Raw genomic sequence first — 57,671 nt, 5'->3', positions numbered from 1 at the left:
ACATTACTGGCGGGTTTGTCTCTGAGGAATTAGCCGGGGAAAGGGTAGCAATGGTAGTTGCTGATGCTGAATACGCTAAATCAGGCGCGTATTGGAGTTGGGGAAATCGTCAAAAGAAAGACCGCCAGTCTTTTGTACAGCAAGTTTCGCCCCAAGCTAGTGATGATGCTAGAGCGAAGCGGATGTGGGATTTGAGTGAAAACCTAGTTGGGTTGACACCAGTTAGCTCACAAGCTGCTGTCAGATAGATATGGGACGTTAGCAATTAAATCTAACTTTGAGAAAAAACTAAGGGTTGACGATTGAGGAGGTGAAAACATCCTTAATCGTCTCCAAATTTGTTTGTAGTGAGGACTAAAGTCCTCTCTTGCCAATTCTGGGCAACACTACCACCAATTAGGGGCGAGTTCAATCATATCTTGCACCATTCTCAATCAGTGTCTGGCAATGCACAGCCAACAATCTAAAACTCTGGGTGTGTCTTGAGCAATGCCCACCCTACAACTTTAGATGAGGTTACGGGAGACTACCAGAATTATGTAAGGACTAAAGTCCTTACTACGAACTGAAAGTATGAGTCTTTTTTTAGACCTTATATATATGGGCGCACTATATTCCCATTATAAAAATATAGTACCGGAAGTTTGAGGATTTTGCAAGCCCTTTTTGATGGCAAATTGGGTTAGTGGAAAGACGCGAGGAATCGCGTCTGTACAAGAGGGGTTTGGTTTGGTTGGGTGGGAAGCTAAAGGGCGATTTCGGCTTTCATAACCGTGGTGTCGCTGGTGCGTTGGAGACGAAAACCGAGTTTTTCACAGACTTTTTGCATTCCACGATTATCGGCGAGGATATCGGCTGTGATGTGGGTGATTTGCTCATCCCGTCCGACTTGCAGCAATCGCCGGAGTAGTTCTTTTCCTATACCTTGACATTGATGGCGATCGCTAACTAATATCGCAAACTCAGCCGCATTACTCCCATGTAATTTACTCAATCTACCCACCGCTAATATTTGCCTTGTGCCGTTGTTTGGCTGTTGCTGTTCCACAACTAACGCCATCTCACGGTCATAATCAATAAAGCAAATCCGTGTTAGCCGTTCATGGGTAATGCGATGGCTTAATTTCATCAGGTGGAAGTAGCGAAAATACACGCTTTCCTCAGATAGTGTTTCGTGAAATTGCACCAACAAAGGTTCATCTTCGGGACGAATGGGACGGATAGTTACGGGTGTACCGTTGTTCATTGTCCACTCTCCTACATATTGTGTAGGGTAGGGACGAATGGCTAACTTCGGTAGTTGGGCTTGTGTCATCTCCGGTTCATGCAGCACTACCCGCGCATCTAAGGCAATGAGTGAGGGGAGTGCAGCATTTTCACTATTTTCTCGATGGGGAGAAGCCAGCAAGGGATTAATATCAATTTCTTTAATCCAAGGCTGTTCGACTACCAAGTGACTAAACGCCACCATGATATCCTCAAGGGCTGCCATATCTATACTTGGCCGTCCCCGCACACCTTTAAGGGCTTTGTAAATTTTGGTGTGTTCCATCATCCGCCGTGCTAGGGTTGTGTTCAGGGGTGGAAGTGCGATCGCGCTATCCTGAAATACTTCCACTAATTGTCCCCCAGCACCAAACAACAACACAGGCCCAAACTGAGGATCAAGGCTACTACCAATAATCAATTCGTAGCCGTCCATTTTCACCATTGGTTGCACAGTCACACCTAAAAAATGCTCTTGCCCTACTTTCTCCCCTACAGAGGATGCAATCATCCGATAGGCACGGCGGACAGCATCGGCATCTTGTAGATTTAACTGTACACCGCCAACATCAGTTTTATGGGTAATAGTTTGGGAATAGAGTTTGAGAACAACTGGATAACCCATATTTTCCGCACATTGCACCGCCTCATCCTCAGTTGTAGCAACGCAAGTTGTGACAGTTGGGATGCCGTAAGCTGCTAGAATCTGTTTGGACTCATATTCAGTTAAAATCGTCCTACCTGCTTGACGGGCGGAGGAAATAATATTTTCTACTAAGTTGCAATAGGGGATACCAGTCCCAGCATCAATTGTAGGTAAGACAGGAGTTTCATAGATACCGCGCAGGTTGTAGCTAGACTGCCACATATAACTAAACACTCGCGCCGCCGTATCTGGATAAGGATAAGTCGGGATGCGTTGACGATTGAGAATCATCTCTCCTGCCGCCACATCTGCGCCTCCCATCCAACTAGCGAGGATGGGTTTCCCGGTAATTTGGGCGTAGGGTTTTAACTGTTCTGCCGTTTGGGTAGGATCGGTCATAGCTTGGGGTGTGAGAATCACCAATAAACCGTCACTATTGGCATCTTGGGCAGCGATTTCTAAAGCTTGGGCATAGCGTTGGGGGTCAGCGTCACCGAGAATATCAATTGGGTTATTGTGACTCCAATGGGGGGGTAGGATTTGGTCAAGGGAGTGAATTAGTTCTGGGGAAATGGGGGCAAGTTCGCCGCCAGTTTCGATTAACGCATCAGTTGCCAATACCCCAGGCCCCCCAGCATTGGTGAGAATGGTTAATCTTGGCCCTTGGGGACGGGGTTGTTTTGCTAATACCTCCGCCATGTCGAACAAATCAGAGATACTATTAACCCGCAATACTCCACAACGCCGGAAAGCGGCATCTAAGACAGCATCGCTACCAGCTAACGCGCCTGTGTGGGAGGCGGCAGCTTTGGCGGCGGCTTCTGTGCGTCCGGCTTTAATCACAATAATTGGTTTGGTGAGTGCTACTTCCCGCGCGGCGGAGATAAAAGACCGGGCATCGCCGATAGATTCCATGTAAATGACGATACTTTTGGTGTGGGGGTCATCACCGAGATAATAAATCAAGTCGCCCCAACCGACATCTAACATGGAACCGATGGAAACGAAGGCACTAAAACCGACATTTTCCCGTACACTCCAATCAAGGATGGCTGTACACAATGCGCCGCTTTGACTGAGAAAGCCGACATTGCCAAAACGAGCCATTGCACTGGCGAAGGTAGCATTTAAGCCGGTGCGGGGACTCATCACACCTAAGCAATTAGGGCCGATGATGCGAATTTTACCGCGTGCCTGTGCTAAAATTTGCTGTTCTAAGGCTATACCTTCGGCACCAGCTTCTTTAAATCCTGCCGAAATAATAATTGCCCCTTTGACTCCGGCGGCGACACACTCAGCAATGATTCCGGGGATGGTGGGGGCTGGGGTGGCGATGACTGCTAAATCAACTGTTTCTGGGATATCAGCAATTGTGGGGTAGGCTTTGATGCCGAGTACACTATGGCGTTTGGGATTGACTGGGAACACAGTACCGCCAAAGGGATTACTAATTAAGTTCCATAAGAGAGTGCGTCCCACACTACCGGCTTTTTCACTGGCACCGATGACGGCGACACTTTGGGGTGCAAAGATGGCATTTAGAGGGTTAACCTTCTCTGCTTGCAAAATATCATAAGCGCGATCTATATTGCTGGTAGTGCGATCGCCTGTTTGCTTGAGAGAAATTTGCATTTATTTTCCAATTAATTTGTCTGGATTTACTCTTGCGCCTTGGTTGAGTCTGGTTGTTATTTATTCACGCTGCCGGCGCACATCAAAAGTTGATGTCAGGGTTTAGGGTAAAGGATGAACTCACACCACTACACCTGTTAACAGAGGGATACCGATACTGACAGCAGGGAACAGGGAACAGGTTGGAAAGTCTCTTAGCATCAAGCTTTGTGCTGAAAATTGTTACCTCATTTTCCCTAAATCTGCTGTCAGGTTTGCCTCAACTGTAACTGACACTTGCTGGCTCCAACCGAAAATTCAAGGTTTTTTTAGAAGTACAGATAACAACAGCCACAAATTGAGACAATACCGTATATTTACGCAGAGGCTCGAATATCTACCCAACAATTTCTTACTTTGTCTAGAATTTGAATAATTTTGACTAAAGCTACGGCTTTGCCCATTTCGGCAATGCGGGAGAGGCGATCGCCGATGTCAAAGTTAATTCCTGGTATAGTGACTAACCAAGCGGTTGGACAATTACCATACAAGGCTTGAGTTAAAGCTAACAGCGATCGCGGATTACTGGTATGTACGCTACCCTCAACATCACAATCAGGTAAAAGTGCCTGAATCTGGACATCATAGCCATCCACAGGTAAACAGGCATCAACAAATATGGCTAAATCAGTGTTTGCTAAAGCAGCAGCTAAATCTGGTGTCAGTTGATGAACTGCAAGGGATTGTACAGACGATAAATGCCAAGAAGCAATCTCATTGGCTATACTTTGTCCCACACCGTCATCACTCCGCAAGTCGTTACCATAACCAATCACCATAACAGTTTTTTTCATTTTTTGAGCTTCTCTGATCTAATTAATTAAATTAAGCAGGGGAACACAATTGAGGCGACTAATGACTATTGATTACGCCTATAAATCAACAGATTAAAAGCAGTGAATAAATTCAGGTATGGCATTGGGTTGCCCTCCTGGGAAATCTTAATAAAACAGGGAATTTAATCAATGAGTTCGGCTGAAGTCATTCAATTTTGGATAATAGGGCAAAAATGTGAGGAATTTGTGAAGGATTGGGGAGGAAGCGGAGGAAGCAGAGGGGCAGGGGGAGAAAAACTAATGACTAATGACTAATGACTAATGACTAATGACTCAATGTTTAATTTTTACTGTGAAATTGTGCCGGAACGACTCAGGCAGTTTTATCATTTACCTGTGTAGCGCAACACAACCAGACACTCATCAACAATGATATGTGAGGCTGTTTTATGTCTAACGTTAATTATCAACAGCCAATTAGTACGGTAGATTCTCTAAAAGAGAGTTACACTGAGGGGCAGCGAGATTTTAGCCGGGCTGAACTGGGTGATGCTAATTTACAAGGCGTTAACCTCAAAGGATCTGACCTCAGCTATGCTGATTTAAGTACAGCGAATCTCAAAGGCGCAAATCTCCGAGGGGCTGACTTAAGCTTTGCTGATTTGAGTCAGGCTGATTTACGAGAGGCGGATCTCAGAGGTGCTATGTTAATGTCAGCAAATCTACGCCTAGCTAACCTGGAAGGCACAAATTTAGAAAAAGCTGATTGCGATCGCAACACCCATTTTCCCCCAGATTTTGACATCATTGCCGCAGGTGTACAAATTAAAGAGGAAAACTCTGGTCAAAATTGATTTGAGGAATGTTCACAACAGTTGTACATTCCTATACATTTCGTTTGACATCAGCTATGCTGACACTTATTAATTTTGACCGAGTTAATTAGGTGTTTACTCAGCATTTACTGGAACAAACAAAACCCAACCGTCATGGCATCACCACAGTAATTTCTCTTGTTGTCGGTATCAATGCAATGATGGGCATCAGCAATTGTGCAATCGCTGGTATTATACCAGAAGATACGACTTTAGTCAACAAATCTGGTAGCATCTTTTTCATTGAAGGCGGCACACAGGTAGGGCATAATCTCTTTCACAGCTTTTCTGAGTTTTCCCTACCTTGGAAACATACAGCTTACTTTAACAATCAAGCCAATATTCAAAATATTTTCAGCCGCATCACAGGTAAACAAGCATCCTATATTGATGGTTTGCTACAAGCCAATCATCAAGCTAACTTATTCATCATTAACCCCAACGGGATCATTTTTGGCCCCAATGCTAGTCTACAGATTGGTGGTTCTTTTGTTGCTAGTACCGCCAACAGTATTAATTTTACTAATAATCAAAAGTTTAATGTTAAACCAGAAGACTCTACACCCCTACTCACTATTAATACTCCCATTGGGTTACAATTCGGTGCAAATCCCGGCCACATTCAAGTTCAAGGCGCATCTGTGCTGCAAGTAACAGCAGACCAAACATTAGCTTTGATTGGTGGCGATGTCTTGTTAGAAAATACAAACATTCAAACTATCCAAGCTGGGGGCAGAATAGAATTAGGGAGTGTTGCGTCTGAAGGTCAAGTTAGCTTTAATAGTGGCAAGTTTGGCTTTAGCTTTAACTTTGATGCTGTTTCCCAATTAGGCAACATTCAACTATCACCAGGAACTAACATTGATACTTTAGGTGATATCCAAATCACTGGTAAAAATCTGCTCATCGACAATGGACTTGTGAAAGCAGGAAATGATTTGATAATCAATACTACAAATAGTATTCAAATCTTCAACAGAACTGGTATTTTATCGGCGATTGCGCCTATTGATATTGGTAATACTACCATAAATACCAAAAATTTGTTAGTCCAAGACGGGTCTTATATTGGCGTAGAGATAGGCAATTTGACAATCAACGCATCAGAGACAATACAAGTAATCGCCGACCCTAATTTTCTCTCTGACAATGCTAGTCGGATATTTGCGACAGCTTCCGAAGACACAACCAAAGCAGCAGGTAATTTGACTATTAATACTCGGCACTTATCGGTGCGGGACGGCTCACAAATCATCACTAATTCTTCTAGCATTAGTGTTCCTAGTTCGCCGGCTTTATTGAGTCTTTTTAATGCTGTAGAAACAGTAAATAGAGGTAATTTAACTGTCAATGCCTCAGAATCGGTGACTTTATCTGGTAGCTCATTCCCAGAAACTTATCCTAGTGGTTTATTTACTACAACTTTTGAAGGTGAAGATAGTGGCAAGCTCACAATCAACACTAAATTTTTATCAATTACAGATGGCGCACAGATTTTTACTATGAATTATAGTGAAAATCAATCTGGTAATCTGCTTGTGAATGCCACTGAAAAAGTAGAAATTACTGGGACTTCTCCAACTGGTAAAATTGCCACTGATGCACAGAATAATGGACTAATAGATGAGCCTGTACCTGATATTATGTTAAAAGGTTTTCCGTTTGTTCCTGGCTTGCAAATCGAAAATACTCTACCTAGTGGTTTGTTTAGTAATGCTCCAGGCTTGGGAGATGCTGGGGATATTCATATTCATACCCGTGAATTAGTAGCAAGAGATGGCGGACAAATTAGTGCTAACACTTTTGATGAAGGGCGGGGTGGTAATTTAAAAGTTAATGCTACTCAACAGGTGCAACTTTTAGGGGCTTCGGCAAACGGGATTTCTAGCGGCTTATTTACGAGGGCAAATCCCCTAGCTACGGGAGAAGCCGGTACTTTAAATATTTTGACTGGTAATTTACTGGTGCAAGATGGCGCACAGGTTAGTGCTAGTACCTTTGGTGTGGGTAAGGGGGGAAATTTAAATGTACAAGCGACTGAGGGGATAAAACTTATCGGTGTTTCTCGTCAAAATGTCCCTAGTGGTTTGTTTACTCAAGCTAATCCTATCAGGATAAATGATATAGACATACCAAAAGTTGACGAGTCTATTACTAGAGGAGATGCAGGAGAAATAAATATTCATACCTCTAGTTTGTTAGTGCGGGATGGGGCGCAAGTCAGTGCTAGTACCTTTGGTAGCGGTAAGGGCGGCAATGTCATTGTCAAGGCGACTGGGGGTATTGAATTGATAGGAACTTCTGGCAATGAGGATTTATTTCCTAGTGGTTTGTTTGCTGCCGCCATTAATGCTACTGGGGATGCTGGTAATTTAGTAGTTAATAGCCCTAGTTTGCTGGTGCGGGATGGGGCGCAAGTTGGTGTTAGCACTAGCGGTGCAGGTAAGGGTGGTAATTTAACTCTGAATATTCCAGATAGAATGCAATTGATTGGTACTGCTGTTAATGGTGCATTTCCTAGCGGTTTGTTTGCGACAGCTGCCGCCAACTCTACAGGCAATGCAGGTAACTTGATCATAAACACGAATTTATTGCAAGTATGGCAAAAAGCAGGTATAGCGGTGCAGAGTAGAGGCGAAGGTGGTGCGGGTAACTTGCATATTCATGCTGGTTCTATTGATTTAAATAATCAAGCTTTTATTAGTGCGGATACTCGCGGTGTGAATGCTAAGTCTAACCTACCACAAGCTAATATTAATTTGCGTTCTCAAGACTTAATTTTGCTCCGGGGTAATAGTAGCATCACTACCAACGCTAGAGGTAGTAATGTGGTTGGCGGTAATATTACTATTGATACTCAGTTGTTAGCGGCTTTTGAGAATAGTGATATTAGTGCTAACTCGGCTGATTTTCGGGGTGGTAGTGTGAAAATTACGGCTGAAGGTATTACTGGTACGCAATTCCGTACAGGCTTGACTCCAGAAAGTGATATTACGGCGACTGGTGCAACTCCAGAGTTAAGCGGTACTGTGGAAATTACTACCCCAGAAGTAGATCCCAGTCGCGGCTTAATGGAACTACCATCAAATGTCAGTGATGTTTCAAATCGCATTGCTCAAAAATGTCGTACCAATGCTGCTGTAGCTAGACAGGCAAATGAATTTTTGATTACTGGTAAGGGTGGAATCCCAGCTAATCCTTACGACACACTAGAGAGTGAGTCAGCGATCGCTAGCTGGATTAATGTCAATCATATCAATAATGTCGCTAAAAATCAGGTCAATTACCCAAAAGTTAGCAGTTATTCACCTCATACTATTGTTGAAGCCAAAGCTTTAACATTGGATGCTCATGGTAATTTAATTCTTACGGCAGAAACACCCAATTCGACATCTCAAAATCCAGCATTAATACACCCCATTTGTGCTAGTTGATATATAGTCATATCTTGCACCATTCGGGTGGGCATTACTTGCAACTTGCTGTCAGCCTTAGTTTAAGTTGTTGGCAATGCCCACCTATTCTGATTGAGTCTTGTCAGGTGCGTTAGACTGTTTAAATGCTGTCTAAAAACCTATTTTTGATATCTGACGCACCCTACTAATATGTCAGTTACGTAAGTCCTGCTCATCTATGATGAGACTGCCATATAATATGAGAAATCAAATCAAACTAACCGTAATATTACAGAGTTAAATTTATTTTTTTGATAAACTCTAGGTATTTATCGCAAATATTTTGCTCACTACTTTATCTAGCGATTAAATTAATAGTTGACATTTAAATTGTTGATAAAAATCATAGATAAATATAGACAAAAACTGACAAAATCTCATAGATTGAGAGATAACCAAACCTTATACAAATTCCAGAGGTTATTTCATCATCAGACTTTTGTGTTATTAATCCCGGTCACTCCCAAAAAGATTACAGACAGAATTTCTGTTGTGGATAGACATAGTGAATTTGTATCAGGAGCTATTTGCAGACATCAAAATCTAGTTCTCTGAATTTAAGGCTATATCCAATATGAAAAACAGATTTTTTCATCTGTCGGCTTCCCTGTTCCTAACTACTGGAATTTTTGGTGCAGTGATGAATGCGCCTGCACAAGCAAAGCCAGCACAAAACCAAACGATTTCAGCTGCTATATGTAGTAACAGCGATATCTCGCTGGGGGGAGTAATTGCTACAGCTTGTGAAGGTGCATTTTCTGGGAACGACGCAGGTTTTTTGAGTGACTTGAATGGTGGCCTATTTAGCAGTAATGTTGGCGATGGTGTAACATGGTCGCTAGCTGGCAAAACAGATGAGTCAAATGCCTATGTTACATCAGATAACGGTTCTGCTACTGGTAGTTGGAGTCTGTTACAGCAATTAAGCAGTAACACCTTTGTAGTGAATTTGAAGACTAGCAACTCTTACAGTGCCTATTTATTCCAAAATTATGATTGGAGTCAAGGTTTATCAGGACTGTTCAATACTATAGGTGTTGCTGTCAACCAGAACGGAGAAGCTCAGGAGTTATCTCACGCTTCTTTATTCGTTGCTAATATTGCTGCTAACCAAGAATCTCAAGCAGTGCCAGAACCAGCTACTTTGCTGGGGCTGGGTTTAGTCGCCAGTGGTATGATGATTTCTCGCCGTCGTCAGTCAAGCTGCTGACAATACCACTCGAAAGCCACAAATTCTTAAGCCACCGTCTGACTCATTCCAGCTACGGCTAGCACTGCGACATAGTTCTGCGCCAAAGTTCCAAGAACCACCACGCAAGACTCGGCGATAAATATCACCGCCTTCTTCCCAAATACTTCCATCTGTGGGTGCGCCTTGATAATTGTTGTGCCAAGGATCAGCGCACCATTCCCAAATTAGCCCGTGCATATCATATAATCCAAAGGCGTTGGCTACTGGAAAACTGCCGACATCGGTGGTTTCTTTCCGGGTTCTGGTTTTTGCTTCTAGGCTGGAGTTATCGCCACTGCTAAAGTTGACTAATTCTGGGGTGATGGTTTCGCCAAAGTGAAAGGCTGTGGTTGTGCCTGCACGACAGGCGTATTCCCATTCTGCTTCGCTGGGTAAGCGATAATCTCGTCCGGTTTTGCAAGAGAGTCTGGCACAAAATTCTACGGCTTCGTGCCAAGAGACGTTTTCTACTGGTCGATGATAACCTTTAAATTTGGAGGGATAAGGATTTAAAGGTTGTTTGATTTTGGGTAAGGCTGCTACAGCCCGCCATTGTGCTTGTGTGATGGGATATTTTCCCATAAAAAAGGGTGCGATCGCTACTTGATGTTGGGGACGTTCGTCCGCATCGCCTTCTAAGTTAGGGGAACCCATCATAAATATACCACCGGGAATCGCTACCATTTCTAAGGTGATGTCTTTGTTGAGTTCTTCACTAAAGTATTCTGCCACAGTGCGATCGCGGTTAACTTCTCTGCCAGCAGTATCTACACTAACTACATCAAACTCAAAGGTTTGTAGCGGCGGTAGTGGTAGTTTAGTTTTTTGCAGTGTAACGGTTAATGGTTCTACTGGCGGTTGATTGACTACCACAATTTGTGTTTGTGCCGTTGGTGTAATTGTCTGTTCTAAATCATGGAGAACTGCGGCGGCTGATTGGTATCTTTCGCTGGGTAAATGTTTAGTTAATTTATCTAAAATTTTGCCTAAATTATCACTAATAATCATACCTTTATTTTGTAAATAATCTTGCCATAACCACTGGGCATTCATCGGATCATACAACCCATCATCAATCTGTCCATAAACATTTGGTTGTGGTAAACATTGGGTTAAAAGTCTGATACAAGTTACACCCAAAGCATATAAATCACTGGCGGGGCAAGCAAATCCTGCCATTTGTTCGGTTGGCGCGTAACCAAGGGTATAAATTACTGTGGCTTGTCTAGCTAGGCTAGTTTGAGTAACTTGTTTGGCTCCACCAAAATCAATCAAAACCAGCTTACCATCAGTTTCACGTCGAATGATATTGTCTGGTTTAATATCGCGGTGGATAACATTACAAGTGTGAACAAAGTCTAGAACTGGTAACAAATCAGCTAGAACTTGGCGCACTTGCATTTCTGTAAAGGGCTGTTTTTGTACTTCTTGTAAGAGAGTTTGCCCTGGAATAAATTCCTGTACCAAGTATAAGCTTGAACCTTGTTCAAAGTAAGCTAATAATCGGGGGATTTGGTTGTGATTTTCTCCGAGTTCATATAACCTAAATGCTTCTTCTTTGAAAATTTCTGCGGCTTTGCTACGTTGCCCAGTTCCTTGGATTTGGGGAAAGAACTGTTTAATAACGCAAGGGGCGTTTAGCCTGTCTGCGTCTTCGGCTGCATAAGTTTTGCTAAATCCACCTTCACCTAATAACCCCAAAACACGATAGCGGTTTCGCAACAGTTTGCCGAAGTTGCTATGTCCGCAACTAATACAAAATTTATTGCTTTCAGGGTTGAATGGATTTGAGCAATTGGGATTTTGGCAGATTTGCATAATGAGGAGATAATAGCATCTTGTCCAAAGTTAGCCCCAATAGGATTGCTTTGAAAACATATATCTAGACAAACAATTATTAAAATATTTCATCTGTATAGCTAACTATATGAAAAATACAGATGAAGGTATTTTATCAATTTAATGCTGGCTGCTGATGCAATTTAAACGTTAGTTTCAGCAACCGCACTAATTTTTATTACAAAATAATAATATAGTTAAAAATTGCCTTTGTCAACCCGTGGCGTAATCCCAGATTAATTACCCCAAAAATGAAGCGGTGGCTGGGAAAAATAAGTATTTAGCCAGGGATAAGATCGGGAAAATTCAGGTTGGTGAATTCTAAAGGATTAATTAATTTTTTCGTTCACCAAAGGCGCGAATTAATTCAGCTATAAACGCTACAAAAGCAGATACTAGCATGAGTAAAACACTCAGAGCATTAATATCAGGTTTCACACCTGTTCTAATGCGACTAAAAATTTCCATTGGTAGGGTGTTGTAACCGCTTCCGGCGGTAAAGCTAGCAATGAGAAAGTCATCTAAGCTGAGTACAAATGCCAGTAAACAACCTGCTAGAATTCCCGGCATTAACTGAGGTAATAATACTTGAATAAAAGCTTGTACTGGAGTCGCGCCTAAATCTAGGGCGGCTTCTTCTAAGTGGGGATTTAAATTAGTCATGCGTGAAGATACTACCAATCCAATATAAGCTAGACAAAAGACGACATGGGCGGCGACAATTGTCCATAAACTTAAGGGGATGGCAAAGGCTGCGAGAAACACCAGGGTAGCGACTGCGATCGCAATATCAGGAATAATTAATGGTAGGTAAGAAATCCCACGATATAGTTTTTTCCCGAAAAACTGATAACGCGCCAAACCTACCGCCATCAAAGTGCCGAAGACGGCGGCGACACTCACCGCACTCAAGGCGACGATTAAACTATTTTTCAAGGCTGAGAGGATGCGCTCGTCACTGAGCAATTTGGTATACCAATCTAAAGTAAACCCTTGCCAAGTTGCACTGTAGGGTGATTGGTTGAAACTATAAAACCCTAGTACCATAATCGGCAGGTACATAAACACAAACATGATGACTGAGAAAACCGCTTGCCATTTGACAAGCGGTTTTTTGGGAGATGGAGAGATATTCACGTTTTTATTATTTATAGTATGCCGATAAAAAATATATTCTAGGAAACAGCAAACGTCAACCCCCTGGGGGAAATGCTCTCATAGCCTAGGGTAAGGGTTACGCCTACAAAATGCCCAATTAGGCTTGAGATAATTACCACATCATTGATATCACGCAGAGGCGCAAAGACGCTGAGGTTTAATACAGCCGTAAACAAGCTTTAATTGCTATTTGAATGTACATAAACTATGAAGACTTACACAAGTCTCATGAATAAAGTCTCTTGTCGGGGATGTCAAAACCGAGAATTTGGTAAAAATCAACATATTTTTGACATTTAACGCCATCTAATAATCTGCTTTAATTACTATTTGGATGTAAATAAACTCTAAATTATCAGGCAAAAATCTTTTCTGAGGAATAGGGTGAAATCCCTACTAGGATAGACCATTAAACAAGAATTGTTAGCATAAAATTTGGGTGTATTTAACTTTAAAATTGGTGTTAAAAGCTAGTTTCTAGTGCTAAATAAATAACCGACAAGCACTCTTGAAACCATAAACAAACACACCTAATTCAAGCTGAGTTTAGAGGAGGTTTGTGATGCGAATTGCTCAAGTAGCCCCATTATGGGAGAGAGTACCACCGCCAGCTTATGGCGGTATAGAGTTAGTGGTGGGGTTACTAACCGATGAGTTAGTTCGACGTGGACATGAGGTAACACTGTTTGCGTCGGGAGACTCTCTCAGTTTAGCGAAGTTAGTATCAGTTCATCCCCGCGCCTTAAGGCTTGATTCTAGCGTTAAAGAATGTAGTATTTACGAAATGCTACAACTAGCTACAGTATATGAACGTGCCGACGAGTTTGATATCATCCACTCACACATGGGCTGTGCGTCATTACCTTATGCAAAATTGGTGACAAATGCGACAGTTCACACCCTACACGGAATTTTTACCTCTGATAACGAAAAAATGTTTCAGTATGCTAAAAATCAGCCGTTTGTGAGTATTTCTGATGCACAAAGAGAACAAAGATTAGAGTTGAATTATCTGGCAACAGTTTACAATGGCATTGATGTGAGTAGCTATAAGTTTTATCCTCAGCCTGATGAACCGCCATATTTAGTATTTTTAGGTCGGATATCTCCAGAAAAAGGCACACATTTAGCCATAGAAATCGCGAAAAAAGCGGGTTGGCGGTTAAAAATAGCCGGTAAAGTAGATGTTGTTGATGTGGAATATTACGAAAAAGAAATTAAACCTTTAATTGATGGTAAGCAAATAGAGTATTTAGGGGAAGCAAATCATACTCAGAAAAATGCACTCATGGGTGGTGCAGTGGCAACTTTGTTTCCGATTACTTGGCGCGAACCATTCGGTTTAGTGATGGTGGAGTCAATGGCATCAGGTACACCAGTGATTGCGATGAAATTGGGTTCAACTACAGAAGTGATTGCCGACGGTAAAACCGGTTTCTTATGCAATAACATTGAAGAATGCGTGAGTGCGATCGCTAAAGTTGCAGAGTTAAACCGTTATACCTGCCGGGAGTATGTGCAGAACCGTTTTAGTCTGCAAGCAATGACTGATGGTTATGAAGCAGTGTATCAGCAAATTCTACAAGAGAAATTTGCTTATAATGGACATCTCCGCAGTACAGTAAGTTACGCGATATAGCTGATATCTTGCACCATTCTCAATAAACCTAGGGCGATGCACAGTACACAACGTAAAAATCAGGGTTTGAGCGAATTTTTAGGAGTGCATCGCCATCCTGTAATCGCAATAATGACTCCTTCAGTGCCGACTGTAGCGTGCGATTACCCAGAGAGTATAACGCTCTAATCCCACCAAAATTACAGTTATTCCCACAGCCAAAGCAAATAAAAGTAGGTTATTAATATTACCAGCTTTTAAGGCAAAACTCAGGGAGGTGGAAACGGCTGGGGGGTGCATTGCGTCTAATGTAATCATGAGAGCGATCGCAATTACCATAGCCAGTCCCCCAGAAAGATAGCCATTACCCAGCAACAAATAAATGATAAATCCAATAGTTGCAGCCATCATTTGCGCGATCACCAGGGTACGGACTGTGTTTGTACCGTGATAAGGATCAAGATAAATCAAAAATGCGCTGGAAGCCAGAGAAGCAAATAATAATCGTTGCTGACTCAGTGCTTCTATCAATGATAGAACTATCAACACAATTACAGTTGGTGCTGCAACTAGCGCGATTTCTCCTTTAATATCTAATCTGCGTCTAATTCGCCGATTTGCACCCTGTATAGGTTGTAAACTGGAGCGTTGTTTACTCATAACTGGGGACTGGGGAAGCAGGGGAAGCAGGGGAGAACAACTAATGACTAATGACTAATAACTAATGACTAATAACTAATAACTAATGACTCTTGACTCTTGACTCTTGATTTTTTGAGAATAAAGATAATCACAATATAATGCCCACATCACACCGAATAAACCAGTGAAAGAACCTGCGATTACAGCTGTAACACCCCATCCTAATGGCCCTGTCCAATTATTAATTTCCTTTAATATTGCTGTAGTTGCTTTACCTGCTACATAAGCTGTTCCTGTCACACCCACTGTAACTAAACCCAGTTGTGTCAACATTTTTACAATTCCCTGACTAGATACATCATCTTGAAAATAAGTTTTCCAAATACTTACATACATTAAAATATCAGAAGCTGTTAGAATTACCTGTTTGGGAATTTCTGCCCCTGGTGTGGGTACAGCTGAAGCAGCCCCGCTACCAACGGCATAAGTAGCAATTGCGAAAATCGCGTCTAATCTCTTTTTGTTTATATTACTCACAGAATTTTCTCCCATCAGACTGCGCTGTTACGTATCCAATTAGAATATAGCAGCCTTCTGGAATTTCGCTACTGGGTAAATTCGGTAATTATTCACTCTAAACCAGGATTTTTGACCTTATGCTCTCTATTTAGAGCCTACAAGCTTGATTTACTGGACTGAATTATCAAGCTGCACTTATATTCATCCCAAACAAAGCTAAGATTAATTGAATATTTTATTAGCAATCAAACTAAAATCATCCTATTAAAAAAGTCCGCCGAAGCGGACAATCTATAAGGGCCAATAGCTACCTTAGTAAGCAATAGTTATGTCAGATAGCTTTTTTATTTTTCCAGAATTAATTAATTAAATCAAGCTAAGGCAATTAAATTTTCGGACATAATACCTAATACTTTTTATTGATGGTTGTGTGCTTGATTATTAACTGTAGAAACCTGATATCTCATGTATTCACCATTTAGTCAAAAATAAATAAAGTCCGCATGGGCGGACTACGGACATTGGATAAGGTTAGGTTATTACCAAGATGGCCTACTATATTGCTAGAGGCTGACTTTATTGTTGTGGAATCTTTCAAAGAAATCAAGTACATGAGATTCTCTTTTTAGACATAAGTCAATTAGATATGTCTGAAAACTAATGTTTAAAATATACTTTTAATTTAAGTAAATTCTCTGTTAAAAACACGATTTTTAGCCGACTGACAGCTATTTTGTTTAATGAATGTAGTTATTTAAATAACTATTAATGAAGATATAATTCCAGAAATTATGTCTATATGGTTTTAATTATTCAACCATTATTTAGATAAAAATAAAATGGTGGTTCACGAGGATAACCCTGGAAAGTTTAATTTCTGGGGTTTTATTTATCCCCAAAACTCAAATTACTTAATGAAACCTGGAATAACATCATACTTCAATCTGGTGGTAGATTTTTTAATAATTCCAGTGCTTCATCACACCAAGAAATCCATTCTTGTTCATAGCGCATACCTGCTTTTAAAACTAAATTTCTGAGTTTTTCTTCCTTATTTAAGACTTTCGAGGGGGGACATTTTTCTTTCTCGATTTCTCTATATGTCGATAATTTGGCTAGATGTATTCTCCGGTAACGTTCTACGTCTTCTATCAGCACACTAACTGGTACTAAACCGCCAGAAAAAATTTTCACTAATATGTCTTCTCGAATTACGTCAGGTTCACTAGGTTTGTGCATCCACTCGATTAGATGCTGTTTTCCCTGTTCTGTAATTGAGTAAATCTTTTTGTCTAGACGACCTTCACGGGGAATAATCTCGGAAACTATCAAACCCGCAGACTCTAGTTTACCTAGTTCTCTATAAATCTGCTGCTGGGAAGCTTGCCAAAAATAACCCACGCTTTCACTAAACACCTTAGACAGATCATACCCACTGTGGGGAGCATCAATTAAACAGGTCAAAATTGCTTGCGATAAACCCATAACCAACTACTTGACAGATATTTTCTACAGTGTACACTAGAGTTTGTATACAACAAGTTGAATAAAACAACTTTATAAACTAAAGTTGTGTACAGTAAATTTAGCTGCCAATAGGCGGTAACTTTATGCAAAATCTTCATTCAGACGGGGTGAGAAATTTTCAGCATCCCAATAGATATCTGATGGTGGGTGCTGTGGTGTTAGCTGTAGCCAGTGGTGCAAGTTCGTTATATTTTTTATCTAGTGTGCGAAATTCGGCTGAAAAAACTACTCCCGTGGTGATGGATAATCGTCCTGTCATCCAAGCTGTGACAGCTTTAGGACGGATAGAACCCCAAGGAGAAGTTATACAGGTATCGGTGTCACAGAGTGCTGGTAGTAACCGGGTAGGAGAACTTTTAGTAAAACAGGGCGATCGCGTCAACAAAGGACAAATCATTGCTATCCTAGATAATCGCGATACTCGGCTAGCGGCTTTAAATAGAGCCAAACAACAGGTTAAAGTTGCTCAATCCCAATTAGCACAGGTAAAAGCCGGGGCTAAAGACGGAGAAATTGCCGCCCAACAAGCGATCATATCGGAATTAGAAGCGGAACTACGTCAACAAGTAGCGGCGAGGGTGGCGACAGTCAAACGCTTAGAAGCCGAAGTGAGAAATGCTGAACTGGAATATCAGCGTTATCAATATCTGCAAGAAACCGGGGCTGTTTCTGCATCCATGCGAGATAGTAAAAAATTGATATTAGAAACAGCGCAAGAGAGTTTAAGAGAAGCCATTGCTAACCGCTATCAAACATCAGAAACTTTAAGAGAAAGACTCAGACAAGCAAAAGCGACTTTAGAAAAGATTGCAGAGGTACGTCCTACCGATGTGCAAGCCGCACAAGCAGAAGTAGAAAACGCTAAAGCCGCCGTCCAAGAAGCCGAAGCAAACTTAGATTTAGCTGATGTGAAAGCACCGAAAGCTGGTCAAATTTTAAAAATTCATACTTGGGGTGGGGAAGTAGTCAGCGATAAAGGAATTGTAGAAATTGGGCAGACTCAGCAAATGTATGTAGTTGCAGAGGTGTATGAACTTGATATCAATCGCGTCAAAATTGGTCAAAGTGCAACTATCACCCAAATGAATTTACCGGGAGAACTCACCGGACAAGTTGAGCAAATTGGCTTATTAATTGGTAAAAAAGACGTACTTAACACAGACCCGGCTGCTGATATTGATTCGAGAGTAGTAGAAGTAAAAATCCGCCTAAATCCAGAATCAAGCCAGCGAGTAGCGGGGTTAACTAATTCTAAGGTGAAAGTAGCGATTAGTGGGGAGAAATCAATTCAAAATTCAAAATTCAAAATTCAAAATTAAAGAATCCTGGGGAAATGGTGATGAGGGAGAATGACTAATGACTAATGACTAATAACTAATAACTAATAACTATGTTTAAACGCAAAATTCCTGTTGCATGGTTGCAATTGTCGCGGGAAAAAGCCCGGATGTTGGTAGCGATCGCTGGTATTGCCTTTGCAGATGTGCTAATGTTTTTGCAATTGGGTATCCGTGAGGCTTTGTTTGATAGCGCGGTACAACTACATAATAGTCTCGAAGGTGAGATTGTCTTAGTGAGTTCTCGCTATAAAGCTTTAATTTCTCTTGATCCATTTTCGCAACGCAGATTATATCAGGCTTTAGGTTTTACAGGTGTAAAATCAGTTCATCCGATATATTTAGATTTTATTCCCTGGAAAAATCCTGATAATCAAGAAACTTGGAACATTTATGCTATTGGGTTTAATCCAGAGGAAAAAGTAGTTAACTTACCGGGTGTAGCGGAGAATTTAACATACCTCAGAGAACCAGATACAGTTTTGTTTGACCGTGGTTCTCGTAAAGAATTTGGGAAGATTGTTGATGAGTTTACCGCTAACAATCAAGTCACTACCGAATTAAACAACCGAAAAATTAATGTTGTGGGTTTATTTCGGTTAGGAACATCCTTCGGAATCAATGGTAATGTCATTACCAGCGATGTAAATTTTTTGCGATTATTTGGTAATAATAGAAGACAGCAAGGTTTAATCGATTTTGGAGTGATCAAATTAGAACCTGGCGCAGATGTCAATTGGGTAATTGCTAATTTAAAAGCCAATTTACCTAATGATGTGAAAGTTCTCTCTAAACAACAGTTGGTGACTCAAGAAAAAAACTTTTGGAATACTAGCACACCTGTAGGATTTACGTTTACTTTGGGTGCAGTGATTGGTTTTATGGTTGGTGCGGTGATTGTTTATCAAATTTTGTATAGTGATGTTTCTGACCACTTACCAGAATATGCCACACTCAAAGCTATGGGCTTTAAAAATCGCTATTTACTCATCATTGTGTTTCAAGAGGCTTTGATTTTAGCTGCCATTGGTTTTATTCCTGGTATTGCGATTTCTCAAGCTCTTTATATGATAACCCGACAAGCAACATTGCTACCTATCATGATGACTATGGATAGGGCAATTTTCATATTTATGCTGACGACTTTGATGTGTTCAATTTCCGCAACTATCGCCATGCGTAAGTTACAGGCGGCTGACCCGGCGGATATTTTTTAGGGATAAACTTATGCTAGAAACACCTGCGATCGCTATTTCCCAACTCAATCATTATTATGGCGAAGGTTCGCTAAAAAAGCAAATCCTTTTTGATATTAATCTAGATATCCAACCAGGGGAAATTATCATCATGACTGGCCCTTCTGGTTCAGGAAAGACGACGTTACTCACACTCATTGGTAGTTTACGGTCTGTACAATCAGGTAGCCTAAAAATATTAGGTAAAGAACTCTGTGGTGCTAGTAAAAATCAGATGGTGGAAGTGAGACGAAATATTGGTTATATATTTCAAGCGCATAATTTATTAAGTTTTCTTACAGCCAAGCAAAATGTGCAGATGCCGTTTGAGATGAATGATAATATTTCTACTAGAGAAGCGCAAGCCAAAGCAGTGGAAATGTTAACCACAGTAGGGTTAGGAGAAAGATTGAATTATTATCCTGATGACCTCTCAGGTGGACAAAAACAAAGAGTAGCGATCGCTCGTGCTTTAGTGCATCATCCTAAATTAGTCTTAGCCGATGAACCCACAGCAGCTTTAGATAGTAAATCGGGCAGAGATGTAGTAAACTTAATGCAGAAATTAGCCAAAGAACAAGGCTGTACAATTTTGCTAGTCACTCACGATCACCGCATTTTAGATATTGCCGATAGAATTGTAAAAATGGAAGACGGATGTTTAGTGAGTCAGTAATCAGCAAAATCAAATGTAGGGAATTTGTATGCAATTAATCAGCAAAATCAAATGTAGAGACGTTGCATGCAACGTCTCTACATATTCCCCGATTTCCTGGTATTCTTGGAATGAAGTAATATTTAATACGTTAAATCTAGGGTGATGATTGTATAGAGTAGGGAAGACGCGAAAAAGCTAAAATAGAAACCTACAGAAAAATCGTCAAAATGGTGATATGACCACAGCCACAGCCGTAAAAACTGAGTATGAAGCGATTATTGGTCTAGAAACCCACTGTCAACTCAGTACCAATACCAAAATTTTCTCGAATAGCTCTACAGCGTTTGGTGCTGACCCTAATACTAACATTGACCCAGTATGTATGGGTTTGCCTGGGGTTTTACCTGTACTCAACCAAAAAGTTTTAGAATATGCTGTTAAAGCTGGTTTGGCTCTGAATTGCCAAATCGCTAAATATAGCAAATTTGACCGTAAACAGTATTTTTATCCAGATTTACCGAAAAATTACCAAATTTCTCAATATGACCTGCCAATTGCTGAACATGGTTGGTTAGAAGTTGAGTTGGTAGACGCAGATGGCAATCCTACCCGCAAACGCATCGGGATTACACGTCTGCACATGGAAGAAGACGCGGGTAAACTTGTCCACGCCGGAAGCGATCGCCTGGCTGGTTCTACCTATTCTCTGGTAGACTACAATCGCGCCGGTGTGCCATTAGTAGAAATCGTTTCTGAACCTGATATTCGTTCAGGACAAGAAGCAGCAGAATACGCTCAAGAACTCCGCCGGATTTTGCGCTATCTCGGTGTGAGTGATGGCAATATGCAAGAAGGTTCTCTACGTTGTGATGTTAACATCTCCGTGCGTCCCATAGGACAAAAAGAATTCGGCACGAAGGTAGAAATTAAAAATATGAACTCCTTCAACGCCATTCAACGGGCGATAGAATATGAAATTGAACGCCAAATAGCTGCTATTGAAGCGGGTGAACGCATCATCCAAGAGACGCGACTCTGGGAAGAAGGCGCACAACGGACAATTAGTATGCGGACTAAAGAAGGTTCTAGTGATTATCGCTATTTCCCAGAACCAGATTTAGCACCGATTGAAGTTTCAGACACACAACTGAATGAATGGCGTAGTCAACTACCAGAACTACCCGCACAAAAACGCCATCGTTACGAAAGCGAACTAGGACTTTCGGCTTATGATACGCGAGTCTTGACAGAAGAGGTGTCTGTAGCGGAATATTTTGAAGCTGCGATCGCAGCTGGTGCTAGTCCCAAAGCAGCAGCTAACTGGATTACTCAAGATATCGCTGCTTACCTCAACAAGCAAAAACTCAGCATTACTGAAATTGGTTTAACTCCTGCTAACCTGGCTGATGTGATTACCCGCATCGAAAGCGGTAAAATCAGTAATGCCCAAGCTAAACAAAAGTTACCAGAGTTATTGACCGGGTTATCACCAGAAAAAGCCTTTGCAGGTCAAGAACTCATCAGTGACTCCAGTGTGCTGGAACCCATCGTTGAGGAAGTCATCGCCGCTAACCCCAAAGAACTAGAAAAATATCGCAACGGTAACACCAACCTCAAAGGTTTCTTTGTCGGTCAAGTGCTGAAAAAGACCAACAAACGTGCAGACCCCAAACTCACCAACGAATTGGTCGAAAAGAAACTGAATGGTTAATTTCAGTTAACAACACTTGACCTGAAGCACCCTACTAGGGTGGCAAGGCTAAAGTAGTGCAAAAATCTAGTTCTTGTGGTGTAAGCTCTCTAGCCTGCACCGGACGGGCTAGAGAGCTTAATCCCACAAGAGAGTTTTAATGCAACATTTAAGGCTTGCCACGCCACTACAAAACTTTGGGGGTTTAGCATCGCTAAACCCCCACATTCCACGCCCAGCTATTTTTGAGAGCGACTCGGTATCAAGGCGAAATGTAAAATGTCAAGGTGTTGATTCTCGGTTCAGTATCCTAAGTGAAAAATCTGAAAAATATTTATACAAATATATAAATAAAGGGTGTCACACCTCATAGCAAAAATGCTATACTGTGCTAAGTAGATGCACCCTGATGATCTGGAGAGCTGCCCAAGTGGCTCTCCTTTTTTGCATACAAGGGAGCAGAGGGGGATGAGGGGGATGAGGGGGATGAGGAAGAAATTCTTTCTCAGTCAACAATCTTTTGAATTTTGAATTTTGAATTTTGAATTTTGAGAGGAATTGGTATAATCGCGAGTCAAGCTGCTAATTAGTGTAAAGGGAAGAAACATGGCAGACTGGCAGGAAATTAGTGGAGGGGTGACTGCTCCCAAAGGGTATCAGGCGGCTGGTATTACCGCAGGGTTGAAACCTTCGGGATTACCCGATTTAGCTTTGATAGTATCAGATGTAGAGGCGATCGCAGCTGGTGTATTTACCACCAGTCAAGTGAGAGCCGCCTGTGTAGACTATTGTCGTCAACGCTTGCAAGCCAAACACGCAGCTCGTGCTATTCTCTGCAATGCTGGACAAGCCAACGCCGCTACAGGTAGCCAAGGCGTACAAGATGCCCAAGAAAGTGCTGAGTTATTAGCCAAAGAGTTAAAGATTTCTGCCGATGCAATTCTGTTGGCATCTACTGGGGTAATTGGTCAACGGATTAAAATGGATGCACTGCGGAGTGGTATTCCCACCTTGGTAGGCGCGCTTTCTCCCACAGGTTCAGATACAGCAGCCGGGGCAATTATCACCACTGACTTAGTAACGAAATCTATAGCCCTAGAAACTACTATAGGCGATCGCCCAGTCCGCATAGGTGGCATTGCCAAAGGTTCGGGGATGATTCATCCCAACATGGCAACCATGCTAGCATTTGTGACTTGTGATGCAGCTGTCACACCTCATCTATGGCAAGAAATGTTAACTAGAGCCGCAGATAGAAGCTTTAATTCGATCACAGTGGATGGTGATACAAGTACCAATGATAGCTTGATCGCCCTAGCCAATGGTGAATCTCGCACCCCGGCAATTACCGAGATGGGTGCAGAAGCCGAAAAATTAGAGGCCATGTTAACAGCAGTATGCCAGCATTTAGCCAAAGCGATCGCTCGTGATGGTGAAGGTGCAACCTGTCTGATAGAAGTGCAAGTCACAGGCGCGCCTGACGAACTCGCCGCCCGACAAATCGCTAAAACCATTGCTGGCTCATCCTTAGTTAAATCTGCAATCTTTGGTAGAGATCCCAACTGGGGACGTATCGCCGCCGCCGCCGGCCGTGCAGGTATACTGTTTGAACAAGACAACCTACAGATTAAACTAGGGGATTTCCTCCTGTTAGACAACGGTCAACCCCAACCTTTTGATCGCGCCGCCGCTAGTGCATATTTGAAACAAGCCGCCGGTGGTGCTTATCTCAAAGAGGATACAGTCTTAATTGCCGTTAACGTCGGTAATGGTCATGGTAGTGGTAAAGCTTGGGGTTGTGACTTAAGTTATGACTACGTGAAGATTAACGCTGAGTATACTACTTAGTGGTGACTGGGGATTGGGACTGTTTAAGAATGTTTAAAAAGCCTCACAGGTTACTAGAAACCTCTCCCCTACAAATTTAGAGGCGTTGCATGCAACGTCTCTACAGTGTTCCCATCCTTCCCATATTCCGGGCGGGCAGGATACCCACCGCACAAGATCGATAATTTATCTTAGGTTGCTCAATGCCTTGTGAAAATTAGTATATTTAATTACCTAAAGAGTTTTAGTTAAATATAATCAGTGTGATTAAATGTCTCTTGCCACAAAAAAAGCGATTAGTAAATAAAATGCCAATCGCTTTATGAGTATTATTATACCAATTCACCTATTTGATTGTACATTGATCATCTGTAATACCTGATTAGTAAGAGGTGTGTCAGATTCCCTGGTAACAAACATTAGGCGAAGCGGTATCACTCCTTGCACTAATTAAGTATATCTTTTTTGAGATAAAAAAAACCTATTGAGTAAGTGACAGTTTATTAACTTCCACGTGATCGCCACAAATCACTATTAATTGTGACCAACCAAACGCAGTGCTATAGTGAACAATGTATTTATTTAGTATAAAAATTGATGTTGAATTACTGAAGATAACCCCAAAAGGTTTGACAGCCACATAATGATTAATAAATGTTGGCAATGAGTACCATGACAGACATTGAACGCTATTTGTTTGACTTACAAGGATTCTTGATTATTGAGAATGCCTTAAGCAGCGAGCATATTCAAGCTTTGCAAGCAGTTTTAGAGCAACAAATTGCTCTCCAAAATCAGCCAGAAGTATCATGTTTGCGCTTCGATGGTTTGCTACCTTGGGGTGAACCTTTCCAAGCATTGATTGATAATCCCCGAATTACTCCTTATTTAAAACAGTTATTAGGAGAGGAGTTTCGTTTAGACCATGATTATGTGCATATTATCCGTCAAGGTCTTGGCCCTATCGGTTCGCAATTACATGGCGGTGGCACACCTTTTGATCCTTGCCAGTATTATTTATTTAACAAAATCGGCGTAAGTCCCCACCTATAAGAATTTTAGGTGGGGATATAAGTCGGACGACGACGATAGCATCTTTGAGCAATTTTTCCGTAGGAAAGACTGTCAAAGATGTATGAGAAGTCGTCAAATCTACGGTAGAATACAGATGGTTGACAACCCACCCGACCGTATTGAACAGACAGGCTAACTTCAAAGTAGGTGTACGAACCTTGCCGCAGATAAATCGGTAGATCGGGGAATCTGAAAACCTAGCTGGTTGACCATTGTCGTAAATCCAAGGCGAGTAAGACGAAAAGCAATCAAACTGTCCCAGGAAGTGGGATGGCGGCGCGGGTTCTTCCTTGAGAAGATAAAGGTAGCAATACCAGAAACGCTGTGTAAGACCAATCTGTACTTGTACAAGGAGGCAATGGCGAATGAGACGCGAAGCCGCAACTATAGCGTCAGCTTAGTTGGGGTACTTCACAAATGGTAATATGTATAATGGCTTAACTGCTGTCGCCTACGAGTTGAATGATGTACATCCTGGTGAGGGTGGATTTGCTTGTATTCCTGGTAGTCACAAGAGTAATTTGCCTTTACCAGAGGAATGGCGTAATTTAGAATTTGCTTGTGGTTGTGTTCAGGCTGTGACCGTGAAAGCAGGTAGCGCGATTATATTTACGGAAGCCTTAACTCATGGTACTTTGCCTTGGCGGGGAGTGAGCGATCGCCGCACTTTATTTTACAAATATTCCCCGCATCCATCAGCATGGGCGAGGAACGCATATCATCTTGATGATTACCCCAACCTCACCCCATCCCAACGGCAAATCCTCAAAAAACCGGGAGTTTACCCTTAATAGTGCAATTCTTTAGCTATGTAGGACGATGGACAGAGATACGTTTATCAGGGTCTTGTTTTCTTACCCAAGCCAAGAATTTCTGCATTTGCGGTTGTTGTTTGAGCTTGTCTAGGGTGTTGAATTCTTTAGCGAGTTGCTTGTTATCAAATAAAGCATGAATTTGGCGATGACAAGCCGAACAAATATCAACCGTTGGGCCTGGGTCTTGTTTTTTGCGTTTAGTGTTTTGGCGTGGAACTAAGTGATGGACTGTTAAATCTGCCATCTCTCTTTCACACAGTTCACATTGCATAGTTAGTTATTTGATATCTTATACCATTCTTAATCATCGTAGGGTGGGCAATTTCCACAACGTAAATCTAAAGTTTTGAGTGAATTTTTCGTATTGCCCACCTTACTTTCATGATAATTGGGAAAATTACCCCACATTTCTTGACGTGCGTCAGCCTTTCTTATAACTGATCATTTACTCACAGAAGAATATTCAAGTTCCTCAAGTTCCCAAGTTTTTGCAAGATGAAAAAGAAGTGGTTTAATTTTATCATTAGCTGTCTTAACAATTTTACTAACGGACATTGCTCCATCTTGATGTCCAGCATGATCCAATCCATTTCGTACAGGCTGGAGAGCATTCCATAACTGAATCAGGGTATCCTTTTCAGTCCATGTATCATGTATTATTCTGCCGTACTCATTTAGCTCTTCAACAGTAAGATCATCACGACTAACCATTTCAACACCAGATATAGCTCTGGCAATTAGCTTTTCACGTGTACTAATTTTCAGAGTAAACGGTAAACCGAGACGGTAAGTTACTGCATTTATTAGCCATTCACGAGCTAAACTCATTGCCTCAATTAAACGATTATTACTGTGATACCACATAATCAAACGAAGCTGCGCCTCTAATGCTTTTTTAGTATTTTGCTGGAAGTCACCTATAAAATTACTAAAGGTGTCAGTAATACGCTGCCGAAGCATTTCAAATGGCGGTGCTGTCAACTGTAATTGTTCCTGTGCTTTTAACAAGTCAGCTTCCAGACTTTGGGCTTTGTTTGCTAACTGTAATGGTTGGCAAAGGAGTGTAGCAAGCGAAACCTCATAAAGTGTTGTTGCAGCTTTCTTAGTTATATTACTAGCTTTGCCATCTGGATTAAGTAATTTCGCAAGTCGTTGTGCATCACCTGTTTGAATAAATTGATCGGTTGCTGTAATCCAATCAAGCATACCTACAAATTCTGATAAGTTAATTACTGGTGCTATGCCATTATTAGAAATTCCTAATTCCCAAGCTCCATAATAAATAGCCTCAATTGTAACGTTTTTGGCTGCTTTCAGGTAAGCCGCAAATAAAAATACCAAAAATGGTAAAGAACGTAAACCATGCGTAATGTCAAATATTACATGATCATTTTCATTGACTTTCTCAGTAATGATTTTAAAAGTTTCCCACATTTCTTCAGTAGTTTCACCATTTGGTATCTCAACTGCTTGTATGCGCTCATCTTCTAATTTTTCTAAAATGGGAAAAGTCTTTTTTTTCGCTTCACTTGTGACACAAACTAGCATAGAATCATATTGAAAAAATCTGTGTAAAGCCTCTGCAAATACAGCCCCATCGTACTTTTCACCTTCAAAACTATATGTAGTTGTCTTTGCTTGAAGTCCTAGAAATGTAATTATTCTTCTCATGGTTCTCTCCTCAATGTACTAATTATTGTCTGACCCATCCCTAAACGTGTTTTCATCCCCGTACCAGCAAACTGAGCATATTGCACTAATAAATTTGCCACATTCGCAAGTAAGGGATCAGCACGGTGGAAAACTTGTAAACTCACATCACCAACAAAACCATTCACAAAACCTTTATGTAATTGCCAACTTCGGGTTTGAATTTTGTGATGTTTAAGCGGGACTGCATTGCTAAGATAAGCTATTAATTCGTCACTTCCTAAATACACAGGAGCAAAGTTATTCCAGCGTTCTAACCAACTGCGAAACATTAAATTGGGTACTGGTAGAGGTAAATTTGTTCCACCTTGAGCAAAAGTTGTAGGTGTGATAAATTGCAAGTCAAAGCTTCTGGCTGGTTCTGGCTCATTCCCTACTAAGGTTGTATATAGTTCTTCGTAACTGCTAATTTCATCTTCGCGGTTGATGACGTTAAACTTAGCACCGAATAATTCTAAACAATCGCCAAAATCAAAATTAGAAATTGCTTTGGCTGCAACATCTTGTAATCCAGAGAGTGATAATTGATAAAATTCCTCTGGATGAAAACTCAAAAAATCTTTTGATTTAGAGTATGAGCCAATAATTCCTGAGTAAGAAAGAGAAGGAATGTTACCTCCCATTTCTAAGCCTAGCTGTTGGTGTAGTTGCTTCACCAGTTCCAAACTGTAGGAACGAGGTAAAACTGTTGATTCGGATACGCTGAGAGTCCAAGTAGAACGAATTAGCATTAGTTTGATAAAGTCTTAAATTTAACCCATCCTGGTACAAACTTAATTTCACCGTTGGAATTCATCACAGTGCGTCTAGATTTTGGTGCTTCAAAACCGGGTGCTTTTAAACCGCAATTATCACGTATTTTTTCACGTAATTCATCGGTAAATAACAAATCTATAGTTGTTCCATTCATTCCACTACCCCAACCCAATCTTAAGCTATAAGGACATTTTTCGTTTTCGTAAAATTCTCGAATATAATTAAAATCTAAGTTTTTTCCTGCTGCTCTAGGATTATTTTCGATGTCTTGCCAGTAATCATGTTCATAATCCCATTGTTCTTGAGTGAATTCTTGACATATTTCTAATAGTTCATCCAGGTTGTTAAACGGTAACTTCATTCCTTTGTGATGTTTAAACCAAGAGAGCATTTCTGTATCTAATGTCAAGGTGAATTCCGTCTGGACATTACGCACCATTTCAGCATAGATAGATGCTTTATACTTAGCTAAGTAATCAGGAAATCTACTAGAAATTATCACTTCAGCTACAACAGCAAGGTTTATTGGTATTTTTTGCCCTTTTTTGTTGGTAATTTTATCTTCTATTAATGGCTGAGAATCTGTGACTTTGATTGCTCTTAAAAAGTCAGCGTTTGGCCCTCTAGCTGCAAAATTTCTATCTTGATAGGTGAGTTTAAATTCTGAAAACAAGCTATTCATAAATAGCTCATCATCTAAGAATTTCTGTTGATATGGGTTGAATTGTCCTAGTTTTTCTCTTAAGGTTTGTTCAATTGCACTCACCCGTTTAGAGGATGGTACTTGATAGCGGTCAGCGTGTTTGAGTAAATGATAGGCTATGGCTGTTCTAATTGCGCCTTTAATTGAAGAACCAGGGATGAATAATTGTCCCATACCATTGCGAATCATGGGACGTAAATCTGTAATTTTATCTGCTGTTAGCTTTTGGCTGATGGCTTCTTTGGGAAAAATTAGATTATCATTGCTATCTTTAGCGTTCCACCATTCATTACCAAAGGCTTGTTTTAAAAGTCTGGTGATGTCTTGACGTTCTTCAATAGCTTGAATGTAGTTGTTAAAAAAGCTTCCGCCTTTTGACAACAAACCCTTGGCTAATGCTTCTTGATTGGGTAGGTAAACTTTTTTATCTGTCTGCACATACTCAAAAGGATTCAATTGAGATACAGATGAGCCAATATGTAAAATGGGACTGGTCAACAGTATTCTTTTTGATTGATAGAAGTCAGGCTTTTGCAGAGGTGAGGAAAGCGAAACCACCATATTTTTATTTTTCCTTGACTTTAATTGGTAGACTTAAGCTGATACCACTACGGTAAATGCGATGTTTTCTGAATTCCTTTGGTGTGACATCTACTAGCTTTCCTGCTGGTGGTTTTGGTGTCAGAAATACAGACCCTTCGCTAAACATTCGCACCATTTTGCGCCTTACTTGATTGTCAACTATCCAACCTCCCCGTTCTTGTATTTCATAGCTAGCGTTTTTTAAGAAATCTTCTGTTATGGAAGAATCCCAAAATAAACTTAAGATGCTGTGATATTTACCATCGCTAAAGTCAACTAGCTGCTGCCAATTTGTTGGTAATTCACTCCAAGTAACGTCAAATCTGCCAGCACCACTAGAACGTTCTCCCCCAATTCCTTCTTCTCCTAACAGGTTTAATGCAGCGTGTAATTTATCTGCTAATTGTTCACCTTCTGAAGATAGTTGCAGGAGAAAGTATAAACCTGCTGGGTTTTTATCCCAAGCAAATTGTACAAAGCCAGTATGATAAAGGTTGGTGGCTCTGGTAACTCTGTCTACTGCAATTTTTGGCACTTTATCAGTGTGAAATGCCTGTTTGTAGTCAAAAGTTCCTAATTGTCGGAGTTCTCCATGAGATTTATTTTTGGTTTCATCAATTAATTCTTGAATGTCGCTGTCTTTAACTCCTTCTCCTTGATACCATCTCTGCCATAGTTCTAAGGGTAAGTAGTTAAGTTTTTTGTAGGTTTTGAAAAACGCTAAATCATCATCAGGGTATTTAGTGGGAAATTTGAGGGGACGAGGAAGGTAATAAATTGTGCGATCGCCTACTTCTCGGTAGATGAATGTAGAACTGATACGGAATGGGGGTATGAGTTCCGGTTTGTCTTGAGAGGGAAATTGCTGTAACAACTCCTCCACTGCATCTTTACCGAACAACCGTGCATAAATACTCACCCAGGCACTAAACAAAGCATCGGAACGCACGCGATCGCTGGTTTCTTCCATCCCAATTCCTACTTCGCCGAAGTGCGCCGGACTTCGACCAAAGTTGAGTTTTACTAATTTCCAAACACTCATGATTCATTTCCTGGCAATAATCTTTGTATGTAATCCCGTAAACTTCCGAAGTTATTTAAAAGTGCTTGCGTATCAGCGATGGGTTGAAATGGTTGTATGTCAGATGTTCCAGAGGGATTTGTAATTTGGCGGTATTGTGCCAAGCTGCGATAGGAAAAATTGAAATGTTGGAATCTAATTTTGCCGTAACCTCTTGAACCATGTCCGCCGAGTGCGTCATCTTCAAGTATGGCGAGTGCTATGGCAATGTTTTGTAAGTCTTCTATGGCTTGGTTAGCATCTTCTACGGTGTACACCAATTCAAACTGGAATTTTGACCCGGCTGGGACACGTTCTAATTGTCTGGGGTTTGCGGCTGCTGTTACTCGGTCAATACCATTTTCAAATTTCCACTCAGTCATGTATAAACCAGTGTCAACTTGTTTTACTTTTTCTGCTGATTCTGGTACTAAATGACTATCACGGATAATTAAGCGAGCCGGTGCGTTGCGTCCACGATTGATTCTAATACAATTTTGATTTTGTATTGTAAGAGTAGGATTATTTCTATTTTCTTCATATAATCCTTCATCTCTAGCAGTTTCAATTGGTAGCCAAAATTTCGACCCGCCAGTAGAACCAAACAGGCGACTAATTTGGCAGGTTCTAGCACCTTCGTAAGTAACAAAATGTCCATTTTCTACTTCAGTAAACCCATCTGCTAAATCATCGCTTTCATAACGCCAAGTGCCACTACCTCCAGTGCGGTTTAGAGGTTTATTTAATAACCTTTCTAAAATAGAACGTAGTTTTCCTTTTATTGATGAACCCGGTAAATAAGGATACTTGGTTAGAGGATCACGAATTATAGGTTTATCTAGTCCACCGATATCTAAATTTTCGCCACCACCACCAATATGTAATCCTGTTTCGGCGGAGATATGACTGGTAAGTGTTAATTTACCGAGCAAGGGTTTTTGTGCGTATGATACTGGCATGATTATTTTCCACCTTCAGCTTTGTGATAAGCAATAATTGATTCAATTAATTGAACTAGACGCTCAAAATCTTCTTTGCTGTGAACTTTATCAATAGCGACTGACATCACTTCACTTAATGGTTTGGCGGGTTTTTGTCTAGCTGCGGCGTATGCCAATTTTGGTTTCAGTAGAACTACTTCTGTTTCAATTTTGGCAAATTCACCTGTTTCAGCTAAGTCAGCTTTCAAACGATTCACAGCATCTAAGAATTTACGAACTTGGTTAGTTTCTAACCTTTGCTGTTTGAGATAAGGGCCAAATTGTTCAGCGTGCTTAACTAGATTTCGGATAGGATATGTTTTTAGTCCATTTGTCAAACTATTAATAGTTTTAACAATTTCCTCAACAATATTTTGTGTATTACTCATATTTGTTTGAGTAGTTAATTGTCTTGAGTTGGTTGGTGGAGAAGTTAGTTTTGCTTTAATTGGTTCTGGCATATATTTATGAACGATTTAAAAGTTCAATCCAAGTAGCGATCGCCCGAAAATAAGGCGCGTTATAAGGACTTTTCAGAGAAGTCCGAAAATCACTGTCATCTAATACATCTTTGGGTAATCTCGCTAGAGTATAAGCAATCTTTGGTAGATGCAAATAATAGCGAGTATCTACAGCCTCCTTAGATTCTTGATTATCTTTAAACTTTTCTAAAACCTGCTCTTGTATCTGTGCAGTTATCAGCAAGTTTCGCACAAAACTACGAGAATAATCTAATCTGATATTCTGTTGTTCTAATTTTTTAACAAACGGTAATACACCTAAGAGGTTTGGTCTAACTTCTTGATTAGCATATCTTTCATTTATCTCATCAAACTTAGTCTTTTGAGGATGTCCTAGCCATTCATCCCATTTAAAAACTTGACCAAATAAGCCTAAACTATCTCTACCATTTCCCTTAGCAGCATCTTCAGCATCACCTGATGATTTCGCCGCTAGGTAAAGTGGAAATTTGATATCTTCAATGCTGACTCCACCTGATAATGTAATATGTGGATTACTCCCAGTGTAGGTGCGAAAAGATTGGTAAACATCAAAGGCAAAATTTACAATTTCGTTCCATGCCCCGCTCACAAATAAATCATCACCCCCTGCATATATAAATAGTATATTATATTTTTCATCTTTTAGTGATACTTGCTGAATATTTTCAGGAAGATTTGCTAGTCTTTTTTGTGCCAAACTGTTGAGATAAACTTTAAAAAAATAACTCATTTGCCGTGAAAGTCCAGCCAATCTTGGTAAAGTTTGCTGTTCACCTAAGCCTTTAGCAAATATTTGTCCGAGTCGGTCTACATCCATTCTTAAATAACCAACTCTATCAATACCTTGAGCTTTGGCAGCCATTTCTTCAGCACGCATAAAGCCTTGTACTTCTTCTGCATGATTTTTCCCGGTTTCATTTCCCTTACCATAGTTACCTAATAACAAGGGAGAAACATTTTTAAAATGCTTGAATTGATAATGGTCTAATATCCAATCATTGACTAATAGAACCATGTCTGACTCTGGAACTATTGGTTTCCAAGTTTTGAAGCAATGATAATAAATATTGACAGCAGGAGAGTCATCACTCGCAGGAAGTTTAAATGACAGTGTAGGTAATTTACTTCCTACATTTTCACGAGTTGAGCGGACAATTGCTTTCACTCCAAATAAATCACTTCCTAAATCGAACATACTGCGACAAGTTCCACAAGCCAAAACTGAATCTGGCTGATTTTTGTTAAGAGGTTTTAATTTTTCTGGTTCTACATCGTCACGGTGACAAACGCGACAAGGTTCATGACTATGACGTGGGTTAATAAAATTGCTAATTTGGTCTGCAAATTTCTGAGATTTATGTACAGCTAGATTTTTGGTTGCATTTGACCAATGACTAGCAAATTCAGCACTGGCAATTTCTGTAATTGGCAAGTTTAAACAATCCAAAGCTAGAAAGACTTTACCTTGAAATTCTTCCAAAAGCCATTTATTAAATTGTTGTCGTACTTGTTGAACAACGTTGGTATTGTCTTCACTTGCCGATGCCAAAATATATAAGTTACCACCACCAGCATAAATCACGTTAGTACGAGGAATTTTTAATCTTGATAGTAATTGCTGTACTACTTCTTCTGTAACTAACTCTAAATAAAAACTCCTGGCTCTGAGAGATTTTAAAGCCCCATCAGAAGAAATAGTATAAATAAATTTTTGAATTCCAGATAAATCGCCAGCAATTAAGCTAATTTTTTCGGCAGGATTATTAATTAAAGTTGTGGCGATCGCTGCTGTAATTCTTGCCATGTCTACCAAAGCTACATCAACTGCACCAAAGCTAAGACAGGAACCAAATTTTTCTAAGATCAGCATCAATAAAGAAAGGTTTTGCCAGTTATCTTTGAGATAGTCGGAAATTTTCTGATTAATTTCAGCTTTGAAAGACACCTGTGCTTCTTCAGGTTTATCGTCCAATGGGTAAGGTATTGTCGAATAGCTTTCATCTTGATTTTCAATAGCTGCTAGTGCATGGTAATGAGTGTTTGATGGTTCTTTATTTGGTTCATCAGATAAATTTACACTGTCAAATAGCAGACGCAATAATCCAACACTTGTATTTTCGTTCCAGCCTAATATTTCCTTTGCCCTTTCAACCTCTGAATACTCCTCATTGAGAGGAGGATGAGCAAAATTAGCCCATTTAGCTAACGCTGCGATCGCCTGTTGAATCACCTGTAATGCAACGTCTTGAGAACTTGTCACCATAAAACTTTCATCTCCCTAAAACTTCACTAATACTCAACCCCACCAACAACCGCGCTAAAGCTTGCACCGTCAAACGCTGGGAAACATCCTCACCTCGCTGTAATCTATGCACCCTACCGCGTAAAATCGGCGATTCCGACTCAATAACATCCTCATTCCCCAGAAAGTCACTGAAAATTATCGCGATAACTTGCAAATTCAGCGACTTACACAACTTTCTCCAAGGTGCAATCTCCGCCTCATCTTTAACTAAAATCACCGTGTGGCTAGCTTCCGCCATAATCAAGCGGTTCTCGTCTGATATTCTTCCGCCAATATCAAAGACAAATATCGGTGTATTGATACCTCTGACTTCTTGCGCTTTCAGTTTGGCGAACTCTGCGGTAAATCTAGCTTTGTATTGTGCTTTTAACTGTGCTGCTAAATCAGGATCACGTCGGGCGGTTTCGCTGTACCACGAACCATCCCCATCAGGACAACCGGACATAAAGTATGATTCCGGCGCATTGGAAATCTGCAATAGTGCTTGTTTTAATCCATCGCGAAAACAAGTCTTTCCAGTATTCGCAAAGCCACATAATACAACTTTCAGGTTGGCTTCAGAGTTGGACTCTCGCACCACATCCAATATATCCCCGACTTGATAGTTGGGATGTCTGCTAATGGTGACTACATATCTATCTATCCCTGGTTTGCCTATCTTCGGATCTAATAGGGCGATCGCATCATACAATTTCCCTAATTTATCCCCTAATACCTGACTAACTAATACTGAAACTCTGCCATTAATTTTGATCAGAGAACCACCCGGTAACTCACCTTGGGTAATCATCTCATCTAACTTTGCCGCTACATCCCGGACGATGCGATCGCCTGTCGCTAGGGTACTGCCAAATCCTACTTTCAGGATATCACCCTGTAACTTAATTTCATAGGTACTCATGATTGCAAGTTTGCTCTCAAAACAACTCCTCTAGCTGCTTATTTGATGGGTTTTAATCAATAAGGTCTCCTAGTTTATATGCGGGATTGTGTGTGATGCAAGTCACATATTTACCTATTTTTGGATCATAAAAAGCTACAGCACCGTAAATATGTGCAAGTTTATGCGCCAACACAAACGCCACAGGTATAGATATCGGCCCGTTAATCTTCAGTAACGGCCCCCCTGCTAATTCCCCGGAATTTGCCATTTCTTCCAGTTGCGCTGCTGCATCCCGCACAATTTGGTCATTTTGGGCAGGTTCGCCAAAACCAACACGTAAAATCCCTTCTTTTAACTCAATTTTATAGGTAGCCATTGTTTTCTCTCCAGTGATGGATACATCATACACGGGGCTGGAAGAACCCGCTTCCAAATTGTTGTATGCTAGAAGTTACGGGGATGAGGGGATGAGGGGGATGAGGGGGATGAGGGAGACAAGGGAGATAAGGGAGAAATTCTTTCCCAATCCCCAGTCCCCAATCCCCAGTCCCCAATCCCCAATCCCCAATCCCCAGTCCCTAAAAAAAGTGTCTGAATCAATTTTTGCTGATGTTCCCCAAGTAGAGTTGTTGCAATGGTTAGCGCGGGGTTCTCTGAAACAGAACTTACCTCGTGCAGTACGTTTGTGGGTATGGTTGCGTTGTTTATATGGTGATGCTCAAGACCGTTTATTATTAGATGATGCTTTCAGTTTTGCAGACTGGCGTAATGCTTTTTTTCTTTCCTCTCACCCCAAGGGGGAAGCAATTCCTGAACTGCATCATCGCCAATGTCCCTGTGCTAAAACTATCGCCGATTGGTTGTTTGATAGTAAAACCGGACTAGAACAATCCCAATGGAGGCGATCGCTTTCCACACATACCCCCATCCCCAATTTAGATCAGCTACTCCAACAACGATTGTTTGGTGTGACTCGTCGCACTCTGCAAGCTGATTTAGATATTCTCACAGAGTTGGGTTGGCTGGAGAAACACCAGCAGAAATATTACCGTGTTCAGCAATTCCCTACTCGTCCGATCACCACTAAGCTGCATAGTAATGAATTACACTTTCTCAATCAAGAGGATTTGGTGGCGATCGCTCAAAATCTATCTCAAGAAATCTGCGGGGTGCGGCGGTTTTTCTTCAAACTCGATTATGTAGTCACGGCTATAGATGAAGTAGACAACTTGCAATATCAACTACAAAAGCTGTGGGAAAAAACACCAGTACCACCGATTAAAATCACATACAGCAGTGCCAGATTGGGAAGCACATTTAACTGTGTAGTGTATCCAGTGTGTATTTATTATGTGCAACGTGCGGTTTATCTCTGCGCTTTTGGGGAAAGTCCTGACCACAAAACAGACTGGTATAATTTCCGTCTAGACAGGATAAAAGATATTACCCCGATTGACTGGACACATCCAGCCATTCCCAAGCATCTGCAACAACGCTACCATCAACACAACTTACCCACCTCAGATGAGATTGAAATACAAATGTCTCAAGCTTGGGGTTTTGATTTCTATTTAAAACCTCGGTTGATGGTGTTACGCTTTGACCGAGATTATCACGACCGCTACATCGACCGTACATTTCGCCATGACACATTTAAGGCGATCGCCTACCCACAAGTCAAAACCCTGATCCAAAAGTCTACAGCCAACCCCGAACAAGCCGCATTACTAAAAATTCTCGCCCATCGTTCCCCAGAGGATGCTTATTACCGGGTGCAATATCGACATGGTGATCACAATGTGATGATGCGTCTACGCGCTTGGCGGCCTATAGTAGAAGTTCTTCTTCCTTGGGATCTGCGCCAAACTATAGCGGCTGATGTCGCTAGAGAATGTCAGCTTTATACCGTTTGTTGATGAAAATGCGCTTGATTCTTACAGCAGTTTTCCGCTAATTAGACCATAGTGTAGAGACGTTGCATGCAACGTCTCTACTTACGCAACTGGCACATTAGTAGGGTGCGTCAGATGTTGAAAATCTGTTCATTTATAGACTTTTATCTATATTATTTCTAGAAAATTTTCAATACTTAAAGATAGCAATTAATCAAGACTTAAGTTCGGCTTAACTTTGATTAGTAAGATTTCTTAACGTAACCCTGGTTTCTTGAAGATAGCTGGCGAGACGCAAGTTAATCAGAGGTGTTATGTCAAACAGTAATAACGGTAATCATGTTATTTTCATCCACCCAGATGGAACAAGTCCATCTCATTATGCGTTTGCAAGGTTTGTAGATCAAGGACCTGACGGACGCTTGAATTGGGATAAATTATCTAATGCTGGTGTGTATCTGGGTCACATGGAAGACCAGTTGGGTGGAACATCCAATGGTGGTGCTGTTACCCATGCAACTGGTGCTAAAGTCTATGCAGAATCCTTTGGTTTTGAAGAAGATGGTTCTCAGATTGTACCTTTATCTGGTGCTGCCAATACAGGCAAGACAATTGTAGAGGAAGCGATCGCCGCTAATAAAGTCACCGCTTTAGTACAATCTGGAGCTATCTTTGAGCCTGGTACAGCCGCCTTTGTTGCTCAGACACAAGAGATTGTTAACCCTAACGGCAGTCGCACTGTACCTCGCGCCCAAGCCGCAGAAATTGCCAAACAGGTGATTGAATCAGGTGTTGACTTTATCCTCAGTGGTGGTGAACTCAACCTGTTACCTGTAGGTACTGATGGCTTCCACGGTACTGCGGCGGAATTAGACGCTATTAGTATCAATTCTCTGCAACGCCCCACAGAAAACCTCATAGAACTGGCAGAAAGTTTAGGTTATACAGTTGTTTATACAGCAGAACAACTCACAGCTTTACTTGATTTACCTACACCCCCAACAAAAGTATTAGGTGTATTTGCGCCTGTTCACACCTTCAACGATCGCCCTGAAGAAGTTTTAGCCGAACGGGGTTTACCTCTGTATCTGGAAACAGCACCAACCATTGCCGAAATGTTGGATGTCACCCAGAAGTTGATGGAGAAGCATCCTAACTTTAGCAACGGCTCAATTACCATCGTTGAAGAAGAAGGATCTGACAACTTCGGTAATAACAACAATGCGGCTGGGACACTCGAAGGTGTGCGCCGCGCCGATGCAGCCATTGGGAAAGCACTGGAGTTCATCGACAGGCATCCTAACACCTTGTTATTGACTGCTGCTGATAGTGATGCCGGTGGTTTAGAAGTCAGAGATCCCCGCACTGGTGCAACAGTAGGTACTGTTAACAACAACCCCACTACAGAATCCCGTAACGTACCTTTAGACGGACAAACTGGGGCTAACACTGCGCCTTTTGTTGCTGCACCTGATGTAAATGGTGATGTGTTTCAGTTTGGTATTGGTTGGGCGGGTACACCAGATTTTCCTGGTTCTATAGTTTCTAAAGCGCATGGTTTAAATGCAGATAAATTACCTGCAACTTTAGACAATACCAAAATTTATGAGTTGATGTATGAGACTCTGTTCGATGTGGAACTAGAATCTCGTAACCCAGAACCCACACCAGCACCCCAAGCTACCAAACAAACTGGAAATGTAATTTTCATTCACCCAGATGGTACGAGTCCTTCTCACTACATGGCACTTCGCAACATTGACAAAGGGCCTGATGGGAGATTGAACTGGGATAATATGTCCAATGCAGGTGTTTACCTGGGACACATGGAAAACCAGTTGACAGGGACATCCAACGCTGGCGCAGTTACCCACGCTACTGGGGTGAAGGTATTTAACGAATCCTTTGGTTTAAATGGAGATAACTCCCGCGTCACTCCGGCATCTGGTAAAGTTGGCTACACAATCTTAGAAGAAGCCATTGCCGCAGGAAAAGCCACAGCCTTGATTCAATCTGGTCACTTGGCTGAACCTGGTACTGCCGCCTTTGCTGCGGAAACTACTAACCGTGATGGTAACAATATCAGAGCGCGAGATAAGTATGCAGAAATTATCGAGCAGGTAATTCGCTCTGGTACAGATGTGATCATGGGTGGTGGAGAACTGTATATGTTGCCAATAGGCACAACAGGTTTCCACGTCACACCTGAAATCGATGCTTCAGAAACTAGAGCAGAACGCCGTCCCAGTATTAACTTGATTAAGTTGGCTGAGTCCTTGGGCTATACTGTGGTTTACACTGAAGAGCAGATGAATCAGGTGGTAAATAGTGCCAATCCACCCACTAAACTCCTCGGTGTATTTGCTGCTAGTCACACCTTTGACGCGCGTCGAGAAGAACAACTAGGACTCAATAGCGACAACCCTCTACCTCTATATGTCGATACTGCTCCCACAATAGCAGAGATGTTAGAGGCATCTTTAAAGATTGTCTCTCAAGATCCTGATGGCTTCTTTGTAGTCTTGGAAGAAGAGGGTACAGACAACTTCGCTAACTCCAACAATGCACCTGGCACGATTGAGGCATTACGGCGTGCTGATGCGGCGATTGGTGTAGCGATGGATTATGTGAACAACCAAGATCCCAACACTTTAGTTATTACTGCTGCTGATAGTGATGCGGGTGGGATGGAGGTTTTCCAATACGCACCTTATACCCGTCCCCAGGGCAACTTTGACGCTAGTAATCCCAACCTTGCTAATAGTCAACCAGAAGTCCCATTTGTCAACGTTAACCGCACTACAACTAACAACACCCAGAATTACCTGGATGGGGTTAACGGTAGCACAGCTAGCGCAGAAAGACCTTGGATACCATTCTCTGCTCAAGACAGCATAGATGGGCCGATGGGTAACTTTGGTGTAGCTTGGGTAGGTACTCCTGATTTCCCTGGTAGTATTGTTTCTAAAGCCTACGGGATGAATGCTGATAAGTTACCCAGCACCGTGGACAATACTGGGATTTATGATGTGATGTATCAGACACTGTTTGGTGTCACACCAGAAGTAGCTGCTGCACAACAAGAAACTGAGTTAGTGTCTGGTAGTGCTGCTGCTGACACCTTAGTTGCAGGCAATGCTCAATTCGATGGCATCAATGACAGTGTATTTACTGGTGCTGGTAACGATGAGGTGGATTTACAGACCGTATCTTCCCCAATTGCAGGCCGTAACCGGGTGAATTTAGGTAGTGGTGATGATATCATCTACGTCAACAGACGCGATCGCGTCTTTGGTAGTGCTGGTGATGACATCTTTGATGCTACCGAGGGTAAAGGTGGTAATCGGATGTCTGGCGGTGCTGGTAATGATATCTTCTGGCTAGGTAATGGCGATCGCGCCCTTGGTGGTGATGGTAATGACGAATTCTACGTCCAGTCTGGTGGCGGTAACTTGCTGTCTGGCGGTGCTGGTGCTGATCAGTTCTGGATTGTATATGGTGGTGAATTACCTGATAGTGCTAATACTATCCTTGACTTTGAGATGGGTGTAGACGTGATTGGAGTACAAGGTATTACCAGCAATACTTTAACTCTGAATGTAATGAATGGTAACACCCACATTGGCTTAGGTGGTCAAACAGTGGCGATCGTTAACGGTGTCACAGGTTTAGATGCAAATACAAATTTTGTGTTTGTTAGCTAAATCCCATCAATAAATTATCCATCTTGTAGGGTGGGCTGTCCAGCCCGCCCTTAATTTATGGAACATTGCACAAATAAATGTAGAGACATTTCATGAAACGTCTCTACTTTTTGATGACAATTTTTTTAGGGTGGGCATTGCGTGCCAGTTGCTAAGACACTCAGTTTTAAATTATTGGGTGTGCATCGCCTGACACTGATTAAGATAGTGCAAGATATGACTCTAGATTTCCCCCTCATTCCCCCAGAGGCAAAATTACCCTCACCGACGGTGATGAGGGGTGAAAATGCCTATTATTTTACTGCATCCTAACAAGAAAACTTATCCCTTTTAGGTGCTGTAACCATCTTCTCCAGACAGAACTTGATTAATGCTAACTACCCAAGGTATACCTTGATTAACAGGAGAACTCAAGCTAATTCTGGCATTATTGGCAAAAAGTTTTAATTTTTTCGCCAAGTAAGGAACATTCATCATAATGTTCTGATAACTTTCGATATCATGACACACCATAATTAACATCAGAATTCCGCCATTAACTTTAAAATACCAATGACAACTCGATAACAAAATCCTCACACTATGTCTACAAGTCACATAAAACTTTTTTTTCGTCGCTTCTTCCAGTTGACTAATTAATATTTCACTAATCAAAGTAGTTCTTTGTGTGGGTAAATCGTCGGGAGATAGATATGGTTGCTTCATAGATTTTCACCCTACTTGCAAAGGATTAATTGACCGACGTAAACTTAACAATCTTGATGAAATTGTCAGTTCCATCCGGTAGAAACAGAACCGATAATGATCACCGTTCACTCCCTTACAACTGTTTATATAGTTGAGTGTAGCTACTGTGCCATTTTCCTTAGATTTCTTTAGCAATTCGGCTACAAAAGTCAATATTGTTTAGTATTTCGTCACATTTATTGCAGATGACATTTATTTGTCTCTCCCCAAAGTTATAGAACAGGGTGAGGATACCTATTTAAACGTGATCACTCAAACACCCAAAGTATAATTAATTATCGTTTCATTACGAAATATGAACAGTAAAAAAATCACTCTTTGGGTTTGTGCCTTGAGTATAGCGATCGCTTGTGTGTTTGTTCCCCAGGCGATCACTCACACCCTGCCAATTAATTCAGTACGCACAATTATCTCAGATTCAAATCCCAAGTTCAAACATGAAGGAATTCCCCACGGTGTACCCCTACACTATGATTGGGCAGAACGACCTAAATTAAATCCTAGTAACTCTAAAAACTGGAGGGTACTAATCGGGTGGGGACAGCTATACGAAGATCAGAAGGGAAACCCTGCAAAGAATACTCGTGTACAAATTAAAAATCTCAAGGTGTATGCTTTGAGTAAATCTGATTATAAATGGCATTTATTGGTTAGTTCTCTCAGAGTTCGCGGAAGAGCATATCGAGAGGACTTCAAACGCGATATTAACATCCCCGCAGACATCCGAGTTGAACCTGATGGAAGTATTTCCACAAAAGCCGGTAATGGATATAACTTCCATTTTTGGAATCACAAAAGAGTGGAATTTGATCCAGAAAATACAATTGGATTACTAGCGACAGCACAAGCTAGACTGATTATTGATGACCTATCTAAACCAGATGATCGCGATCGCGCTCGGTATTTACTCTCGATTGGTGGTGACTACTGGTCGTCCATGCGTTCTCGATGGGATAATTTCACTACTAATAGAGACTTTGGTATTGGGCGATTCAAGTATGTCACCCGTCAATGGAGAGCATTTAATCTCACAACATTATCAGCAGCAGACATCATCATAAATCCGCCTCCCCTGGAATAACTAACTTTGACGGTAACTACCGTCACCCATTTTTTCCGTCCCCTTGCGGGGAATAGGTGGTGTTTAACTCTGAACAAAATAAGCTGAGTGAACCTAAGTTAGCTGTGTTTCCGTCCCCTTGCGGGGAATAGGTGGTGTTTAACTTTGGATTGAGGGCTATGATGCCCATCCATTTATGGCGGGTTTCCGTCCCCTTGCGGGGAATAGGTGGTGTTTAACCTTTGGGTAAGGCTTTAAAAGAGTGGAGAAAGTTAATTTGTTTCCGTCCCCTTGCGGGGAATAGGTGGTGTTTAACTCTGTCTTCATGCACAAAGGAGGCAAGTACATTGTAGTTGAAGGTTTCCGTCCCCTTGCGGGGAATAGGTGGTGTTTAACCTTACTCTATCTCTAGCTATGAGTATGGTAGTTTGGAAAGTTTCCGTCCCCTTGCGGGGAATAGGTGGTGTTTAACATAAGAAAGAGTAGGTGGATTATAAGCTGCTACTTGTTTCCGTCCCCTTGCGGGGAATAGGTGGTGTTTAACGTATATTGTCTACTTCTATAGGGTTCACAGAAAATGGTTTCCGTCCCCTTGCGGGGAATAGGTGGTGTTTAACTAGTAGGTATTCTATACCTATAGGTATACCAACTAAAGATTACTTTGGTTAAGTTTCCGTCCCCTTGCGGGGAATAGGTGGTGTTTAACTTAGTTGGTTTAACAGTAAACTCAAAAGGTATTTTAAAATTCCGTTTCCGTCCCCTTGCGGGGAATAGGTGGTGTTTAACTAGTAGAAAGTCTAGGAGATAAAGCCAATGGTCCTCATGCTTTGCGTTTCCGTCCCCTTGCGGGGAATAGGTGGTGTTTAACTGGGAATGCTATGAGATATTCTCTTGGGGTGTTAATGTTTCCGTCCCCTTGCGGGGAATAGGTGGTGTTTAACAAAGAATGGAAGCCAGAGTATGCAACAACAAGCAAGGTTTCCGTCCCCTTGCGGGGAATAGGTGGTGTTTAACATGCAAGGAGTTGACAACTTCAAAGCTAGCTTCAATAAGCGTTTCCGTCCCCTTGCGGGGAATAGGTGGTGTTTAACTCATAATTCATCATCGGACGGGGCAGCTACCTTTACGTTTCCGTCCCCTTGCGGGGAATAGGTGGTGTTTAACTGGTTACTAAATAACTTACCTGAAAATTGTTGGGTAGCTGATTAAGTTTCCGTCCCCTTGCGGGGAATAGGTGGTGTTTAACAAGTATAGGCTCTAGGTGTCTATTGAGTTTAAGTACCTCAAGTTTCCGTCCCCTTGCGGGGAATAGGTGGTGTTTAACAATTATAAAAAGAATACTTATATGTTCAGCTAATTGGGTAGAAGTTTCCGTCCCCTTGCGGGGAATAGGTGGTGTTTAACCTGGAAATGGATTGCAGTCAAATTCATTAATGTAAAGTGGTATAAGTTTCCGTCCCCTTGCGGGGAATAGGTGGTGTTTAACTTCATTGATTATGGTATGGGCTATGTAGAAATACGTTTCCGTCCCCTTGCGGGGAATAGGTGGTGTTTAACTATGCCGTTCAAGGTATTCCCGTAATAAGTGACGTTGACTGTCCAGTTTCCGTCCCCTTGCGGGGAATAGGTGGTGTTTAACTCTTCAAACAAAGTTAACAAAAGATGAGTATCTCTCTGTTTCCGTCCCCTTGCGGGGAATAGGTGGTGTTTAACTCCAGAAAATGTACAAGATTTCTATGTATTAATACGTAGGTTTCCGTCCCCTTGCGGGGAATAGGTGGTGTTTAACCTCCCAGGAATCGCTTTGGCGGGTTTAAATGATGATGGTGGGAGTTTCCGTCCCCTTGCGGGGAATAGGTGGTGTTTAACTGTGTTTTTCAAACTAGACTATGCAGATGGTATAGGTCTAAGTTTCCGTCCCCTTGCGGGGAATAGGTGGTGTTTAACGCAAGCAGAATAGAGTTCTGTCATGCACTCACTAAGTATTGGTTTCCGTCCCCTTGCGGGGAATAGGTGGTGTTTAACAAAACTTAACTTCATACCACTGCGGTTAGGTTCCCTTTGTTTGTGTTTCCGTCCCCTTGCGGGGAATAGGTGGTGTTTAACGATACTACACCTGGGGAACTCCTATTCACAAAGTTTCCGTCCCCTTGCGGGGAATAGGTGGTGTTTAACGAGTATGTCGTCAGATAACACAAAATCTAAAAGTGCAGTTTCCGTCCCCTTGCGGGGAATAGGTGGTGTTTAACAACGAATACTTACAAATTTATCATCCTGATAAACGCGGTTTCCGTCCCCTTGCGGGGAATAGGTGGTGTTTAACCCTACCCTGTGGAAACTATTGATGTATTTGGTTTTCAAGGTTCAGTTGCGCCGAGCTACGGATAAGACAATGTGACTTAAAGTATCCGTACTCAAATTTTTAAGCTGCTTTCGTTAAAATTCAGCTTTATAGGTAATATAAACGAAAAAGCTGAAGTAGTCAAGGTGAAAAACCTAACTTTTCTTTTATTAACACAAGTTTACTTTTCCATAATCTTCATAACTCGCCGCGACAAATTAGCGGCTAAGTTTACATTCCGTTACAAATAGCCAAACACAAGCAAAATCATCAACTTCAGGCTGTAAATTGCTACTAGAAATGCGACATTAAGCTTTACAAAATTAAATAATCCGGCGGTTCGTAAGGAGGCTGACTTCCATAAACTCGTGTTTCCTGTTTTGCTGTTGCATCAAGGGGATAAATTCTCAAACTGTCTTCATTCAATTTCAATATGGGTAGCCAACGCTTCTCTAACAGAGAACTCAAAGTAGACTCATCCAAAGGACACTCAAACACGGAATACTGGACTCTTTGACAGCGTTGTTCTAGCAACTTTGCCAACTTAGTCCGCCGCTTGTCGTCAGGAATGTCATAACAAACTAAATACAGTTTTGGCATTAATTTAACTTTCCCCAGAATTCATCTTATGTTGGTAGTAAAGACTTTTAGTCTTTGATGTCTATCTCAAAAGGACTAAAGTCCTTACTACAAACCTGTAGGTAACAAAAAGCAGCAATCTCTAAAAGAGTCTTTGATGTCTATCTCAAAAGGACTAAAGTCCTTACTACAAACTATGTCGTCATTTAATAACAAACGGCTCATAATCTAAACTCGACTCTACCAAACAGCGTCCTAAACTACGGGCTTGTTCAAGTAAAATTTGACTCAAACTTAACTGACGGTTTTGTGGCGGATAAAGCACCGACGTGCGAAATCTCCTTTCTAACTCACCCAGTAATAACTTTTTCGCCATAGTTCCTAACCAAATCCCCACACCATCAGGTGAAGGTTGAAAATCTTCTGGTGTTAATAAATCGGACTGAATCAGAGAAATCACTGATTGGTCTACCGCCACAGGTCGAAATTCTTCCATCAAATCTAATACTAAATTGGGACGATAAGGTTCAATAGCGTGAAAAAATCCCAAATAGGGGTCAAGTCCCGCCTGAACACAAGCCGCAAACACCCGCGCCAATAAAACCCCATATCCCCAACTCAGCAAAGCATTAATCGGATCTAGGGGTGGGCGGCGATTACGTCCGCAAAAATTCCACTCAGTAGGAAACCAATGTTTCAATGCTTGATAATAAGTACGAGCGCAAATTCCTTCTACTCCCATGATTTCGTTACGATTCAGAGGCGTTGTAGTGTTGCTTAACTGGGAAGCATAGGCACTAATTAAATCTATCGCCTCTGTTAATTCGCTAATTTGTCCTTTGGTAGCACGGTTGCGTCGTTGTAGCAGCACTCGTTGGTTACGAACTTTACCCATAACTAATTTTTGTGCTAACGCCATCCCAAAAGTAGTTTCTACAGTTCGATATTGCGCTAGGCGGATAGTTGGGTTAGTAGAAAATTGTCCTTGCAGACGACCGCGAAATTGTCCATCTTGACGGAGAAATATTGTTTCAATACCCCGGTCTAGTAATAGGGATATGACTACATCTGTTAATTGTACTCCGGGTAAGACTACAACCAGTGTCAATTCCGCCAAGCGACAATTTGTAGACTGTTGCTGTTTGACAATCACTAAGGATTCATTGCGATAGCGGACAATTGTTCCAGCTTCAGTTAGATATAAAGTAGTCACGTCGCTGCACTCCGAATTCAAAATTTAAAATTTTTGCATTAAAGAATTCTGGGAAAACATCGCCCCTGCTCAAGAGTTTCCTTGTCTTTCTTCCATATTCCCCTATGCTGGAAGACCCCATTTCCAGGTGGGTGTAAAATAATTTCATCGTAATTTACGAGACGGGGAAAACATGGTGTCTACATCTGGAGTTAAGAAGCTGATACGATATCGTAGTTGGATTGTGGCGGTAGTGAATGCAGCAATTACCTGGGTAATTTTGATTATTGCCCCTCTAGGTTTGTTCGCGGTGATTAGTTGTACTGTGGGGGTATTTTTAGCTAGCTTACTTGTTGGTGAGATATGCGACAGGCTTTTATTCCAACTTTTGCGTAACCTCAAACGCGATGTCATGGAAGCTAGACGCGATACAGATAACCTAGATGTGGGACTTTCTGCATATCTCGACTTACCCACACAGCAAAACCAACAAGAAGATAGATGAACATATTAGACTTTCGCTTAAGCAATTATTCGATACATGAAAATTTGTAATATCAGATGCGAATTATGCGATTATCTGCTAATAATATTTATGTTCTACTTAATAAGTATGACATCCATTATTAAGTAATTTTGCGGTTGCAATATTAGTTGTTACATAAATACACGGCTGTTTGTGGTTTTTATTTAAACAGGTAAGATTTCCTGAAAACAAGTAAATATTGCTTGATAGAACATTCTAAGATTGCCAAGTATATGACAAATTCTCAAAAAAACATTTCCATAGCCATTAGCTGGTGTTTAGCCTGGGGTGATGAACGTACACCGCAATTTGATTTACCTGTATTACAGCAAATGCGTCAGGATTTGATTACAGGAAAAGACGCACCAGAACAGGTGCAAGAGTTAGTTAAACAGGTGGAGAAGTTACAAGGTATTGATGAAAAGTATTTTCCTAGAACTCTTGATGAATTAAAGAGTGATTATCCTGAGTTATGGAATCAAAATACTCGCATTGGCTTAGTTTATGGTGGTGCGACTAAGATTAAACAATATGTGTTTGAATCAGCAAAAATTCAAGAAATTCGCGGCGCATCTGGTTTATTAGATAGAATCAACATAATTGATTTACCTGCTTTTTTTAATCGTAATTATGAGCCAGAATATAATCCTAATCTTTATAATGCTCAGTGTAGCGACGTTAGAGGATGGCTAAACAAAAATTTCCACAAAAATGTTAATTTATCTGAAGTTTTGATTCCAGAACTAATTATTTATTCTACAGGTGGGAATATACTGGCGTTTTGTCCGGCTGCTTATGTCAATGACTTAGCTAATGCAATTGAAAAACGCTATACAGAAGAAACTTTAACAGCTAATTCTTGTGCTGTTGGTGATAAATTTAAATTGTTAGAACTGCGTTTTGGAATGTTAAAAGAGCCAATTGAGGATACATTATGGTTAGATTGGTATCATCGGGAATTTAAGAAGCCATTAGTTCAAGCTTATTTTGGTTATCCTAGTAATGAAACAGAAAGAATAGAAGCATTTACAAGACGCAAAAGTTTTAATGAATTGACAACCAAATTAAATATTTTGTTTAATCAGCGTCGTAGTGGTAATGATACTCCAGGTCGTCCTAGTCGCCGCTATCCGCCGATGTTTGAAACCCATCCTTACTTGATGCGTGATGGTAGCGATCGCCGTTCTGCTATCATGCGAGTAGACACACGACCAAGGGAAACCTATTTCTCAGAAGCGTCTGTACGTAAGTATTTAGTAGGTGACAGGGCTAAAGATAGTTTAAGTAAGAATCCTCCTTGGTATGAAGCATCTGGGTTAACTTGGCAAAGAGGGGTTATTGAAAGTTGGGTAAATAGATTCAAATTATTTTTAGAAGAAAATCCGAGTTTAAAAACAAAATACTACGGTAGTATTCCAGAGGAATCAGTAGAAATTGCTGAAACTTTAACCCAAGTTTCTAACGCCAGTAATCGTTACATCGCCTATATTTACGCCGATGGTAATAATATGGGCGGTTATATCCAAAAAATTCGTACACCAGAAGACTATCAAAAATTTAGTCAAGATGTAGCTTTAGCAACCGAATATGCAGTTTACCAAGCATTAGCTGAAAACTTACATCCTCACAAACTACACCACTTAAATGATGAAGAGTCAAACTTAAAGAATGGTGAACTTATCCATCCGTTTGAAATTATTACCATTGGTGGTGATGATATTTTATTGATTGTTCCGGCAAATAAAGCCTTAGAAATATCTCAGATGATAGGCGAGAGATTTGAAAAAATCCTGCTGCAAGAAATACACCTGACTGAAAATGAAGCAGCAGACCAAAAAACCGAAGAAGTTAAACAAATTTTTGGAAATTATCGCCTGAATCACACCAAACCATTTGAACCTCATAAATATCAACGTTATAAACCCTTAACAGCAAAACGTTCTGACTGTGAACTAAGTACATCAATTGGTGTATTGATTACGGCTGTAAGCACACCCATATACTACGCTAGAGATTTAGTAGAGCAATTACTGAAATCAGCGAAAGACCGCGCCAAGACATTAAAAAAAGCTGGATATTATAGCGGCACAGTTGATTTTTTAACTCTCAAATCAGTTACAATGATTTCATCCAATGTTAAAGAATTTCGTCACGAAGCATTAACTAAAAATAGCCTCCAAAAATTAAAACTCTACGCTACACCATACACTTTACATGAATTAGGCGGATTAATCACCTCTATCTCAGCTTTGAAAAAAGCTAAGTTTCCCAAATCACAACTTTATCAAATTCGCAGTTTATTAGAACGGGGTAAACATACAGCTATTCTTAACTATCGATATTTTCGAGTTAGACTCAAACAAGGTAGAGAAACATTAAAACAAGATTTTGAAGATGCTTGGTGTTTACCCAAAGATAACAGTAATAAAGGTAATTTAGCACCTTGGATGTATGATAATGGCAAACTAGACCCCAAACATCCAGAAGATCCATTTTATGAGACAATCTGGCGAGATATGGTAGATGTCTATGATTTTGTAGAAGTACCAGATAATGAAATATCGGAAGTTGAATCTGTGGGGGTTGAGTCATGATTAAACTAGAAGAATTATCCAATTCATTGCAAAATTACCCCATTACAGCAGTTATTGATACAGCTTTATGTATTGGTGCTGGTGGTTCTTCTGGTTCTCTTGCAGATAAACCAATTGTTCGCAACGCTGAAAATAATTTGTTGATTCCAGGTTCTCAACTCAAAGGACGTTTACGCCATGAGTGCGAAAAAATTGCTAGGGGTTTAAACTGGCCTGTTTGCTACTCTCCTAACCCACAAACTATGTGTCCACAAAGAGCAGGTTTAACAGAGAATTTTGCCAGGAAAGAGTATAAAATATCAGAATCAGAAGCAGATAAACATCATCATTGTTTAATTTGTCAAATCTTCGGAAATCCAGTTTTACCTTCCTGCATCATTTTAGATGACCTAATTTGTGAAGAAGAACCAGATAATTTACCAGAAGTGATACGTCCCGGTGTAACTATCAACCGTCGCCGTCGCACTGCTGAAGAAGACAAACTTTATTTTTTAGAAACATCACCAGCGAATATTCAACTGAGATTTGCAGGAAATATTTATTTATCTAACGCACCAATTTATGCAGCACCATTAATTTTAGCTGGACTACGCCATATTAATGCTTTAGGTGGTAGTAAATCAGCAGGTTTAGGTTGGCTACATTGGGAATTACCTAATTTACCTTTAGAACAAGCAGCATGGGATTTTCTGGCTAAAGGATTTGAAAAAGATGAAGAAAATTAACTTAGAAATTAAAGCACTGTCTCCTTTAGCAATTGGTAGGCACAAACCAGGCGGAAACGTGAGTGAAGTGGAAACATATATTCCTGGTTCGGTAATTCGTGGTGCAGTTGCTAGCCAGATATTAAAGCAAACTAATCAATCAATTAGTGATGACGATGATTTTCATCAGTTATTTTTAGGAGACAACCCTGCTATTTTTCAAAATGCTTACCCATCTAATCATAAAGTTAAGTCAGAAGTTAGGACTATACCTGCTACGGCTTTAAGTTCTAAAGCTAAATCTGGTTTTAAACAAAAAAATCATGGTGTTTTTGATACTTTAGTTGATCGGTTTTGCGCTGAGAAATATGGTTATATTTATGACCCTAACTGTCCAGTAGATGGTGGTAGAGTAGATACATTCACAGGTTTTTATACTCAAAAAGATGGAAAATATTATAATTCTTCTGCAAATAACCGTCTATTAACCAGAGTAGGTATTAATCGCCGTCGTGCAACTTCTGAAGAACGGGTACTATATAGTATTGCAGTTTTAAACGAGTCTCAAGAGAAGAAACAAGAACCTGTCATCTACACAGGTGCAGTTTTAGTCAATGATAATTTAGCCGTATCTCTACAACAATTTATTCATAATCATCAGGATGATTTGCGTTTAGGTGGTGCAGGTTCACGAGGTTTAGGTAAGGTTAAAATTACAGCGAAAGCACCTGCTGATATTCAATCAAAAGTAATTAATCGAATAGACGAATTTAATCAAAAATTACGTCAACGTTGGCATGAATGGGGCGAAATATTTGGTAGTCATTTAGAAGTATTCCCAGATAATCGTACTTATTTCACTCTGGATTTACAAGCTGATGCAATTTTAACTGACAACTGGCGACGCACAACGGTAATTTCTCCAGAAATGTTATTAAAATATACAGGTGTCACAGATGATTCTTTAGAAATTCATGCTGCTTATAGTAGCTATGACTACCGTTCTGGTTGGAATTCTGCCTGGGGTTTAATGAAAGATGTGGAGTTAGTGACGAATAAGGGAAGTGTTTATTTATTTAGTACAGAAAATAAGCATTTGTGGTTACAAGCTTGGGAGAATTTAGAGGTTTATGGAGTAGGCGATCGCACCTGCGAAGGCTTCGGACAAGTACAAATTTGTAATGAGTTTCATGGTGTATTTAGGGAGAATGCAAAATGAGTGATTTTTCAGAGCAAGAGAAACAATTAAAAATTCAAAAAGGTATCCGCCAATCTGAGGATTTTTTAGTCACTTGGATTCAAGATGCTTTAGATAATCGCAGATCATACGGTAAATTAGAAGAATCTCAATTTCGTAACTTGCTCAGAGTTGCAGATACAACCGAAAGCACAGAAGTAATTAAAAACTTTCTCCGTTATCAAGTAGGTAGAGATGACAAATGGGGAAGAGGTAAAGATTCCTTAGCTGAGAAAATCATCACGGATATTAATACTAGAATTAAAGAGAAAGCTAAAGAGATAGCTAAAACTGCAAAAAGCGAGGATATTAATTCAATTTTGTTGGAATTAACTCGGCGTTATTTAGGATATGGCGCACGATATTTGACTTACAAGCTTAAAGGCGAAAATCCAAATTAATTAGATTTTGATGAGGTTAAGGTTATGGCACGTTTAATTATTTCCACAGTAGGGACAAGTTTACTCACAAACCAAATTGATATAGAATATGAAAGCAGTGACTATGATTCTTTAAGAAAAACAGCTAATTGTAGCACTGAAGAAGTGGACAAGTACCATGAAGATGTAGCGACAATTATTCAAACATTAAAGGAAAGAGCAGAAGAAAAACTTAATGGTGATATTGATGATATTCGAGAAGCTAGTGCAGAACTAAAAGGAATTTATGGAATTTATAACCAAGACATAGATCAGGGTAAAGAAGATACTCATTTACTAATTACTACTGATACAGCACAAGGATTAATTGCTGCTGAACTAATCGAAACTTTTTTGAAAAACCAAGGTCTAAAAAACACAAGCACTTATTATACACCTGGATTCTCGCTAAATGAAAGTGCGACTTTTGCAGAAGGAATAGCAAATTTATTTACTTATATTCAAGAAGTTATTACTTCCTTTAAAAATAATCAATATACAATCTGTTTCAATTTGGTAGGTAGCTTCAAAGCAATTCAAGGTTACTTTAATACAATTGGGATGTTTTATGCTGATGAAATAGTTTATGTATTTGAGGGTTCTGACGAAATTATCAGAATTCCTAAATTACCTGTGCAAGTTAATAAATCAAGCATTGAACCTTATAAGGTTCAATTAGCGATGATGGAAGTAGGAGATGTTCCTAAATCTTGGCAAGCAGCAGAGAAACTTCCTTATGATTGGAGGTTAGTAGATGGTCAAGATATGACTTTATCAACCTGGGGAAAACTACTTTGGAGTCAATGCAGTGATTTTTTTCTGTCACAAGATAAACTTTTAGATTTTCCTAATATACATTATGAGCAAAGTTTCATAGATGACTATAAAAATGATAGAAACAAGAGGGCAGAGGATAAAATAATTTTACAAAAAACACTAGCGCGGTGTGCTGGCTTTCTCCTTAAATATACAGACGGAATCAGTGCATTAAGAACTGATGGAATTATTAGATTACGTAAATATGAAGGTAAACATAAAACAATAGACCATTTTGATTTACCAAAAGGCCGTCGTGTAAGTTGTATTGCCAAAAATGGTAATTTATATCTCCGTCATTTTGGAGAACATGATTATGTCAACAATAAACCCTAATTTACTTATGTTTGACACATTCAAAAATCGCCTAGAAATCACAGGCGTACTCACCACAATTACCGCTTTAAGAATTAGTGCAGGTCGTTCTAGTGAACCGATAGGCTCAGATTTACCTGTAATTAAAGATGCTTTGGGTCAACCATTAATACCAGGGTCTAGCTTTAAAGGAGCAATGCGATCGCGCCTAGAAAGTTTCCTCAGAGGTATTGTAGGTAATAATCGCAAATTAGTAGCTAATCCCGCAATTGAGGAAGAATGGTCAATTACCTCTCAGGAGATTAAGGAATTAAAAGTTAATTGCAATGATGACGAGGCTTTAACTAAACAAATTATCAAGCATACAGATTTAACCTCTCTTTTATTTGGTTCACCCTGGATAGCCAGTAAATTCCAAGTCCGAGATTTAACAGTAGTACGCGATACATGGTTTGGACAATATCAAGAAAGAGACGGCGTAGCTATCGACAGAGACACCGAAACCGCCGCAGACGGGAAACTCTACGATTTCCAAGTCGTTCCGGCTGGGACACAGTTTGAGTTTAAAGCGGTGGTGGAAAACGCCCAAGAATATGAACTGGGACTGTTGATGATTGGGTTACACCAGTTTGAGACAGAACAGATACCACTCGGAGGGGGGCGATCGCGTGGCTTAGGTGTGGTTAAACTAGATATTGAGAAAATGTATTGGCTGAATGTCAACAACGACCCAGAAACACTATTAACTTACTTACAAGAATTAGTAAATAGCAATCCCGGTGATAAACTACCCAGCTATCAAGATGTGAAAGAGTCAGGTTTAAAGCAAGAGTGGACGAACTCTCTGATCAATTATTTAAGAGAAAGTCATGCTAATACTCCTACGAACAAAGCAACATCAAATTCTTGAGGAAGCAAATATGAATTTCTTGCTAATTAAATAAACTTTTCGCTGCTGTTAACTTTATCTTCCAACAGTGTGAAGTGCAGTTAAATAATTTAGTAGCGGCTTAATCTCTAATATTTTAGCAAATAAATCCAGTTATGCACAAAAGATTTGTTAATCACTGCACCATCGATTTAACCATTATCCCAGATGGGCCGATTCTCATCAAATCAGGTAAAGAAGGCGCAGACCCTACAAAACCTGATATGGAATTTGTGGAAACCTATCACGCTGGGGGACGTTCCATATATTTACCAGGAAGCAGTTTAAAAGGAGCAATTCGCGCTCATGCAGAACGTATAGTTAGAACAATTGGTGATGAAAAACCCAACGCTAAAAACTTACCTTGGGCTAATAATCCATTAAATGACAAATACGATTATTTAGAGAAAAAATCAGCCCCAGAAATTTACAAATTATCCTGCTTTACAGACCAAATTTTTGGTAATACTTCGATTGCTAGCAGAATCAGAATTGAAGATGCTCATCCAGTTGACAGCAAACAGGTGAAAGTTGAAGAACGCAACGGAGTAGCAATTGATAGAGTTTTTGGTTCTGTAGCAGTCGGGCCGTTCAATTATCAAGTCTGTACGGCTGGCGAATTTAAAACTAAAATCCATCTCAAGAATTTTACTTTAGCGCAATTAGGCTTAATTGGTTTAGTATTGCGAGACTTAAATGATGGTTGGTTTGGTTTAGGTTTTGCTAAATCTCGCGGTTTGGGTACTGTACAAGTTAAGTTAAATCAAGCCGTTGTTCAGTATCCTGGTTGTATTTTATCAGAAGATAAACAACAAATTCATACTTTTGGTAGTGAGCAAGAATGGAATAAAACCTTACTCCTAGGTGTGGGGGAATTTTTACAAACTGAAGAAGCAAAGTTATATGGTTTCTCCAAACCAGACAATCAAGATACACCAGTCGCAGCCCAAGAAATGGATTTAGGTTTTGGTGTACAACTAACTTGGCGGGAAGGAACAGTTAACGATTTATTTGAGCATTGTGTTAGGTCTTGGAGTCAGTTATTAGGGGTGTCTAAATGAAACCTTTTGTTGGTGTTAAAGAAGCTTTACCACGGACACAGTTACTAGAGTTAATTACAAAATTTTCCACAGAATCTAGTTACTATTTTTGGCGTTATAGTCACCAAGTTAGCGGAATTAAAGAACAACCACCTACCAATGATGATTTTCCCATGCTTGAGGGACAAATATTCAATAATAATTTTGAATTGCGGTGGAAGCAAAAATATCGAGATAATTATGAAGTGCTACTGCTGACTATTACTGATAATTATGATAATTTCCAGCCCATTGGTAAAAGTTGGCGAATAGAACCGCAAAATTATGATAACTTTCCATCTTACGCCTATCCTGCTTATGGTTATGGTCTTGATAAAACTCGTTTTCCTAAAGAATTCAGTTATCCCAAAAGTTTAGATATTCGAGTAAATGAAGATAAGAAAAACCAACCAAAATTAGGTCAACGTTACTTTATTGATAACGAAACTTCCACCGTGCAATTTGTGGCTTTAACTGTAGAGGTAAATTAACATGACAAGAACTCCTCCCCCACCGCCAAGAAAACCGACTTCTAGAGATACATCTAACCCGGAACTAGCACCAAAGCCTTATGAATTCGTGTCTTTCCCTCCAGAACGCCCTAACTTACAGCGTCCTGTGGGACATGATAAATATTGGAGCGATCGCCTACATGGTACACTCTACCTAACCCTGAAAGTGCAGACATCTCTGCACATCTCCACCGGGATAGTTGCAATGGGAAGCGACATTGGTAGTAACCGCATCCCCCTAATTAAAACAATGGTGCAGGGTGTTGACCAAAAACTCTCAATTCAAGGAAGTTCTCTCAAAGGTTGCATCCGTTCAGTATATGAAGCAATTACCAATAGTACATTAGCAGTTGTTACTTCTAAATATAACAAAGAAAATAAGTATCCCCAAGAACGCCTACCTTGCTCCAACAAAGAAAAACTTTGTCCAGCTAGTCGGGTATTTGGTGCATTAAATTGGCAGGGTTTGCTAGATTTTAATGATGCTAAGTGTGAAAGCATCGGCTTTACCACTGGATTTATGCCTTCTTTATATCGTCCCCGACCTGACCAGAGTAGTGCATATTTTGTTAGAGGTAAAGTAGCAGGACGTAAGTTTTATTATCATACCATTAGAGCCATTGATAAAGGACAAAATTCTGGGGTTGCTGTCCAACAAGCCGGGAAAGAATATACTTTTAAAACTCAATTACACTTCAAGAACTTACTACCAGAAGAATTAGGAACTTTGTTGATTATATTAGGACAAGATAGCAAATATCCTCTAGCTTTAAAAGTCGGTGGTGGTAAACCCATCGGTATGGGAACAATGACAGTAACTATAGATAAAATTCAACGTCCCCAAAGTTTAAAACAGCGTTACTCATCTTATGAAATCAGCGATTCCGAGGAACTTACAGGAGATAAATTAGCACAATTTAAACAGGAAAAGATTCAAGCTGCACACTCACGCCTTGTGCAGAAACAACAGCTAGAAGAACTGACAAAAGTGCTACGCTACCCAACCGACCGCGAACCACCATCAGGGATGTATTAATGATGACAATAAGTGAATCTACCTCGGAAACTCTCACAGATAGACAGTGGGAAATTGCCCATGCGATCGCTCTAACTTTAGTCAAAGAAGATACTGATGTCAACGAGTTAGGAAAAGCTGTTGCCTATCTGCGTGCTTATAGTAATAGAGAAGATGCAACTTCCAGATTTTTTAAGTATTTAAAAACCTTAGTAAGTAATGGTAGGCAAATAGGACACAGTAAAAAAACCACAGATTATTACATTAGTATTGATAAAGCTTGTAGCGATTATCTCAAAAGTATTAGTGATGCCTATACCATCCTGCAAATTTTAGGCTGGGTATCTCGCCTGATGCGTTATTACAAAGACGCTGGTGTTCCCATTGGTGAAATTGCTACTCCCACCGCACCACCTGTAGAGTCAGCACGTCAAGCGGAAATTGCCAGAGTTGCTAAATCTCAGGATTTCAAAGTTGATCAGATATTAGATGCGACAGTTACCAAAATTAATGGTAACAAGGTCACGTATGAAATTTTGGGGACAATTAAGTTGACTGAGAGAGAACCTAAAAAAGCAAGTGTGCTTACACAAGGGCAGACGGTTCAAGTGACAATCGTGGCTCTCAAGGATGATGGAAGTATTAAAAATGTTAAGTGTGCCAACTAAAT

General features: G+C 40.5%; 47 protein-coding genes and 1 CRISPR repeat array (1 of these 48 running past the window's edge). Of the genes, 27 read left to right on the top strand and 20 right to left on the bottom strand.

What is annotated here, in order from left to right:
- Window positions 1-248, top strand: the final stretch of a protein-coding gene (locus AACS98_RS17850) for a protochlorophyllide reductase (RefSeq protein ID WP_066382258.1). 736 nt of this gene lie to the left of the window's left edge; only the last 248 of its 984 coding nucleotides appear in the window; its start codon lies off the left edge, out of view; the stop codon is at window positions 246-248.
- Between the two features lie 497 nt (window positions 249-745).
- On the opposite strand, the gene AACS98_RS17845 is transcribed toward AACS98_RS17850, so the two are convergent.
- Together AACS98_RS17845 and AACS98_RS17840 are read right to left on the bottom strand one after the other, a co-directional pair.
- The gene (locus AACS98_RS17845; protein WP_066382256.1) at window positions 746-3,544 is read right to left on the bottom strand and encodes a bifunctional acetate--CoA ligase family protein/GNAT family N-acetyltransferase; all 2,799 of its coding nucleotides are present in this window, start codon (window positions 3,542-3,544) and stop codon (window positions 746-748) included.
- Between the two features lie 356 nt (window positions 3,545-3,900).
- Window positions 3,901-4,377 carry a hydrogenase maturation protease gene (locus AACS98_RS17840; RefSeq protein ID WP_066382255.1) on the bottom strand — a complete coding sequence of 159 codons (477 nt, stop codon included), beginning with the start codon at window positions 4,375-4,377 and terminating at the stop codon, window positions 3,901-3,903.
- Window positions 4,378-4,808: 431 nt separating this feature from the next.
- Between AACS98_RS17840 and AACS98_RS17835 the strand changes: the two genes are divergently transcribed.
- The 3 genes from AACS98_RS17835 to AACS98_RS17825 all read left to right on the top strand — a co-directional run bounded on the left by AACS98_RS17835 (window position 4,809) and on the right by AACS98_RS17825 (window position 9,899).
- On the top strand, window positions 4,809-5,213 hold the full coding sequence (locus AACS98_RS17835; protein WP_066382254.1) for a pentapeptide repeat-containing protein: 405 nt from the start codon (window positions 4,809-4,811) through the stop codon (window positions 5,211-5,213).
- Between the two features lie 92 nt (window positions 5,214-5,305).
- On the top strand, window positions 5,306-8,668 hold the full coding sequence (locus AACS98_RS17830) for a two-partner secretion domain-containing protein (protein WP_066382252.1): 3,363 nt from the start codon (window positions 5,306-5,308) through the stop codon (window positions 8,666-8,668).
- A gap of 595 nt (window positions 8,669-9,263) precedes the next feature.
- Window positions 9,264-9,899: a PEP-CTERM sorting domain-containing protein gene (locus AACS98_RS17825; protein WP_066382250.1), complete on the top strand. Its 636-nt coding sequence runs from the start codon at window positions 9,264-9,266 to the stop codon at window positions 9,897-9,899.
- Here AACS98_RS17825 and AACS98_RS17820 read toward each other — a convergent pair.
- Both AACS98_RS17820 and AACS98_RS17815 read right to left on the bottom strand, forming a co-directional pair.
- A complete protein-coding gene (locus AACS98_RS17820; protein ID WP_066382249.1) occupies window positions 9,888-11,738 on the bottom strand; it encodes a bifunctional serine/threonine-protein kinase/formylglycine-generating enzyme family protein in 1,851 nt (616 codons plus the stop codon). The genes AACS98_RS17825 and AACS98_RS17820 overlap by 12 nt on opposite strands.
- Window positions 11,739-12,092: 354 nt before the next feature.
- The gene (locus tag AACS98_RS17815; protein ID WP_082803704.1) at window positions 12,093-12,896 is read right to left on the bottom strand and encodes an ABC transporter permease; all 804 of its coding nucleotides are present in this window, start codon (window positions 12,894-12,896) and stop codon (window positions 12,093-12,095) included.
- A 583-nt stretch (window positions 12,897-13,479) separates the two neighbouring features.
- On the opposite strand from AACS98_RS17815, the gene AACS98_RS17810 reads away from it, so the two are divergent.
- Window positions 13,480-14,556: a glycosyltransferase family 4 protein gene (locus tag AACS98_RS17810; RefSeq protein WP_066382247.1), complete on the top strand. Its 1,077-nt coding sequence runs from the start codon at window positions 13,480-13,482 to the stop codon at window positions 14,554-14,556.
- Window positions 14,557-14,676: 120 nt separating this feature from the next.
- On the opposite strand, the gene AACS98_RS17805 is transcribed toward AACS98_RS17810, so the two are convergent.
- The 3 genes from AACS98_RS17805 to AACS98_RS17795 form a co-directional block, all read right to left on the bottom strand.
- A complete protein-coding gene (locus AACS98_RS17805; protein ID WP_066382246.1) occupies window positions 14,677-15,195 on the bottom strand; it encodes an HPP family protein in 519 nt (172 codons plus the stop codon).
- Between the two features lie 75 nt (window positions 15,196-15,270).
- Entirely contained in the window at window positions 15,271-15,714 is a 444-nt protein-coding gene (locus AACS98_RS17800) for a hypothetical protein (protein ID WP_197480117.1), read from the bottom strand.
- 921 nt (window positions 15,715-16,635) lie between these two features.
- A complete protein-coding gene (locus AACS98_RS17795) occupies window positions 16,636-17,181 on the bottom strand; it encodes a PadR family transcriptional regulator (protein ID WP_066382244.1) in 546 nt (181 codons plus the stop codon).
- 125 nt (window positions 17,182-17,306) lie between these two features.
- On the opposite strand from AACS98_RS17795, the gene AACS98_RS17790 reads away from it, so the two are divergent.
- The 7 genes from AACS98_RS17790 to AACS98_RS17760 all read left to right on the top strand — a co-directional run bounded on the left by AACS98_RS17790 (window position 17,307) and on the right by AACS98_RS17760 (window position 25,835).
- Window positions 17,307-18,542 carry an ABC exporter membrane fusion protein gene (locus tag AACS98_RS17790; protein ID WP_066382241.1) on the top strand — a complete coding sequence of 412 codons (1,236 nt, stop codon included), beginning with the start codon at window positions 17,307-17,309 and terminating at the stop codon, window positions 18,540-18,542.
- Between the two features lie 71 nt (window positions 18,543-18,613).
- Window positions 18,614-19,777 (top strand): ABC transporter permease DevC, encoded by a 1,164-nt coding sequence (devC, locus tag AACS98_RS17785; protein ID WP_066382239.1) that lies wholly within the window; start codon window positions 18,614-18,616, stop codon window positions 19,775-19,777.
- A 10-nt stretch (window positions 19,778-19,787) separates the two neighbouring features.
- The gene (locus AACS98_RS17780; protein ID WP_066382237.1) at window positions 19,788-20,471 is read left to right on the top strand and encodes a DevA family ABC transporter ATP-binding protein; all 684 of its coding nucleotides are present in this window, start codon (window positions 19,788-19,790) and stop codon (window positions 20,469-20,471) included.
- A gap of 217 nt (window positions 20,472-20,688) precedes the next feature.
- Window positions 20,689-22,164, top strand: a complete 1,476-nt coding sequence (gene gatB / locus AACS98_RS17775) for an Asp-tRNA(Asn)/Glu-tRNA(Gln) amidotransferase subunit GatB (RefSeq protein ID WP_066382235.1) — start codon at window positions 20,689-20,691, stop codon at window positions 22,162-22,164.
- A 585-nt stretch (window positions 22,165-22,749) separates the two neighbouring features.
- The gene (argJ, locus tag AACS98_RS17770) at window positions 22,750-23,991 is read left to right on the top strand and encodes a bifunctional ornithine acetyltransferase/N-acetylglutamate synthase (RefSeq protein WP_066382233.1); all 1,242 of its coding nucleotides are present in this window, start codon (window positions 22,750-22,752) and stop codon (window positions 23,989-23,991) included.
- A 651-nt stretch (window positions 23,992-24,642) separates the two neighbouring features.
- Window positions 24,643-25,023, top strand: coding sequence for a hypothetical protein (locus tag AACS98_RS17765; RefSeq protein WP_232317172.1), 381 nt, complete (start codon window positions 24,643-24,645; stop codon window positions 25,021-25,023).
- A 446-nt stretch (window positions 25,024-25,469) separates the two neighbouring features.
- Window positions 25,470-25,835 carry a phytanoyl-CoA dioxygenase family protein gene (locus tag AACS98_RS17760; protein ID WP_232317171.1) on the top strand — a complete coding sequence of 122 codons (366 nt, stop codon included), beginning with the start codon at window positions 25,470-25,472 and terminating at the stop codon, window positions 25,833-25,835.
- Window positions 25,836-25,851: 16 nt separating this feature from the next.
- Here AACS98_RS17760 and AACS98_RS17755 read toward each other — a convergent pair whose 3' ends face one another.
- The 10 genes from AACS98_RS17755 to AACS98_RS17710 all read right to left on the bottom strand — a co-directional run bounded on the left by AACS98_RS17755 (window position 25,852) and on the right by AACS98_RS17710 (window position 35,717).
- On the bottom strand, window positions 25,852-26,130 hold the full coding sequence (locus AACS98_RS17755; protein ID WP_066382229.1) for an HNH endonuclease: 279 nt from the start codon (window positions 26,128-26,130) through the stop codon (window positions 25,852-25,854).
- Between the two features lie 170 nt (window positions 26,131-26,300).
- Window positions 26,301-27,530, bottom strand: coding sequence for a TIGR02221 family CRISPR-associated protein (gene csx2, locus AACS98_RS17750; protein ID WP_066382227.1), 1,230 nt, complete (start codon window positions 27,528-27,530; stop codon window positions 26,301-26,303).
- On the bottom strand, window positions 27,527-28,300 hold the full coding sequence (gene cas6, locus AACS98_RS17745) for a CRISPR system precrRNA processing endoribonuclease RAMP protein Cas6 (RefSeq protein ID WP_066382225.1): 774 nt from the start codon (window positions 28,298-28,300) through the stop codon (window positions 27,527-27,529). The genes csx2 and cas6 overlap by 4 nt, the downstream gene beginning before the upstream one ends.
- Window positions 28,300-29,589, bottom strand: coding sequence for a type III-A CRISPR-associated RAMP protein Csm5 (gene csm5 / locus AACS98_RS17740; RefSeq protein ID WP_066382223.1), 1,290 nt, complete (start codon window positions 29,587-29,589; stop codon window positions 28,300-28,302). Before csm5 ends, cas6 begins: the two co-directional genes overlap by 1 nt.
- Window positions 29,590-29,593: 4 nt before the next feature.
- A complete protein-coding gene (gene csm4, locus AACS98_RS17735) occupies window positions 29,594-30,652 on the bottom strand; it encodes a type III-A CRISPR-associated RAMP protein Csm4 (protein ID WP_066382220.1) in 1,059 nt (352 codons plus the stop codon).
- Window positions 30,649-31,629 carry a type III-A CRISPR-associated RAMP protein Csm3 gene (gene csm3 / locus AACS98_RS17730; RefSeq protein ID WP_066382218.1) on the bottom strand — a complete coding sequence of 327 codons (981 nt, stop codon included), beginning with the start codon at window positions 31,627-31,629 and terminating at the stop codon, window positions 30,649-30,651. Before csm3 ends, csm4 begins: the two co-directional genes overlap by 4 nt.
- A 2-nt stretch (window positions 31,630-31,631) precedes the next feature.
- Window positions 31,632-32,111: a type III-A CRISPR-associated protein Csm2 gene (gene csm2 / locus AACS98_RS17725; protein WP_197480220.1), complete on the bottom strand. Its 480-nt coding sequence runs from the start codon at window positions 32,109-32,111 to the stop codon at window positions 31,632-31,634.
- Window positions 32,112-32,115: 4 nt separating this feature from the next.
- Window positions 32,116-34,416, bottom strand: a complete 2,301-nt coding sequence (cas10, locus tag AACS98_RS17720) for a type III-A CRISPR-associated protein Cas10/Csm1 (RefSeq protein WP_066382216.1) — start codon at window positions 34,414-34,416, stop codon at window positions 32,116-32,118.
- Window positions 34,417-34,423: 7 nt separating this feature from the next.
- A complete protein-coding gene (locus AACS98_RS17715; protein WP_066382214.1) occupies window positions 34,424-35,359 on the bottom strand; it encodes a CRISPR-associated protein Csx3 in 936 nt (311 codons plus the stop codon).
- A gap of 52 nt (window positions 35,360-35,411) precedes the next feature.
- Window positions 35,412-35,717 carry a CRISPR-associated protein Csx3 gene (locus tag AACS98_RS17710; protein ID WP_066382212.1) on the bottom strand — a complete coding sequence of 102 codons (306 nt, stop codon included), beginning with the start codon at window positions 35,715-35,717 and terminating at the stop codon, window positions 35,412-35,414.
- A gap of 211 nt (window positions 35,718-35,928) precedes the next feature.
- On the opposite strand from AACS98_RS17710, the gene AACS98_RS17705 reads away from it, so the two are divergent.
- The 3 genes from AACS98_RS17705 (at window position 35,929) to AACS98_RS17695 (ending at window position 41,249) form a co-directional block, all read left to right on the top strand.
- Window positions 35,929-37,257, top strand: a complete 1,329-nt coding sequence (locus AACS98_RS17705) for a TIGR03985 family CRISPR-associated protein (protein WP_066382210.1) — start codon at window positions 35,929-35,931, stop codon at window positions 37,255-37,257.
- Between the two features lie 290 nt (window positions 37,258-37,547).
- Window positions 37,548-40,937: an alkaline phosphatase gene (locus tag AACS98_RS17700; protein WP_066382208.1), complete on the top strand. Its 3,390-nt coding sequence runs from the start codon at window positions 37,548-37,550 to the stop codon at window positions 40,935-40,937.
- 141 nt (window positions 40,938-41,078) lie between these two features.
- A complete protein-coding gene (locus tag AACS98_RS17695; protein WP_157087534.1) occupies window positions 41,079-41,249 on the top strand; it encodes a hypothetical protein in 171 nt (56 codons plus the stop codon).
- 18 nt (window positions 41,250-41,267) lie between these two features.
- On the opposite strand, the gene AACS98_RS17690 is transcribed toward AACS98_RS17695, so the two are convergent.
- Window positions 41,268-41,642, bottom strand: a complete 375-nt coding sequence (locus AACS98_RS17690; RefSeq protein WP_066382203.1) for a hypothetical protein — start codon at window positions 41,640-41,642, stop codon at window positions 41,268-41,270.
- A 337-nt stretch (window positions 41,643-41,979) separates the two neighbouring features.
- Here AACS98_RS17690 and AACS98_RS17685 point away from each other — a divergent pair, with 337 nt between their 5' ends.
- Window positions 41,980-42,765, top strand: coding sequence for a hypothetical protein (locus AACS98_RS17685; protein WP_066382201.1), 786 nt, complete (start codon window positions 41,980-41,982; stop codon window positions 42,763-42,765).
- Window positions 42,766-42,796: 31 nt separating this feature from the next.
- Window positions 42,797-45,067: direct repeats of the CRISPR family, unit length 37 nt; unit sequence GTTTCCGTCCCCTTGCGGGGAATAGGTGGTGTTTAAC.
- A gap of 333 nt (window positions 45,068-45,400) precedes the next feature.
- On the opposite strand, the gene cas2 is transcribed toward AACS98_RS17685, so the two are convergent.
- Both cas2 and cas1 read right to left on the bottom strand, forming a co-directional pair.
- Window positions 45,401-45,685: a CRISPR-associated endonuclease Cas2 gene (gene cas2 / locus AACS98_RS17680; protein ID WP_066382200.1), complete on the bottom strand. Its 285-nt coding sequence runs from the start codon at window positions 45,683-45,685 to the stop codon at window positions 45,401-45,403.
- Window positions 45,686-45,866: 181 nt separating this feature from the next.
- The gene (gene cas1 / locus AACS98_RS17675; protein ID WP_066382194.1) at window positions 45,867-46,877 is read right to left on the bottom strand and encodes a CRISPR-associated endonuclease Cas1; all 1,011 of its coding nucleotides are present in this window, start codon (window positions 46,875-46,877) and stop codon (window positions 45,867-45,869) included.
- 172 nt (window positions 46,878-47,049) lie between these two features.
- Between cas1 and csx18 the strand changes: the two genes are divergently transcribed.
- The 11 genes from csx18 (at window position 47,050) to AACS98_RS17620 (ending at window position 57,669) form a co-directional block, all read left to right on the top strand.
- A complete protein-coding gene (gene csx18 / locus AACS98_RS17670) occupies window positions 47,050-47,361 on the top strand; it encodes a CRISPR-associated protein Csx18 (RefSeq protein ID WP_066382193.1) in 312 nt (103 codons plus the stop codon).
- Between the two features lie 254 nt (window positions 47,362-47,615).
- Window positions 47,616-49,976 carry a type III-B CRISPR-associated protein Cas10/Cmr2 gene (gene cas10 / locus AACS98_RS17665; RefSeq protein WP_066382191.1) on the top strand — a complete coding sequence of 787 codons (2,361 nt, stop codon included), beginning with the start codon at window positions 47,616-47,618 and terminating at the stop codon, window positions 49,974-49,976.
- Window positions 49,973-50,701: an RAMP superfamily CRISPR-associated protein gene (locus tag AACS98_RS17660; RefSeq protein WP_066382189.1), complete on the top strand. Its 729-nt coding sequence runs from the start codon at window positions 49,973-49,975 to the stop codon at window positions 50,699-50,701. The genes cas10 (AACS98_RS17665) and AACS98_RS17660 overlap by 4 nt, the downstream gene beginning before the upstream one ends.
- Window positions 50,688-51,899, top strand: a complete 1,212-nt coding sequence (csx10, locus tag AACS98_RS17655; protein WP_066382187.1) for a type III-D CRISPR-associated RAMP protein Csx10 — start codon at window positions 50,688-50,690, stop codon at window positions 51,897-51,899. Before AACS98_RS17660 ends, csx10 begins: the two co-directional genes overlap by 14 nt.
- The gene (locus AACS98_RS17650; RefSeq protein ID WP_066382185.1) at window positions 51,896-52,318 is read left to right on the top strand and encodes a hypothetical protein; all 423 of its coding nucleotides are present in this window, start codon (window positions 51,896-51,898) and stop codon (window positions 52,316-52,318) included. Before csx10 ends, AACS98_RS17650 begins: the two co-directional genes overlap by 4 nt.
- 24 nt (window positions 52,319-52,342) lie before the next feature.
- On the top strand, window positions 52,343-53,488 hold the full coding sequence (locus AACS98_RS17645) for a hypothetical protein (RefSeq protein ID WP_066382183.1): 1,146 nt from the start codon (window positions 52,343-52,345) through the stop codon (window positions 53,486-53,488).
- A 7-nt stretch (window positions 53,489-53,495) separates the two neighbouring features.
- On the top strand, window positions 53,496-54,377 hold the full coding sequence (csx7, locus tag AACS98_RS17640; RefSeq protein WP_066382391.1) for a type III CRISPR-associated RAMP protein Csx7: 882 nt from the start codon (window positions 53,496-53,498) through the stop codon (window positions 54,375-54,377).
- A gap of 134 nt (window positions 54,378-54,511) precedes the next feature.
- Window positions 54,512-55,456 (top strand): RAMP superfamily CRISPR-associated protein, encoded by a 945-nt coding sequence (locus AACS98_RS17635; RefSeq protein WP_066382181.1) that lies wholly within the window; start codon window positions 54,512-54,514, stop codon window positions 55,454-55,456.
- On the top strand, window positions 55,453-55,965 hold the full coding sequence (locus AACS98_RS17630; RefSeq protein WP_066382179.1) for a hypothetical protein: 513 nt from the start codon (window positions 55,453-55,455) through the stop codon (window positions 55,963-55,965). The genes AACS98_RS17635 and AACS98_RS17630 overlap by 4 nt, the downstream gene beginning before the upstream one ends.
- Window position 55,966: 1 nt before the next feature.
- Complete coding sequence (locus AACS98_RS17625; RefSeq protein ID WP_066382177.1) at window positions 55,967-57,022, top strand: RAMP superfamily CRISPR-associated protein; 1,056 nt, start codon at window positions 55,967-55,969, stop codon at window positions 57,020-57,022.
- Window positions 57,022-57,669 (top strand): hypothetical protein, encoded by a 648-nt coding sequence (locus AACS98_RS17620; RefSeq protein WP_232317170.1) that lies wholly within the window; start codon window positions 57,022-57,024, stop codon window positions 57,667-57,669. The genes AACS98_RS17625 and AACS98_RS17620 overlap by 1 nt, the downstream gene beginning before the upstream one ends.
- The last annotated feature ends 2 nt before the right edge of the window (window positions 57,670-57,671 follow it).

This window comes from Anabaena sp. CA = ATCC 33047 (genome assembly GCF_963870205.1).
Classification (GTDB): domain Bacteria; phylum Cyanobacteriota; class Cyanobacteriia; order Cyanobacteriales; family Nostocaceae; genus Trichormus.
This window is presented reverse-complemented; position numbering and strand designations above follow the sequence as displayed.

Excerpts from the sequence above, each read along its gene's own strand:
- AACS98_RS17690 (WP_066382203.1), bottom strand. The coding sequence starts at position 41,642 with ATGAAGCAACCATATCTATCTCCCGACGATTTACCCACACAAAGAACT.
- cas10 (WP_066382216.1), bottom strand. The coding sequence starts at position 34,416 with ATGGTGACAAGTTCTCAAGACGTTGCATTACAGGTGATTCAACAGGCG.
- AACS98_RS17765 (WP_232317172.1), top strand. The coding sequence starts at position 24,643 with ATGACAGACATTGAACGCTATTTGTTTGACTTACAAGGATTCTTGATT.
- AACS98_RS17825 (WP_066382250.1), top strand. The coding sequence starts at position 9,264 with ATGAAAAACAGATTTTTTCATCTGTCGGCTTCCCTGTTCCTAACTACT.
- csm4 (WP_066382220.1), bottom strand. The coding sequence starts at position 30,652 with ATGAGTGTTTGGAAATTAGTAAAACTCAACTTTGGTCGAAGTCCGGCG.
- AACS98_RS17645 (WP_066382183.1), top strand. The coding sequence starts at position 52,343 with ATGGCACGTTTAATTATTTCCACAGTAGGGACAAGTTTACTCACAAAC.
- csm5 (WP_066382223.1), bottom strand. The coding sequence starts at position 29,589 with ATGGTGGTTTCGCTTTCCTCACCTCTGCAAAAGCCTGACTTCTATCAA.
- AACS98_RS17820 (WP_066382249.1), bottom strand. The coding sequence starts at position 11,738 with ATGCAAATCTGCCAAAATCCCAATTGCTCAAATCCATTCAACCCTGAA.
- AACS98_RS17635 (WP_066382181.1), top strand. The coding sequence starts at position 54,512 with ATGCACAAAAGATTTGTTAATCACTGCACCATCGATTTAACCATTATC.
- csm3 (WP_066382218.1), bottom strand. The coding sequence starts at position 31,629 with ATGCCAGTATCATACGCACAAAAACCCTTGCTCGGTAAATTAACACTT.
- AACS98_RS17810 (WP_066382247.1), top strand. The coding sequence starts at position 13,480 with ATGCGAATTGCTCAAGTAGCCCCATTATGGGAGAGAGTACCACCGCCA.
- AACS98_RS17790 (WP_066382241.1), top strand. The coding sequence starts at position 17,307 with ATGCAAAATCTTCATTCAGACGGGGTGAGAAATTTTCAGCATCCCAAT.
- AACS98_RS17630 (WP_066382179.1), top strand. The coding sequence starts at position 55,453 with ATGAAACCTTTTGTTGGTGTTAAAGAAGCTTTACCACGGACACAGTTA.
- AACS98_RS17685 (WP_066382201.1), top strand. The coding sequence starts at position 41,980 with ATGAACAGTAAAAAAATCACTCTTTGGGTTTGTGCCTTGAGTATAGCG.
- csx2 (WP_066382227.1), bottom strand. The coding sequence starts at position 27,530 with ATGAGAAGAATAATTACATTTCTAGGACTTCAAGCAAAGACAACTACA.
- argJ (WP_066382233.1), top strand. The coding sequence starts at position 22,750 with ATGGCAGACTGGCAGGAAATTAGTGGAGGGGTGACTGCTCCCAAAGGG.
- AACS98_RS17755 (WP_066382229.1), bottom strand. The coding sequence starts at position 26,130 with ATGCAATGTGAACTGTGTGAAAGAGAGATGGCAGATTTAACAGTCCAT.
- AACS98_RS17710 (WP_066382212.1), bottom strand. The coding sequence starts at position 35,717 with ATGGCTACCTATAAAATTGAGTTAAAAGAAGGGATTTTACGTGTTGGT.
- gatB (WP_066382235.1), top strand. The coding sequence starts at position 20,689 with ATGACCACAGCCACAGCCGTAAAAACTGAGTATGAAGCGATTATTGGT.
- AACS98_RS17840 (WP_066382255.1), bottom strand. The coding sequence starts at position 4,377 with ATGAAAAAAACTGTTATGGTGATTGGTTATGGTAACGACTTGCGGAGT.
- AACS98_RS17835 (WP_066382254.1), top strand. The coding sequence starts at position 4,809 with ATGTCTAACGTTAATTATCAACAGCCAATTAGTACGGTAGATTCTCTA.
- AACS98_RS17760 (WP_232317171.1), top strand. The coding sequence starts at position 25,470 with ATGTATAATGGCTTAACTGCTGTCGCCTACGAGTTGAATGATGTACAT.
- csx18 (WP_066382193.1), top strand. The coding sequence starts at position 47,050 with ATGGTGTCTACATCTGGAGTTAAGAAGCTGATACGATATCGTAGTTGG.
- devC (WP_066382239.1), top strand. The coding sequence starts at position 18,614 with ATGTTTAAACGCAAAATTCCTGTTGCATGGTTGCAATTGTCGCGGGAA.
- AACS98_RS17660 (WP_066382189.1), top strand. The coding sequence starts at position 49,973 with ATGATTAAACTAGAAGAATTATCCAATTCATTGCAAAATTACCCCATT.
- cas10 (WP_066382191.1), top strand. The coding sequence starts at position 47,616 with ATGACAAATTCTCAAAAAAACATTTCCATAGCCATTAGCTGGTGTTTA.
- AACS98_RS17625 (WP_066382177.1), top strand. The coding sequence starts at position 55,967 with ATGACAAGAACTCCTCCCCCACCGCCAAGAAAACCGACTTCTAGAGAT.
- csx10 (WP_066382187.1), top strand. The coding sequence starts at position 50,688 with ATGAAGAAAATTAACTTAGAAATTAAAGCACTGTCTCCTTTAGCAATT.
- AACS98_RS17715 (WP_066382214.1), bottom strand. The coding sequence starts at position 35,359 with ATGAGTACCTATGAAATTAAGTTACAGGGTGATATCCTGAAAGTAGGA.
- csx7 (WP_066382391.1), top strand. The coding sequence starts at position 53,496 with ATGTTTGACACATTCAAAAATCGCCTAGAAATCACAGGCGTACTCACC.
- cas6 (WP_066382225.1), bottom strand. The coding sequence starts at position 28,300 with ATGCTAATTCGTTCTACTTGGACTCTCAGCGTATCCGAATCAACAGTT.
- AACS98_RS17845 (WP_066382256.1), bottom strand. The coding sequence starts at position 3,544 with ATGCAAATTTCTCTCAAGCAAACAGGCGATCGCACTACCAGCAATATA.
- AACS98_RS17650 (WP_066382185.1), top strand. The coding sequence starts at position 51,896 with ATGAGTGATTTTTCAGAGCAAGAGAAACAATTAAAAATTCAAAAAGGT.
- AACS98_RS17795 (WP_066382244.1), bottom strand. The coding sequence starts at position 17,181 with ATGGGTTTATCGCAAGCAATTTTGACCTGTTTAATTGATGCTCCCCAC.
- csm2 (WP_197480220.1), bottom strand. The coding sequence starts at position 32,111 with ATGCCAGAACCAATTAAAGCAAAACTAACTTCTCCACCAACCAACTCA.
- AACS98_RS17620 (WP_232317170.1), top strand. The coding sequence starts at position 57,022 with ATGATGACAATAAGTGAATCTACCTCGGAAACTCTCACAGATAGACAG.
- AACS98_RS17780 (WP_066382237.1), top strand. The coding sequence starts at position 19,788 with ATGCTAGAAACACCTGCGATCGCTATTTCCCAACTCAATCATTATTAT.
- AACS98_RS17700 (WP_066382208.1), top strand. The coding sequence starts at position 37,548 with ATGTCAAACAGTAATAACGGTAATCATGTTATTTTCATCCACCCAGAT.
- AACS98_RS17805 (WP_066382246.1), bottom strand. The coding sequence starts at position 15,195 with ATGAGTAAACAACGCTCCAGTTTACAACCTATACAGGGTGCAAATCGG.
- cas2 (WP_066382200.1), bottom strand. The coding sequence starts at position 45,685 with ATGCCAAAACTGTATTTAGTTTGTTATGACATTCCTGACGACAAGCGG.